Genomic DNA, 57,671 nt, shown 5'->3' with positions numbered 1-57,671 from the left:
TCAAGAAATCATTGGTGACCGACGTTATCCCCAAAATTCCAGATTGTCGTGCATGAAAGACGCAGCATTGGCTGAGAGTCTAAAAATGATACGTATGTGTCAGAGTAACTACCATTAAGGACATCCTAATGATTAGGTTCATGAATGGGGGCGTGGGCAGTGCGAATATCGACACTGAATCTGCTCAATAATCTCACAACTAAACTGAAAGGAATCAACCCAGTATTGATTGTGATGGGAGACGTGGTAAAACTAAGAGAAGAGTTATTAAACACCGTAGAGTCAGTCGCGGAATTAGAGGGAATATGAGCAGCATTCAGGAATGTATCAGAACGGTAGGTCGTGGAGAGCGAGGTAGAAAGCCTCTTAACTTTGAACAAGCCTATCGGGTTATGGACGAGTACTTAAATGATGAGTTTGATGACGACCAAATGGCAATGCTGCTGATGCTCATTCGTGTACAGAATGAAACACAGCAAGAAATTGCAGGCTTTGTTAAAGCATTCCAGTCGCGTATGCCCGCTATCGGTGCTGATATTGACTGGCCTTGTTATGCTGGAAAGCGTAAAGCAGCGGGGGAGCCATGGCATCTTCTTGCGGCAAAAATTCTGTCTGATAACGGGTATAAAGTGTTGTTGCATGGTTACCATGATCGTCAGTCTGGACGTTTGCATGCAGAGGACTATCTGGACAAATTTGGCATAGTAAAAGCGCAATCGACAGAAGAAGCGAAGCGTGTACTGGAAACTCAGAATATTGTTTATCTTCCTCTGAGTGTATTTGCACCTCAGGCTGAAAAGATGATTGGCTGGAAAAACCGTTATGGGCTAAGAACACCAATCAACACAGTTGTTCGTGCACTCAATCCCGGACAAGCGGAGATAGGCATTCGTGGCAGTTTTCATCCGGGGTTCCAGCAACTCCATGCTGAAGTAGAGCATGAGATTGGTCAGACTCGTCATGCCGTCGTATCTTTCAAAGGTCAGTCTGGTGAGTCTGAATACAATCCTAAAGTGAGCCAAACTGTATGGTTAAGTCAAACCAGTGGCGTCACTTCGCATTACTGGACAGAGCAAATGCTCTCAGAAGTACCGATGCCGGAAACGTGTCCTTTTGAGACTGCAGAAGATGACTTAACACAGATGGCCAATACGGTGCTCGCAACGATGACCGTTGTGCTTTTTGCCGAGTTGCTAGATCGAGAAAAAGCCTATGAACGTGCGTTTTCTTTCTGGGAGGAGTATGTAAGAGGGTGAGTGCTCATTTTAATTACTCGCGTTAGTAATCTTTTGTATTTAAATTGTTAAATTCGAATCCTTTATCTATTGTTTGTTTAGATTGATTAGTGGTTTGTTGGCTACTTATCAGCTTCATAATTCCCCTTATGGCGAACGTGTTTTAAATAATGCCTATTAAATAGCTATTAAGGGGGTTAACTCAGCTTTCAAAACGCAACAGAGGACAAGGATAATGGTTCTAAAGCACACTTCTTTCGGTGAAACGGTCTCGCATCCTATCCCCCAAGAGGCATTTGACTGGTATGACGAATACGCTCACGGCAAGATATCGCGCAGAGAGTTTATTAATCGAATTGGCGGTCTGGCCGTTTTAGGTTTTAGTGTGACAGCACTGCTTGAAGCATTGACTCCTAACTACGCTCTAGCGGAACAAGTTTCTTTCAACGATCCCGACATCAAAGCGACCTATCAAACCTTTCCTTCCCCTTCTGGACACGGTGAGGGGAGCGGCTATCTGGTAATGCCTAATAAAAAAACCATCAAGTCTCCAACGGTCTTAGTAATTCATGAAAATAGAGGGTTAAACCCTTATATCAAAGATGTAGCAAGACGTTTGGCAAAAGATGGTTTTATCGCTTTTGCTCCCGATGCGCTTTATCCTCTTGGAGGCTATCCCGGCAATGATGATGATGGCCGAGAGATGCAGAAAACGATGGACAGAGCCAAGATTGAGCAGGATTTTATTGCGGCGGCAAACTTCCTTAAGCAGTATGAACACAGTACCGGTAAACTTGGTGCGGTGGGGTTTTGCTTTGGTGGTTACATCGTCAATATGCTTGCTGCGGTTATGCCTGACAAACTCGATGCGGGCGTACCTTTTTATGGGACACCAGCAGAAGAGTCGATTCGTAAACACGTCAAAGGCCCTTTGATGCTTCATTTTGCCGGGCTTGATCAACGCGTCAATGACACTTGGCCTGCCTATGAGCAAGAGCTTAAAGTGAATGGCGTAAATTATACTGCGTTCATGTATGAGAACGTTAATCATGGATTCCATAATGACTCTACTGGTCGTTACGCCCCTGAAGAAGCCGCTTTAGCGTGGGATCGTACGATTACGTTTTTTCGTGAACACCTAGCTTAGCTATTTTTTTAGATTTGATATCGATGTAGAGCAGGTGACTATGATTGGTATAACGGAAGGAAAAAATTAAGGCCAGTGTAAACTGGCCTTTGTTTTTGGAACTCTATGATACAGTGACGAGCAAAGTATTTACACGTTCGTATTTATAGGCAAGCCTAATCATACAAATCGTAAGCCCCTTCAATTGCATGAATTAAATCGACTATCAGAGTATTGTAAGGTGTAGGAACACCGTACAATTTTGCTTGCTCTACGATCGCGCCATTAATAGCATCAATTTCCATTTTTACATGGTTTTTTCTGTCCTGATACATGGATGAATAACCATCTCCTGCGGTTTCGCAGACTGATTTCACCATGTTTAACGCTTCGCGGCGGTCGAAATAGGTTCCGTCAGCTTCCGCAACTTCTATCGCTTCATACACTAATCGTTTTGCAAAATCCCAAGCATACTGATTTTGAATCATGTAACCGATAGGTGTTTGAGTAATAGCGGTAAATGTATTTATTGACAAGTTAACCAGCAGCTTACTCCAAATGATGCGTTGAATATCATCAGCGACTTCAACTTCAAGATTCGCCTCTCTCAAAACATCAGCAACGATATCGACAACTGAGTTGGCATCGTGATTACTGCCTATAGTGGTGATACCTGCTGCGGGATGTTTAATTGTCCCGTTACCAAGGTTAACCGCATTGTGCTTACTCGTTCCGATAATGATATTTTTCTGGGATGCGTATTTTTCTATCTTTCTGTCGTTACCTGCACCATTTTGCAGGGTGACAACCACAGTAGAATCGTTGAACAGGTCTTTATTTTGTTCTAGTGCAATGTCGGTATAAGTAGATTTCACAAAAAGGATGATCATATCTACTTCATGGTGACACTCGCCAGAAACAAAAGCATTGATGTTAGGGAAAACAACCGTCTTTCCGTTCATTTGTTGAATCGTTATACCAGATTCCCGGATAGCCTGTACCTGAGTTTCCTGAGCGTCAATCATGTAAATATCATGATTTTTACTTAAATACGCTCCGTATAAGCAACCCATGGCACCTGACCCAATGATGGCTATTTTCATGGCTCGTCTCCGCTCAATTACTGATTTGATGGGCCATCAGCAATCTTAGTTAGCCAATTGTGAGTATCAGGTGCTTTACCCCACTGAATATCGTTCAGTGCTTGACGTAGTTTTTGGGCGATTGGACCCATTTCACCCGAACCCACCTTAAAGTCCTGACCGTTGTGAATTAACGTACCCACAGACGTCAATACCGCCGCAGTGCCAGAAAGCATCGCTTCTACACCCGGTTTAGCAGCACGTTCTAGTAACTCTTCAACGGATACTTCACGTTCTGATACTGTCATACCCAGATCTTTAGCAAGAGTCAGGATACTTGCGCGTGTAACACCGTGCAGGAAGCTCGAGTCTAGTGCTTTAGTAATGATTTCGTTACCGTCAACTAGCAGAAAGTTTGCCGCACCCGTTTCAGTAATGTAACCGTTTGGACAGAACAGCACTTGGTCCGCCTGATACTTTTGTTTTGCTTCCAATGTTGGAGCTAAAGCGCTGGCATAGTTACCGCCACTTTTGATCATACCCATGTGTGGGGCACAACGCTGACCTGTTTCATCTAGCAGTAAACGCAATGCATGAGCACCGCCAGCGAAATAATCGCCTACTGGTGAAAGCAAGATATAGAGCATTGATGAGAGAGATGGTGCTGCCGCTTTGCCTACAGCTGCTTCTGTACCAATGTGAGTCGGACGAATGTACATTGAGCCAGGAGGTGTAGGAACCTCTGATGCGAATTCAGAAACAACATCAACGATCATTTTTGATACTTGTTCTTTATCAATCTCAGGCAGAGAAAGTAGCTTACTACTTTGAGCAAAGCGCTCAACGTTTTGATCCATTCGAAAAACGTGTACGCTGCCATCTTCATGGCGAAATGCTTTTAAGCCTTCAAAGCAAGTACTGGAGTAATGCAATACGTGAGCGCCGGGATGTAGCGAAATACTATCGCTTGATACGATCTGAGTGTCAGTCCATTGATTATTTTCAAATGTTGCTAATGCCATCTTAGGCATGAACACTGTACCAAAAGCCGCCATTATGACTCCCTTCTTTATAAAATTATGAAGCAGATAGGTCTGCCATGTGTAATGTGCATATCTGCATTGTATGTTCTTTACCAGTGTCACGTTCACTAACAGGTAACGATTGAGTTCGATCAAGTGCGGTTAGATTGACCACCGATCGTCTTAAAATCAGTATAAAGATTTTTCAATCAGAGTGTTATCAGTGTCACGCAAAAGTGTTGGTCAGAGCGTTCCTTCTTTTTAAGCTATTTAGAACCTACTCTCAAGTCAAATTTATAGAGAGATCTATAGTTAAGTCGGTTCCCCTAAAAAGTAAGGAGGAGACTTATGGGATCTTTTCTCGTTTTTAACTTCGATGGTACAGGTAATGAGCCGGAAGGTGCGCAGCAAGAAGTTAAATATAAAGCAAAGCAAGAAGATGACAATATTAGCAATATTCTCAAACTTCACTTGATGATGGGAGGCAATCTTTTTCGTAGTGGTGAGCATTATGGACAATCATATCTAAAGCCCATAGATCATTGTTTTTACTACCAAGGCGTTGGCACTAATGGTAGTTGGGTAAAACGAGCAATCAATCAAGGTTTAGCATTGGAGAAAAGTGACGTCGCTTCAATCCTGAACAAGGCAAAGGCAGACTTTTATCAGAACTATAAAAAGGGAGATATTGTCCTCGCGACCGGTTTTTCTCGAGGGGCAGCATTAGCCCGCCGTTTTGTTGGTCTTATTGCGAAAGAGCATCCTGAAGTAACATCTGATACCGAGCCATTTGTTTTTCTGTGTGTATTCGACACGGTAGCCAGTATTGGTTTACCGAACTTAAGTAGCGCAAGCCGACCTGATTACGACGTAGTATTTGAATATGGCTGTACACTCTCACACATTGTTAATCAGGCCATCCATTTGGTCAGCCTCGACGATAAACGTCGCGCGTTTCAGCCAACTTTAATGAACCACGACCACGAAAGAATTCATGAAATTTGGTTTGCTGGTGCACATTCAGATGTTGGCGGGGGATATTACCGCGATGGGTTATCAGACGTGACTCTGAGCCATGCCATGAAATGGATAGAGCATATGTCTAAGAATCACTCCCTTCCGTTAATACATTTTAAGATGCCGAGCCAAGCAGAAATCGATAACGCTTGCCCTGAGCGGTTAAAAGGAATGATAGGCCTTGATGATTTACAACGTAACCCAAACTCGTTGGGCAAGAATCATCAGCAAGACCGATGGCCAGTAGTTGATTGGATAACCTTAGACGATAGACGTTGTTGTGTCATAGATCATGACAAAATCAATGATGAATTGTTTCCCGTTATTCACTATGCCGTTGCTGAGCGATTACACCGAGATGATGACTACCGCCCTAAGTCTTTAATGAATAAGCGCCACTATCTTTGGTACGATTTCATTAATCCTCCTGTCGACTGCCCAAGCTACACGCAGCACATTCATTATGCCGCCGTAAATTGGGAAGAGCTAAAAGTCGGTCAATCTGCAGAGCGGATTATAGATGCAGATCGGTACTATAACTTTACTGGAATAGTGGCTAAGAAAGGAGAGGAGTACCATATAAAGGTAAATGATGGCGATAGGTGGCATGACGGAAAAGAAATCAGCTGTGACGGTAATGGTTGGAACTGTGATCAGGTACAACTTGGGCTTGCAGAACTTCCAATCAGAGCGATGAAAGGGTTACGCAGAGTGCCAAGTGCTGACTGGTTTACGCTCTGTGCTGTTGTTGATAGCGACGATGATACCGCAAAAGCTGTGGGGCAAAATGGACACTATCAAGTAACCAAAACGGGAGAGTTGCAGTTCTTCGCTAACGACCTGAAATTTAAATATGGTAACAATAGTGGCAGCCTTAGGGTCAGAATAGAGAAGGTCAAATAAAACGCTCTAATTTCATATATATCAATAGAGTAGGGCTTTGTTGCGAACATCTTATTGTAATACCAAGCCCTTCTAGTTTATTTAACACTATATAAAATATTTTAGAGTTAGGATTTTACACATAGATAATGCACCGTACATTGTTAAAACGTTAAGTTTCATATATTTGCTTGTTGTTGTTTTATTTCTGACGTTTTAAATGCTTAAATTTTCTAATTTTTTATTTTAAAGGAAAATTAACTAGTTAATTAAATTGAGCCTCAAATATCCATATAAAATTAGTAAAGTATTCAACTAGTAGACTAAAATTATATGTATTATTTTTATTATCGTTAAATGTAATTGTATTTAACTGCAGTTGGTTGAATTGTATATAAATTTCTAATTAGGTATTAGAGGGTTATCACAATGAAAATCGCGGAGTTACTTTCTATACAAGGTCCATTACCTATCAGTGAACTCACTGAAAAACAAGTTGAAGAGTTACAGAAGGCTCTATGTATTCTCGGATATCCAGTAGGAAGCGTTGATGGCTTAATTGGCCCCAAAACACGAAACGCCTGGGCGGAATTTAAAACGGATGAACTGCCCGGTAACCCTGATTTGATCGGTAAAGAATCTGTTGAACGCTTGCAGGTAAAATTATCTGGTATCACAGCGGATGATTCATATGATTTTACGAGTAAAGATGGCGTCATAGAGGCTATTAAGCGTGAATGCATGTTGCAGGGTTTAGATTTAGATACACAGAAAGCCTATGTATTAGCGACCACACAGTGGGAGACCAACCAAACCTTTATGCCCGTTAAGGAAGCATATTGGCTCAGTGAGAAATGGCGACAAAAAAATCTTAGATATTTCCCATTTTATGGAAGGGGGTTTGTACAACTTACTTGGAAGAATAACTACGAGACATATTCTCAATTGCTTGATGTCGATATGGTGGAAGATCCCGATATAGCGATGCGGCCTAATATAGCGCTATTTGTTTTAATTCATGGTTTTAAAACAGGTACTTTTACAGGGCGAAAAATAGCAGATTACATTAATGAAACGAAAACAGACTTTATTGGAGCAAGACGGTGTATTAATGGTAGTGATAAAGCTCATGAAATTTCAGAAATTGCCAAGGGATTTCTAAGAAAGTTATAAGTTGTTCGGCTAGATAGTCATGAGTGATTTGGTGTTAAATTAATTCAAAATGTAATCAAGTATTTATTACCTTTATTGTTATTATTCTATCTTGAAATGAGTTTTGGATTTTTAAAAAACGCGATGACAGATATTTCATATTGACCAATTATGTTTTTATTATGCTAGACAAATAGTGGGATATATTATACGGGGTTAGCTTAATGGGATATTACCCTCTTATAGCAGTTTTCCTTCTACTTTCCTTTTCATTTCCCTTATTTGGGACTGTCGGAATCTATGCAGGCATGCTCTGTATTCCTGTTGCCATTTACACTGGCTTTCGCTATGGATGGTCTGGTGTGGTCGCAGTAGCTTTAGGTGGTATCTTGCTACCTGTCGGGTTCGGTTTGGCAATTGGTGCATTTCCGCCGGATTTGGATATTTATATACTCTCTGTCGTTACGGCTGGGATTGCTGCTTCAAAGTATTCACTTAAAGAACTGGCGATAGAGCCTAAACCATCACTCGGTTTTTTTGCAGGTTTCGCATTACTGCCACTTTTCGTTCTGATTGCTCACGAAGAGTTGAACAATGGATTACACATTACCGTTACGTTATCGCTGCTCCCAGTTCTGTATTTCCTGCTGTTTTTGTTTGGCTTGTCACGAAAGCGCTTTGTTTTGGTGGCAATAACATTATCCAGTGTGACTCTCCTGGGGATTGTGCTTGAACTCATCCAAGACTGGAGCCGGGTACATTACCTGCTCAATACGCTTGCTGATTTATTTACGGGTCTGGGTTGGTACTTCGCTGGCAGTTATGTTTCGGGAATATCGGATGAACGAAGTCGGAGCTCGCTCTTCCAAAAATGGCCTCGAATTACACTCGCAGCCTTAGTAACACTATGGGCTGCATACCCGGTTTGGTCACTGCTCCGACAATCTAATAGTGATTGGATGTATTTTGTCAGCCAACTTACACCGGTTGGTAGTGTTTATGCGATGCCTTTAGCCTCTTTATTCGCAGGACTGCGTTTTCGATTTCGTGGAGCCGCCATTGTCACCTTAATCGCGTTTGCTTCTGAATTGGCTGGCCCAGCTATGGAACTATACAACGCGGACATTGGTACACCTTTTACCGCCTTTGGCTTTGCTGTACTAGGTACTCATATCGCCGATCATCTAAGGGGAATCGATACAAAGTGGTATCCATGGCATTGGACCGCTTATGTCCTGTTTGGCTTAATTTGCGTGATATCAGTTTGGGGGGCAGACGGTCTCGAATCACCCGAGGGCCTAATATATGTGTTGATGTTCCTTGTAGCACTCATCGTTATCGCAATGGCAGGCCGAAAATTACTGAGTCGCGCTAATGTCCTGCTCAGCTCTCAATCATTGAAAGGAGTCGTCTCCTTAGTGGGGGTGTTACTACTGTTACCAGGTATCCTCTCTCACATACAACTTTTCTGGCGTTCAATTATAGAGGCTGTAAGTGGCGTTTACTTACTGGTTATCACTCATGATCAAAATTTCTGGGATTCTGGCAATGAGGCTATGCTCACCGCTATATTAATTTCGTACTTTACCGTTTTACTCGCTGCTACTTCAAGTATGCTCAAATCACTGCCTCCCTTAATCAAAGACTGGCGAAAGCTAATGGCTTGGTTCAGGGCTACGTTTGGAAAGGGAATACTAGTCGTAACGGTACCTAGTCGAGAGCAAGATGAGCCACAAGATGGAGATAGATCGCTTCCCTTATGGCTAGTACGAACCACAGATATTGTCCAATGGCTCCGCAATGGAATGGCATTGATCAGCGCTGTTCTTATCGTGCTGATCATAATCTACGCGGACTAAAAGCGTAGCTCATATATTGAGTTCAGCTTCGAACACTAAACCGCTATCATATTGATTTATTATCAGAATTGACGAGGTAGGGCGTCAATTGTCGAGTGATTGAATATGTTCACCATTTGCCCAGTGGCCTATCTGGGACAATACTTGTTGTTAGAATATTGTAGCTATTCATATGAGTTTTGTGTTGGCTGAAACTATATTGGTAGATAAGGAGGACATTGCCATGTTTAGTACTGACAAGTTAATAGAAAATTGTATAAAAGCAGTCGCAGAGGGGAAAGAAGCCGTTCGTGAAGTCGTCGCTGAAGCTGTGTCTGACAAAGGCAAGGTCATCTCTGTACTTGGAAACCAAGAACATGCCGGAATACATCTGTTGCACAGATCTCCTACACTCACGATTATTAACTTTGCTTGGGCTCCGTACATGAACTTAATGCCACATAACCACCAGATGTTTTCGGTTGTGGGTATTTATACAGGAAGAGAAGACAATATTTTCTGGAAAAAAACTTCGACAGGAATTGAAGCTTCCGGCGCAAAATCCCTTGGGGCAGGAGACATATGCGTACTTGATGAAACGGCCATCCATTCAGTTCTTAATCCAATAGGAAAAATGACTGGCGCTATTCATGTCTACGGTGGGGACTTTTTTGCCCCGACAGAGCCTAGAAGTGAATGGGACCATGAAACGTTGGTAGAGCGCCCATGGGATGTAGAGCACGTTAAAACTATTTTCCGAGAAGCGGAAGAGAGGTTTAATTCCACCAAACATTAAACATCATTCAGTTTCATTCACCACGAGTTCGGTATAGCCTGTTTTGTCATCCATCTCACGGCCAAAACTTAGGTTTGGATAGCTATGAATGATCAGCTCTGCGGTGGTATCAATAATGGTTCCTTCCATCAAATGGCCACCCCAAACCTGACCCTGTTTGTCCGCAACCGAAATGTGTATGTGCTGATGATCAGGGGTTAGGGTTCCCATTACAGAGACAATCTCAAACGGCTCATTTTTGGATAACGTACTTTCTGCGCCGGCAAGGCGAAGCTTGAGTGTTGATACACATCCTACGCAAGAAGCGATGCTGCCCGCTTTGATGTTATGGTCTTGAACGATCTTAGCAAGACAGTGTTTGAGATCCATGCCTCTGGTGAGCCGAATTGCAATTACGTTTAATGACATGTTACTTCCTGATTAATACCAGAAGACACGACAACGCTGTGTCTAAATCGGTATATCGCTTGGCTTTGCCGAGAACCCTCATGCCTTGCATGTTATTGAGAATAAAACACGCCAGTTGTGCTGGTTTCAGCGTTTTAGGAATCAACGTTTCCTTTTGTGCGTTTACTATTGCTTCAGTCAGAATGTCGATGAGATGGTCAAACAAGAAATGCCCCATACGCAGAACATCCTCATCTTCACCAGCGTGTTCGACTAAGGCATTTTGAATAAAACAGCCACAACTGTTTTTGCGTTGAAGCGCGGCAAAGGATGTCAAAAAAGCTTCGATTTCCCGTAGTGAAGCACCGTCTTTTTGCAAATTTGTCAGTGAGGGTAACGATACCTTTTTAAGGTATGCATCAAGCGCTTCATAATAGAGCTGCTGCTTGTCACCATAGGTGTTGTATAGACTGAATCGGTTGATGTTCAATTCATCTGTTAGATCGGAGATGGTCGTATTCGCAAAGCCCTTGCGCCAAAACACATCCATCGCGACTAAGAGTTTCTCATCTCTGTCGAAGTTAGCTTTTCTTGCCATATAGTTACCTACCCAGAAATATTTGCCTTAAAACATCTTCCAATCTTATGAACTGACTAATAATTATATTCTTGACTGAACGTTTATAAATTGACTAGAGTATAACCTAACCGAACAGTTAGATAAAGGAATGGGGTGTAACATGAAGTTGTATGAAACCGCAATGACGCCAAGTTGTAAGCGAGTTAACATTTTTCTTAAAGAAATTGGTGGTGACGTAGAGCGAGTCGCATTAAACGTACGTGAAGGTGAAAACCTCATCGACTCTTTCAAACAAAAAAGCGTTAACGGTAAAGTGCCAGTTTTAGAATTGGATGACGGTACAACGATTTGTGAGAGTGTTGCGATTTGTCGTTATTTCGATGAGGAGTTTAGTAACAATCTTAACTTATTTGGTGGAAATCAACGTGAGCGCGCTCAAGTTGAAATGTGGCATCGTGTTGTTGAGTTTCAAGGGTTGTATGCAGCATTTCAGGCATTTAGAAACATCACGGCGATTTATCAAGATCGTGAGAACTGCGTCAAAGAGTGGGGTGAGGAATCTAAGTCACGCGTACTGGAGTTTTTACCGATTCTTGATAAACGTTTAGGGGAAAGCGAATTCATCGCAGCCGATCGTTACACCATCGTTGATATTACTGGCTTTATATTCGTTGGTTTTGCAATCAATGCACTTCAGATAGATGTGCTTTCTACCGCTCCAAATATTGCCCGCTGGTATGAACAAGTTTCAGCTCGTGAAGCATTCCAAAGCTAATTAACGGTAATATTCATTTCGGATATTGTGAGCAGCAAGCGTTTGTCTCGTTTGCTGCTTTTCTTTTTGGAATCTAACACACGCAATTTGTTGGATTTTCTCTTCTTTTTCTATCATTAATCTATACTTATATCTGTAACAGTTGGCTTTTTGTTTGCCGTAAAGCCTCTTGTTTTTGGTCTGAAGACGTTGTTCTCAATATGAGAAGCGCGATAAGAGACAGGGAGAGGGTTATGAATATTCAAGTGAAAACCATCAATAACGTCCTAATTGCAATGTTGATGATGTCTGTTTTTGCATTAATCGCTATGTATAACAGTAATAACCAGCAAAATCAGGAAATTGAGCAGTTACGTGAGCAGTTGATAGAGAAAGAAAATCAAATAGTAGTATCTAATGAAGCCCTATCGTATACACGTTACCAACACCAATTACTGGCAGAAGATTACAATCGCTTCAGAGATGAGCAGTCGACGAATAACGTGTTACGTCAATAATCAGAAAGAACGCTAAGTCAGGTTTAGCAAAAATGGCTTTGTTTTGGTTTTAGGCGGGGGAGTCGCTAACGAAACTTGTTGTTCTTTCGGGGATATCAAGTTTTCTTACTTTGACTACAAAAAAGAATCTAAAAACCAAGCAAAGCGTTATCGCTTTACCTGGTTCCTAGCACTGACGGTTTTTATTATTTTGGTTCGGTAGTTTGTGTTGGCGATAGTAATGCCTCCAACTCTTCTTGAGTCAGAAGTTCTTCAGTTCTGAACATGCCATACTCGTCATCTAACGACATTTTCGTCCGGCTAATCAGGTACCTTTTCTGAGTTGGCGTTAAATCCTTGAGTGAGTCGATCAGCTCTCTAAAGTTGCTATTGTTCATTGCCATATATCCCCCCCGTTTTAAGCCTATACAGATTTGCTATTCATGTAGTCTAAGTAAGCAAAAATCTGCTGATTGATCGTTAACAGTTCCCTATTAACTATAGTGATATCTGACGCATCCGGTGCAATATTGTTGCGCGTATCTTGTTCAATTTCTTGCAACGCCGTGACCGCTGTATCTTCTCCGAAACTTTCTAATGCTCCTTTTAAACTATGTGCTAGCAAATGTAGTTCTGGCCAGTTTTCATTGGCATACAACTCATTAATGCGCTCTAAACCATTAACGTGCTCCTCTAAATATGTAGACAGCACTGTGATAATCATCTCTACATCGTTATCCATATATTTGTTTAACAAGGTGAAATTGATCATCTCTTAATCCCTATATAGCAAATGATAGTTAAAAGGTGCAGGCAGTCGGGTTAGGTAAAAACCAGAAAGATAGTCTTTCAACCAGAGAGACCAATTTGAAGGTGACGAACTTTGTAAGAGGTATGTGATTACAAGGCGAAGAGTAGTGGATAAACAAGAGCCATAAGACCGTGTAGCCTTAGTCTGCGACCAATGCGCATATATCAGGCAAACGATCTTAGTCGTCTTTGAGTCTAATGAAATCGCTTGGTGATTTCTCGTCATTACAGACGTCGGAGAGTCACCAACGACTAAAGTGTTTGTATCACCAGCATCCAATCTATCTTCATTCAATGTTCTTCTTCCTTGCAGAGCATTACTTTTAAGCTAGTAACCTGACTGCATAATAGCAAGGCGTTAGCAAGGAAAAGGGGACTTTAGCCACATTTTATAAGCAGTCGTATGGTTAAGTTTGGTAGCGTATTTAGGATCGATTGGGCGTGAATACTCAACTGAGTAGTGAAGTCAGTCGTATCTAGTAAATGCATTATATTTTCCGCACTACAACATACTTTTGTCGGATAGGCGACACCTGTTACCAGATGCCGCCCTCCTGAGAACCGTACGTGCAACTTTCACTGCATACGGCTCAAGCCTCCACTAAGGCGTTATTGTAACCCAGCAACTCACAAAGCAGTGGCGACAGGGTCAAACCATGAATTGCGACCGGTGTTTTTCACCTTACGTTCATTGAGAAAACCTTCCCAAAAAGGATCGAACGGGTTCGCTTGACTCATGATTTTTACATGTCGCTTAATTGGCACCTGACCGATTTGAAACAGTCGGATCACGCCATACAGTCCATCCTTTTTAAACCAGCCATGGAAAATCCATTGCCCTTGATAGTTTAGAAAGTACTTATGTGCGATCCATTTGCGCCCCTTGTTTGGGTGACGCCTGACTGACCATCGCCATAACGCTAGAAACATCTGGTGGCCAACATAGCCGAAGGTTTGTTTAGCAACACAATGGCGATAGTAATTCGCCCATCCTCGTAGTTTCGGATTCATCATCTTGATGAGATCGGCTACTGGGATTGTTGCGTGTTTTCTAATGAGGTCACGCATGTTTCGTAAGAATGATAATACGTTGGACTTGCTCGGTTTAATGAGCAATTTCCCTTTGTACTTTCTGGCGTTAAAACCAAGAAAGTCAAAGCCATCATTGATATGAGTCACATGCGTTTTCTCTTCAGAAAGCGTTAAGCCTCTTTCTTGTAAGAAAGCCATCAGTTGCGGCTTAATGTCATTCACAAGGACTTCCTTTGAAGACCCTGTGATAACAAAGTCGTCAGCATAACCTATAAAGTTTACTCTGCTGCCTGTTTTGCGAGCTATAGACTTAGTTAACTTTTCTAGTCCGACAAGAGTAAGCAACATCAGGGTGGGTGAAATTATCCCACCTTGTGGTGTTCCCTCTGCCGTTTTGTAGAACAGCCCCTTGTCTATATAGCCACATCCCAGCCATTGCTTGAGCATCCTTTTGTCTGTCGGGATATTATCAAGTAGCCACTGGTGACCTATCTTGTCAAAACAAGCTTTGATATCCCCCTCAAGAACCCATTGTGCTGCTCCCTTTTTGCACAGGCATTTGAAGCACTGCTGTATTGCATCGGCTGCGCTTCGATTGGGTCTAAAACCATAGCTGTTAGGGTCGGCAATTGTTTCAGATATAGGTTCTAGTGCTAGAAGATGTAACGCTTGTTGCGCTCGGTCTATCATACACGGGATACCTAATGGTCTAAGCTTGCCGTTTTTCTTTGGGATATAGATTCTTCTGAGCGGTTTGGCCCGATAGCCTTTTCTGCTCAGTAAACTGACTGCCGCCATTCGACGTGCATCGGTGTTCCAGATGTCGCCGTCAATTCCTGGCGTTTTACTGCCTTTGTTTTGTGATACTCGACGAACAGCGAGAAGCTTTGCTGTTTTCGAGTGAGTCAGTATCCACTGTAGTGCTTTCGCCTTACCGTGTTTACCTTCTCGGATTGCTTTTGCAATGCGCATCTGGAGCCTTAACACATGGCGCTCAACCGCTTTCCAGTCGATGGATTGCCATTGGGCGCTGCCAGAAGGGGCACTCACTTCATGAGAAGAGATCATCTGCGTTCCTTCTTAAATAAAGTTTTCCAAATCATCTTGCAATGGGAGACCAGTTGGAAGTGGGCACACTTTCGTGTCAGACATCCGTCTGTATCTGCATCATTACAATGCAGCATTCGCTTTTTCCAACCTCCTTTACCAGCACCGCTATCGGCTCTCTTCACAGACAGCTTTCCCAAAGGAACGATACTGGCTTACCGTGTTCCACATGTCGCGCAATATCAGGTTAGATGCCCACTATAGTGCGGGGAGCCTATCGATCACGAAAGAGTACTGTCCAACCTCTTTCCTACTCCCATCGCCATTTTGGCCACAGCGTATTAACCACTTCCGCTGCTTCATCGCATAACGCACCTTACATGGATTCACTTTCATTCATCATACTGATTCCCTAGCACTCACCCAATTCGTGGTTATCAGGAGGAGCATCACCTCACGGTTTCGCTCCCGTCTAGCACTATGCCAAACTTCGTTACATTGTCAGGCTCGCTGCTTTATTCAGAGCCTTAGGGTCGTCTGGTGATACAAACGGTTCACTCTTATCGCGGTGAACAGCGCTTCATGCGACTTCACGTCGCACGGACATAAACGAGCTACAGCCTTTACTAAATTAGCATTTAACGGATAACCTGTGGTATTGCAAAACCTCTTACCGACAGGCCAAATCAACTCACTCACTACAATCACACACTTCACGATGATTGAATAGCCACTAAATCAGTAGACTGCAGAAGAGGAAGTCAATGAGCGGCAAAATCTGGGCAGTTGGACACATGGATTGGTAGGTTATATGTACTAGTTGTATTTAAGGTGGCTGCAGCGGCTTCAGCATTGCTTTGGTTCACCCCATAACGTGACGTTATGTGCTAAATGGTTTGGAATTTAAAACCTGCTTATCTTACAGGGAGTTTTATGTTTAGAGTTGTGTATGAGTGGTGTGTACCAATCGAGAAAATGGACGAGTTTCAAGATGCCTGGCGTTCGGCGACCGAATCCATCCACACTTCGGTAGAAGGTGCGCTCGGTAGCTTTATGCTCCGTTCCTATGATAAGCCTGAAAAGGTTCTCACTATTGCCAAATGGCGAACGCGCGAAAATTGGGAACAGTTTTGGGAAAATCGTAATCCAGAAAAAATGCAGAAGATGCGTGCAATTGCTGAACGTATCTCGGTTGAAGCATTCGACGAAATAGAAGATAGAACTAAATAGTGTCAGCGACAAATCGCGCAGGGGCGTCTTTGGAGTCAATAGATAGATAAATCGTATGTATTAAGCGTGCTAAAGAAACTCTAGCTAATCATGGTAAGGCGTTTCAATAAGTTGTCTCAAGCACAGTAGAGGCACAAAGGGGGTAACCTTTGAGCCTCTTGCGTAATTAACCAATGCCCTATAACTCGATCATCGCTGTGTGTCACAATGATTAAATCCAGTGCCTATCTCTATTATTGCCCCCGACCATCAAACATCACCACAATGGTTTTGGTAATGATGCTCATATCCATACTGAGCCAAGACTTCATCGAGCATAGAGAAAGCGCGTAACTGTGGTCATAGCCGACTTTTCTTCGCACGTCATCAATGCAGGTATCATAACCCTGATTGACTTGCGCTAATCCGGTAATACCCGGCATCACGCCATAGGTTCTATCAGCGAAATAAGGGATAGCACTCTCCAGTTTGCTATAGAAGCTAGGGCGTTCAGGTCGTGGACCTATCAGTGACATGTCACCTTTAACTACGTTAAAAAGTTGTGGGATTTCATCCAAACGAGTCTTACGTAAAAATCGTCCAACTGGCGTGATTCTTGGGTCATTTTCCGTCGCCCAAACTGCCCCTGTGTGTTGTTCTGCATCTTGGTACATGGTGCGAAACTTAATGATTTCAAAAAACATCATTTTCTCTGGTGTAGATTTGCCGACTCGAAGCTGTTTATAAAATACAGGGCCTGAAGAGGAGAGTTTGATTGCTATCGCGATAAAAGGCATTACTGGTGATAGAAGCAGTAAACCAAATAGCGCGCCGAACAAATCAAAGAGTCGTTTTGCAAACCAAATTGAAATATGTGCGGATACGTTGCTCATAGTACATCTCCTTTTTGGCCCACACGAGACCACTTTCCTGATTCAAGACCAAATAGGTAGCGCATACCACCGATGAAATTTGCGCAATGACCAGCAACGATGTAAAGCAGTAGCTTGCAGGCTTTGTGATAAAATATATGTGGTAGGTGATAAATCACAATCGCCAGTGAATAGATCGCGATTTGAGTGGCCAGTGCAGCCATGAAAAATGGGTTGTCCATCATGGCGATAGAACTAACAAAACAAAATAGAAGTAGGTAAGGGGTCATGAGCCGTAGCCCTTTGCCGGAAAAGAATGCAAATGCGACACCCCTGTACTTCGGTAAGAACATCTCACAAAGCAGGATTGCCTGCTGCATGTTGCCAGCAGAGATACGCAATCTTCGGCTAAAATCATCTTTCTCGTTGGTGGCTTCCATCTCCAGAGCAACCATCTCAGGCTCATATTCAGCAATATACCCCTGACGTACGATCGACATAGGAATTATAAAGTCATCATTGATTGTATTGGCACTTATAGATTCAAACAGGTGCGTGCGGAATAGATAAAATGCGCCATGTGCCCCAAGCGTTGAGCCAAGTGAGGCTTCACGCATCTTAAGCTGACTTTGGTATTTCCAGTAACTGGCTTCCCCTGCATTACCCGGCTTAAACAATTGATAGTGACCATTGACGACGCCGACTTTACTGTCCTGAAAATGTGTATTTGCAATCCATAGCGCATCAATGGAAATAAGGGCGGAAACGTCGCTCAATGCCGTAATATCACTGGTGATAGTTTTCATCTGTTCATTTATCAGGGCAACTTTGCCACGATTGGTTTTAAATGCCCGGATTTCAAAATGTGTATCGGAACAAATTGCTTCTTGGATGGTTTGTTCTGCAATACTCACTGTGTTATCGGTACAGCCATCACATGCGATGATGACTTTGTACTTATTTTTTGGATAATCAAGCGAAGATAGGTTGCGAATTTTGTCCGCTATCCACTGCTCTTCGTTGTAGGCCGGCACCAATATAGTGATGGTTGAACATCCTTGATCGCTTTTGATATTTTTGTATCCACGCGTTCTATGGCTGCGGGCTTTGTAAGGGTGATTTTTAGAATACCAAGACAGTAAAACAGGGTAGCCAACGTGGTGATAGATAACCAACACGCAACTGACAATAAACAGTGTGGTAAGTAGTAAATCAATCATGCGCTTTTCTCCTCAGCTAATGTTTCGTATGCACGCATCATGTCCCTGATGTCGTTATGCTTTAAGACAAACTGTCTTGGGGATGCTTTTACTGGTTTGTTTAAGGCGGTTTTTATACTGGCGGCCAACTGCTGTGAGTTTTCACTTTCAAACAACACTCCGGTGCTTGGGCAAAGGGTTTCTTTTGTTGCACCAACGTTGCTTGCTAAAGTGACAATGTCACATGCTTGAGCCTCTAAAGTAGAGAGCGGGAAACCTTCACGACGTGAGGGCAAACAGAATAAGTCCAGCGTTTGATAAAATCGCGTCATGTCATCAACAAGACCAAGAAAGGTTACTCGACTGTTTAACCCAAGATGCTGCACTTGCTGTTCTAATTTGATACGTTGGCTACCATCCCCAGCGATAACTAGCTGTATATGGCTCGGGAGTAACGCCATTGCGTTGATCAAAATGTCGTGACCTTTGACTTGTTCCAATCGACCTGCCGTACCAATAATTGTGCTTTGCACAGGCAGTCCAAAAAGTTGACGAGCAAGGTGCTTGGAGCCAGTGGTGAATTTCTCGCAGTCGATACCGTTTTTGATCACCCTGACATCCTGATAATCAAAATGTTGATGAATTCGTTGTTTTACCAGGAGTGCATCGGCAACAACGCAGGGTTTAGCGATTTTTAGTGCCAGGTTTTGTAAAGCGCGGTGCTTTTGGTCTGATAGATGCCATGCATCGTGTTCGGTATGAATTCGAGCTTTTACCCCGGCCAAGCGAGCAGCAACGGAGCCGTATAGAATCGGACCAATATGATGGGAATGAACAACGCTTGGCTTTAACGTGAGAAACAGTTTAACAAGCCGTATCAGCGTCTTAACGCTATAGCCTGACGGCTTGTTAAGAAAGATTAATTGGTTTTCAACCGGCTTCAGTTTTGACCATTTCAATACTGATTCTTGTTTTGTACCTTCCAAACTAACAATGAGTACTTTCTGGTGTGGGGACGAAAACGCCAGCATGTTGAGTGCGAGCGCCTCTAATCCACCAGGGGAAAGGTGCTGAACCACGTGAATAATCGTTTTGGACTTTATGCTCATACTCGCTCCTAACGGATGTTTAGCTCTGAACTAGTATTAGCATTATGTGTGCCAGATTTATTGTCTAATTAATACAATGAGTTATGAGTTTTTTGTTGTATTTCTCAAGCTGAAAGTCAATTTGAAAATCGTTATGATTAATACGGCTTTATTCTTGGGATGTGCGTGAGTACAGGCGCCTGGGTAATGGCTTCGATCTCTTCTTTGCGTCTGATCGATGAATCAAACAGCTCGATCAATAACGCAACACCAGCACCTAAACCAATTCCCGCCACCAATCCCGCAATGACAAATACAATCGCCGGAAGGTTCGCCGGACGACTAGGGGTATAGGGAAGGTCAATAATTTTGACGCGTTTGTTTTGCTCGAAAACCCCTAAAGAACCTGTGAGCTGAGCCATTTCGTAACGTTGAATTAATTCATCATAGAGTTGACGCTTAATTTCAGCATTGCGAACTAAACGATGCATGGTTTTCGCGTTGTCACCGAATCGATTGGCTTCTTGCTCCAGACTGGAAATCATTTCTTTTAAACTTTTTGTCTCTTCTGTGAGCGATTCATAACGGCCTCGCACGAGTTGCAAGCTTTGTAGCTGGGTGACGAGTAAAGGTTGAATCTCTCCAAGATCTTTTAATTTATTACTGCTGGCAATATCCCAAAGCTGATCGCTACTGATATTAGGTTGCTCCATTTTCAATAATAAGGCGCGTTCATTCTCTAAACGGCGTAACTCGCGTTCTTTGCCTTGAACAGCACTATGACTCTCAGTGTATTTCGCTTTGAGAAGAGTCAGTTCGCTACGAATCTCGATGATCTGATCTTCGATTTTTCCGACCACGGGATTGGTTTTTGACAGTTGTTGATCGAGGGAACCCAGGCTCTTTTCAACCCCTGCGAGTTCGGCTTTTTTCTCTGCGTAGCTTTGTTTCAGAGAAGCCAAGCGGCCTAGCGACTGACTTTGCATCTCCGGCGTTACCGATGCAAAGCGATTTTTAAAATCAGCCAATTCATTTTCCGCAATGTCGAGTTCCTGTCTGCGTTTCTCAATATGGATAGCGAGAAATTCTGACGAGTCCTGAATCGATGAACGCTCTGGTGCGAGAAGCTGCTCGATAAAATGTTCACTGATAGACTCTAATAACTCTTTCATACCGTCCGGGCGGGGAGCGGTCAGTGAGATTTTAAGAAAGTCTTTGCCCGGTTGAGTGATCGTTAAACTGTTTGAAAGCTGATTGATGATGTAATCACGCTTGGCTGGTGGCATAGAGTCGTTAATAAGCTGATGCTCATTCGCCACCGCAGTGAGTACATGGCGACTTTTCAATAGCGTACTCAAGGCATTTAGACGTTCTTTTAGCATGGTTGATACCGCGATATCTTCCAGAAACGGATTCATCTTCGCGGTTTCCTGAATCAGCATTGACGTATGCGACACGTAGTTAGTCGGTGCAATTTTACCAATAAAGTATCCAACGAATGGAAGGATAAGAATGGGTACGACAATCACATACCGTTGTCGCCATGCTGAATTGAGTATGACGATAAATCTCCGTTTTAACTCGTTCATAGTGACTCCAACATACGGTTCAATTTAAGCGTACGTGCATCCCAACTTTCGTTGATGACTGACTTTTGTCGCTCAGAGGTTGATTCACGATCTAGCTGATTTAATGCCTCTGTGAATTGCTCGCAATCAGTGACGGTTGAAACCAAGGCTTTGTAAGGCGATAAGGCGGGAAATGGAGTAGTGATGACGGGACAACCTGCCGCAAAGTATTCCAGTAATTTTAAAGGGCTGCATGAAGCAATTTGTCCATTGGATTTAAACGGAAGTAGACTCACATCCCAATGTTGACTGTAACTGGGTAAGTCGCGATGTGGCTTAGGACCAAGGTAGTGCACATTCGCCAGTTTTGGCAGCGGATAGCTTGGAAGTTCAATTGGGCCGATAAACACGAATTGCCAGTTAGGGTTCGCGAGGCAAACTTGCTCGATGAGTTCGTAATCTAGCCAGTTAGACAGGCTGCCATAAAACCCGGCAATCTTGTGATTTGGAGAGGGTAAATCCGTGGCACGCTGGCTTGGCTGACTAAAGAGTGAGGTATCTACGCCATGAGGCAAGTAATGAGTTTTGGTCTGCGGAAATTTCGCTAGCAAGGGTGCACTGGCTGCGAGTATCAGGTCCGCGTGGTCCACGAGTTTGTCTTCGTGCTGTTTGACCACCTCATGATCGACACCGGCAAGCGATGAGAAATCGTCTCCGCAATAGTAAACCACCGATGACTCACCCAGAGTTCCACATAAATCGGCTGCAGTCGGCAGTGAAGTCCATAAAATCGGTTTGTGCAGCTGAAGCTTCTCGATAACGGGTTTCAGTTGAAGACGCATCAAGGTTTTGGCGACACAACGTGCGAATGCTGACTTAGGAGCGGGAAGCGTTTTAAGGTTTATCACCGTAATATTTACGTGATGCTCTCGTTGGTCGGTGTAGCCACCTTTACTTTTACCCACAAGCTTACAGCAAGCACGTTTAACATCGTGCATATTTAACTTGGGTTGACGGAGTCCGATCGAGTTAACCCAAAGTACCTTGCGTTGTTTTGCTAACCGGGTAACCAGATGTTGTGTACTCGATGGTAAGCCACCAAAATCTTCACCAAAAACAATAAGATCTCGCATAGTGAACTCCTTAGTGATTAAGTGAACGTATCACTCTGGCAGGATTACCAGCAGCAACAACAAAAGCAGGCAGGTCTTTAGTGACCACACTACCAGCCCCCACGATGGTCCCTTCGCCAATCGTGACATTGGGGCAAACCGTGACATTTGTTCCTAGCCATACGTCCTTTGCAAGTACGATATCTCCAACATCGCAATCGAGATCGCCAAAGCCTTTCGCTCTTAAATCTGCGTCAAGTGAGTGACCAGAATACCCAAACAGAAAGGCGCGACCGGCAATTCGAACATTGTCACCAATTTCAATTCGTCTCCCAATCGCAAAAGTACTCTGCCAACCGATATCGACGTTACTGCCAACAATCAGTTTTGGATCACTGGATTGGGGTCTGGCGCTAAACGTTGTTTGACCAGAGATGCGGCAATCGTCTCCAAGAGTGATGGAAAGTGGTCCCGAAACAAAAGGCACACCACCAAAGAGATAAAGCCCTCGACCATATTGAGAAAGTCGACCTTTAAAGGCGGGGGTTTGGATAAATACCCGAACCAAGTTGCTCCAAATGGAGGTACTCGCTGAATAAACGGTGCGAACCGTCTTGTTCATCCACATCGGTGTAGGAAGATCACATGCACGAATCGATTTCAAAATGAGAAACAATTTGCGATATGAAGGGCTTTCGTGGTGTTGTAACCACACTTTCAAGTTATTTAACTGCTGAGCCAACATGATACTGTCCCTTATATTGAGGTGATAAAGAGACTATTTCACGTTGCGTGCCAAAAAATTAATTGTTTAAAAACAGTAATATAAAAATCATTTGTTGAGTGTTTCTTTGGTATTCTCAATTTGAGAACGGATTTGAGTAATTCGGGAGATAGCGATACAAAGCGCTGCGAGGATATAAATCGGCCACGTGAAGCCTTGGGTTAGGAAAGTACCGGAAACCACAGTGCCAATTACACCCGCATACACCGCAAGTGCTGTTGCTGTGAGATAAGGGGACACCAAGCCTTGCCGCTGATTGAAGATAGAAAGCGTTTGTCGGCTTGTTTTAATAAGCGAAATGATCATACCAATAAACACAGCCAGGCCAAGAAATCCGGTCTCAGCCAGCACGCCGAACCAAGTGCTGTGAACCGCGTGGTTGAGCCCGTCCCAATGTGGGCTGTAATAGTAGTAATTCGAATAGAAATTATTTAAACCCACGCCACTAAACGGGTTCGCCACCGCCATCTTAAACGCGGCTTCCCATGCATATAAGCGTCCCATGGCTGATGCGTCGATGCCGTCTTCTGCGGCGCCGCCCGACTGACGGTCGGAAATTCCGGCTACGGCAAACAGTCCCAGCAACCCAATTACAGCGATGAAGATCAATAGTGATTTTGAGCGAATCAGGCGCAGACCGAAAATACCAAATACAGCAACTGATCCCAAAAGCCCACCACGGCTTTGTGTCGCGATAACGGCGGCCATTGCCAGTACTAGCCCGGTAATACCAAGAATACGTGAGAAGCCTATGCCTTTTGTGGTGGCAAAGCTGATCGCAAACGCCAGAGGGAACATTAATACCAGCGACAAATCATTCGGATCACCAAGCACAGAGCCCAACTGACGACCGATGGTGACTCTCGTGCCTTCAACTAAACCAATCCCAGAAGCCGAGTTATACAAAGCAACTACGGCAATTAATCCACCCGCTAAGATAATCAAGGTTGCGATTTTTCGCACTGCATCTTCCGTATTCACCAACCAAGCGATGGCTAGAGTCATGATGATGATTTTCCAATAGATATTTTTAAAATAGGTTATGGCAACACCCGGGTTAGAGGACAAGACAATGCCTATGACAACAAGCCCCCAAAATAGGACGAGCCACGTCATACTCGGGTGCCAGAAAGTTTGTAGCTGGCGACTGATCAAGGTGTGCCAAATCAAAGCGCCAAGCGCTCCTAAAGAGAGGAGTAAAGGGATTTTTAATGAATAAAGCGCGGGTAAGGCTTCGTGAATTCGAAAGAAGGAAAATAGTACAAATAGACTCACCAACCAGAATGTCTGATTGAGCACAAACAATGCCGCAAGCGGTAAAAAGCAGAGCACAACGACAATGGCTGGATGAGGTATAACATACCAAACCATGGCTAGCATAAACGTAACCAGCGTCATGATCATTATTGGCCTGGCGTGTTTGACACTATTCATAGTGAGCGACCCACGTAATGAGTTAACGTGTTTGAAAGACGTTTGAGTGAAGCACCTGAAATCAACTGGAACCGAATCGCAAAAGCGATAACGCCTAACGGCTGAAGCAGCAGCATTAACGCGGATACCTCGATACTTTGATGATACCGACTGGTTAATAGAAACAGCACCGTTAACGCTATCAGCGCACAAATAGGACCGGTTTGATAATCCAGATAATACGCACGTTGGCTAAACCAGATTGTGAATATGAATCGGCTTAATTGCCCCGCGATCAACCCGTAAAGCATTGCTTCAATGCCGAGGTCAGCAGAAAGGATACAAATCACTATCGCCAATGCGGTGGAGGCGAGGTTAATGTACAAAAGCTGAGAGGTGTGCTTTTGGTAGAGAATGCCAAAGTTAGTCAACTCGACCAGCTCTTTGAATAGCATCATTGTTATGGTCATTCCAACCAAAGCGATAGCAGGCTGGTAAGAGTCCGGTAAAGAGAACGAAATAAAAAGTTGACTAAGCCATGCCACAGCGACAGAAATAACGCACAACAGCAGTATCCCTTGAGTCGTCACGCTAGCGACATGTTCTCCTCCATTTTTGTCCATGGTTTCGAAACGTTTTGGCATCCACCACATATGAAAAGGTTGGATAAGAATACCGACGCCAAGCGCGAATTTAGCCGCAATCGCATACATGCCTAAGGTTTCTAAATCGGTTGCTCCAGCGATCAGCCACCTTTCTGCACCACTTAAACCAAAAGCCACAACACCGGATAGCATAAGCGGCGCAGAGTAGCGGATATAACGAATAAAGCGTTGTTTGTTAGGTAGGGAAAATGGAAAGTTGATGAAAACGTGCAAAAACAAAAACTGTATGAAGGTACACACGATATTGAGGGTAAAAACGAGTGTCACGTCCGGTTTGTATGTCAGGACGACAACAAGTAAAGAAACCTGAGCTAATACGGTCACGACACATATCTTAAAGAACAAGCTTGCTTGATTATGCAATCTTAACCAGGCAAGGCTGATAGCAAGGGGCGCTTCGTAACACAAAACCAAAGCCATAAATAGGATTTGCTCACTGGTGAACGTCGAAAGCTTAAAAGGGACCAGGTAATAAATGAACAAGATAAACAAACTCAGACTGAAAGAAGCAACGAGCGATGCACTGTACAGTTGAGAAGCTTTTCTTTTTCGCACCGTGAAGCGACTGATTGTGCCTATAAATCGATAGAGATTTTCATGCATTGCAATGCCCACAATCAGACTAAAGAATACCGTTGTGATACCGAGCAACTCGAGATGGCCGATTTCTTGCGGTGACAAGTATTGGGCCATAAGAGGCAAAGTAAATAGCGACACACCTTTAATGAGGAACAGGCTGACTGCATATAAACTGATGTTTTTCAGATGGCTAACATTCATTGCAAAATTTCCTATTCAAACTGAATTAGTTGCATGCGTGAAGGGTGGATGTAACCACGTCACCATTAATGTGTTGTGCAAACTTTTGGTAGCAATATTCAGCTTTATAGCGGACAGCTATTTCTAACGCACGCTGGCTGCAACGATGAAATGCTTGTTGGTCGTTACTAGCGTAGAGCAGAGCATCACACAAAGAATCAGGGTTTCCCGGCTGATACTTAATACAGTTTTCATTGTGGGTCAGTGTCTTGTCCCAATATGCGCCATCTCGAGGAATGACAACGCACATACCCGCAGCCAGAGCCTCTAGAATTGATAAACCGAATGGCTCATTACAGCTGGTTGAAACAAAGATGTTGGATTGACTCCGGATATCATCCAAGTTTTCAGGGTCTTCATACCATATGGTGTGGGAGAGTAAAACCGGAGCGTTGGAGATTGGTAAACACGTATCGACGGGGCGAATGTAGCAAACATTGAGTACGACAGACTGACGAATAGCGGCACGTTTGGATGCTTTTATTAACGTTTCCAGACCTTTCCATTTCAGCAGCGATGCAGCCCAAAAGTAAACTGGCGTGTTTTTTTGACATTCCTGTGGCCAACGAGATGCCGGAATGCCATTCACAAATGACTGATATTGCGATGAGTTTAAGTAACTTTCAGCCATTGTCGAGGCGTCTTTTATTTTGGTCGCGGCTTTAAGGTAAGTTTCTAGTGCCGCTTTGAGGCTACAACGGGTAGAGGGTAAGTAAAACACGGCGTTCGCTCTGGTAAGACAGAAGCCAATAGAGCGTGACAGCCCGACGTTGCCGTGGATAAACTGAACGACTTCAATATTAAGAACCATCTGTAACAAATAGACTGGCATATCCATACCTGGCCCTGAAGCGCCGATGAACGTAGTAATGCCGCGATGCCCAATCAATGTCTTTAGCAATACCAATAGAAGATACAGTTGGTTTAGCCAGTAGAGAATCCCATTGTGCTGACTCATTAACCAAGGAACTGGGGAAATGGAAATCAAAGTAACATTGTGTTTGGCGTAGAACTCTGTTTGCTTCCAGAATGCCGTGTCTACTGTTGCGACAATGAAATCATTGGACTCAACACGGCATACATTGAGCGCATCACTGGTGGCAATCTTAGAGCCGCCTTTAAATGCGATAGGGTCAAAAATAAGCGTTTTCTTGCTTTGACTAGTCATGCCTGGCCTCCAAACGACAAACGGTTTACCACATAGGTTTTGAGGGGGGATAAAGTGCTTATTAGAGACCGATTGGCTACAAATGGCTGTTCCAATAAGTCTCTATAAAGAAGTTCTATTTTTCGGCAACTGACAGATAGATCATGATTTTGGGTAATGTGAACAAAACCGCTCATTCCATACTGTTCACATAGTTCAGGATTATTGATGAGTACGCGCATCGCTTTTGCTATTGGGCCAATGCCCTGATTCGGATACAGAACTCCAGTTTCACCATGGGTAATGAATTCAGGAATTCCACCTTCAAGCGGCGCGATAACCGGGATTTTAGCAAGGGCAGCTTCTGCTACAGCCAGCCCAAAGGCTTCACTGCGAGCACCACTGATAAAGGCATCACACCCCTTGAGCCATCCAACGACATTGGATTGTTCGCCAACAAAGTGAATACGATTGCTTAGGTGCAGGCGACTGGCTTGCTGAACAAGCTTGTCCATTAAATCGCCATCGCCAATGACAACGAGACTGACGTTAGGATACTCAAAAGTCACGTGACGCATTGCGGTTATTATCCGGTCTACACCTTTACGGTGAATCAGAGAGCCGACCGTCGCAAAAACAAAATCCTGCTCCGGAATAGATAACGCTTGCCTAACATCGACTTTTTGCTGCGCGGAGAGGGATACGGTATCAATACCATTGTGAATAACCGATATTTTTTCGTTAGGGTAACCATCTTTAGTCATGAATTCAGCGACGTACTGACTGACTGAAATAATGTGAGGAGAAAGGTGCAGGCCAAGCGTGAGGCGGTCGCTTGCTGGGTAAGGGCAGTGGAGCTGGGTAACGACGGGTACTTTCTTCATTCGTGCAGCGGCCAACATCCATTGGCAGGGGGCACCACTATTAATATGTACAAGGTCTATTTTTTCGCGTTCGATGATCTCGCAACCATACTTAATCAGACCAAGCCAATCTGATACGTTGTATTTAGGTGGTTTCCAGCCAAGCAGCAGTGGAAAATGATTAAGCTGAGTTGGAACATTCATCAGTTCTAACTGTTTTGAGAGTACACAACTATTGGTCCAAACGTAACAAGCGTAGTGATGGTGTTCCATGTACTTAATGAGATCGAGCAAACATTTCTCGCTACCTCGGATCCAGTCATCGCCATAATGTACAAATAGAATCTTTCTCTTCATGCCAACCCCTCACATTGTCTTTGGATAAAATCGTTAATTGCACTTTTTGATAGGACTAACGCAAATGTGATGCCAAGAAGGTAGTGGTTCTATGTGATTGTTTTTAATATGATTTATAAGAGACTTGAGGTGGGGCGTTATTGTTTCTCAATTTGACAATCAGATTGAGAGCTATTGGGGAAGTAGAGTTTTATTATTTTTGGGATGACGGCAGATTGAGAATAGTGCTGTTCAACGCTATCAATCGCCTGTTTTTTTATCTCTAATTGCTGGTGGGGGGCGAGGGACAGATAGGTGTTTAAAGCCTCATTCAATTGATTGACGTTGTCGACTAAGTACCCGTTGGTTTCGTGTTTAATAAGCTTCGACATATTGCCAACATTAAGTGAGACAACAGGGATACCTCTCGCCATCGCTTCGAGCGCTGTCATGGGTAAGCCTTCATAACGAGAGCAAATGATTAAAATGCCAATATGTTGCCAAATGGCGTCCATGTTGTTTTGGTGACCATGAAACCTGACGTTCGCCGGAGCGCCTTGTGTTAGCTCCGATTGCATGGCCCCCGAGCCATAAAGATCAAACCGTTGTGTCTGATTTAGGCGCGCCAAGTCAATAAATCGATCGGGGCCTTTCTCATGGCTTAGCCTGCCAACAAACGCGATTTGGTTTCCTGTTGAGGTAGACAGCGTCTTGGTATCAATAAAATTATTGAAACTTTCTGATTTGGTTATCAGCTTTTGGGTGATTCTTTCACTCACGGCGATTGAGTGATTTGACACAAACGTGGTGAACCGGTCGACACAGTCATATAACCACACCTTACCCGTTGGAGTTTCTCCTGCGTGATACGTAGATATTTGGCGAACTCCGGTCATTATCCTTGCTAGCTTGCAGACCAAGCTTGCTTTATAGCCATGAGCGTGGAGAAGAGCGGGTTTTTGCTTTCGTACTTGGCTAATTAAGTCGCTAAAGTAATTCGTGCCTGCAGAGCCCAAAAACTGGACAGCAATGCCGCTTGATTCCAGCTTGTCTTTGAGCAATTGGGGTTTGGAATAAGTGCTCAGAAACATGACTTTGACAGGAATTTCAAAATGCTTGAGCCCATTTGCGAGCTCAAGCACATGTGTTTCAATGCCACCGAAAGTCAGGCTGTCGATGACTAGCCAGACTTCGTTACACGAGTTGTTGCTCATCTTCAGCTTCCCAGGCTTGCTTCTTACGGTATACCGTAGAAGGGCTAAGCTCTAAAAGTACCGCCGCGTTCAGCACGTTTCCGTCACAGTAATCAATGGCTTGCTGTATTGCCTCACGTTCAATTTGCCACATTGGCCTTATTGCTACAGGTCTTTCAATTTGCGGCTCAGTAACCGCGTCGTGACTATTTTCAGGAGCCTCATTGATAACGACGGGTTGCGGAGTGATGACTGGCTCAGGTTTAGCTATGGTGTTTTGCTTTGGCACACGGCTTGATGTGACCTGAGATGGCAAATGCTCAAGGCGCAAATGGTTATCGTCATTAAGGACCACAATATTGCGAATAATGTTTTGAAGCTGACGGACGTTACCCGGCCACGCGTAGCGTTTTAGCGTTGGCTCTGCATCTCGGTGGATTGCGTTAAACTTTTTGCCATCTTCTTTAGCGTACAGCTTAAGAAAGTGAGTCGCTAACGTCGTAATATCATTGCCGCGCTCGCGTAATGGTGGCATATCAATAGGCACTACATGCACGCGGTAGTAGAGGTCTTCTCTGAAACGGCCTTCTTCTACTTCAACAAGAGGATCTCGGTTCGTCGCGCAGATGATACGAATATCGACTTTCATTTCTTTATTTGCGCCTAGTGGGGTAAAGGTACCTGTCTGCAAAAATCTGAGTAATTTCTTTTGCATCTCAAGTTCCATCTCACACAGCTCATCAAGAAAAAGCGTACCACCGTTGGCCATTGAGGCCGCACCTTTGCGATCGGCTGTCGCGCCTGTAAATGCGCCCCTGACGTGACCAAAGATTTCACTCTCCATGAGATCTTTTGGAATCGCACCACAGTTAATAGCGATAAACGGTTTATCTTTACGCTTACTCTCGCGGTGGATGGCTTCGGCGCACACTTCCTTACCCGTACCACTTTCACCGACAATAAAAACACTTGCTGTCGTTGGTGCCACTGAATCGATGATCTTGTACACACCTTGCATTGGAAGGCTAGACCCGATGAAACCGTGGAATCGGTTTCGATCGAATTTGTTTTCTATGTCTTCGACAAGGTTCTCCAGTTTAACTTGTTGCAAGTGCAGAGCGATGGAGGTTTTTAGGCGATCAGCATTAATTGGTTTTTCGAGAAAGTCTTTCGCTCCTTTTTGCACAAGGCTAACCGCCAGATCTACTGAGCCATGCGCCGTGGCAATGACGACAGATGTCGGGACTTGGTTCTCGTTAATCCAATCCAGAATTTGCTCGCCATCCATGTCGGGCAGTCTAAAGTCCAGAATAACTAATTGGGGAACATTTCTTTCAATAAAGGCGATGGCTTCTTTACCTGTTTCTACATGAAACAGGTCATAGGGCTCGTGCTGTACATACTGTTTGTACAAGATAGCAAGAGAAGTTGAGTCTTCGATTAGTAGTACTTTTGGTTTCATTGGAGCTGTCCTCTCTTAAGCCTTTATAGTTGTGTTGGTTCAATAAACCCTTGCTGTTTCCTTTCCTCTAATGCTTTTAGTGACTCTGTGGCAACAACTTCAAGTTTTTGTTTGTAGCTGAAAGCCTGCTCTTGTTGGCCGTCTAAGCAAAGATGCTCGATTTTTCGTGCGAAATTGGACAAAGATCTATTGCCGAGTGCCAGAGCTGAACTACCTAGGGTATGCGCTTCAAACTCTAATGTTTCTTTGTCTTGAGACTCCATAGCCAGATATATTTTTGCTAAACGCTGCTGAGATTCTTCAAGATAATGCTCTATGAGCAATGGAATGACATCGGCACTGGTGTCTGCGATCATTTGCTGCAAAATCTGTTCGTCTACTAAATCCAAATTTACTGCTTCCTCACGTTGGTTCGATTGACCTACGTTGGTATTTGTATATGAATTTTGATGCTTAATCAAATGACAGGGGCCTGATTTTAGATCTTGGTTTTCCTCTTGGTCATCATTTAAGAATAGGTTAATTTTTTCAATTAGTTGTGACAGCCTTAGGGGTTTTGACAAGTAGTCGTTCATGCCCGATGCAAGAAACTTTTCTTTATCTCCAGCCAGTGAGTGTGCAGTTAGGGCGATAATTGGGATATCACACGCCTTACTGTCATCAAGGCTCCGAATCGCTTTGCAGGCTTGCATGCCATCCATTTCAGGCATGGAGATATCCATAAAAATCAGGTCATATTGATATTCCTGGACCATGGAAACCGCTTGTTTGCCATTTTCGGCAATATCGATAGATAGACCAACCCGTTTGAACATTTCTCGAATGACGAGCTGATTTGCTTTGTTATCTTCTGCGACCAGAATACGAGCGTTCGAACGAATTAACTCCTGGCGGAGTGAATCAATATTTGGAGAGGTCAGCAACTCATCGGCTACGGAGAGCGTGATGTCAAATGTGAATGTACTGCCTACGCCGGGTGTGCTCTCGACCGTGACGTCACCATCCATAAGGGTACAGAGTCGGCAACAGATAGCGAGGCCAAGCCCCGAACCTTCTTTGCTGCGTGAATAGGTTTGGTCCGCCATCGTAAACTCATCAAACAAGTAATCAATCGAGCTATTTTTGATGCCAATTCCTGTATCTTGGATTTGGCAGGTGATTTTCACTCGCCCTTGTTCCAACGCCTCCGACCCAACTTTAACCGTGACGCTGCCTTCATGAGTAAACTTGATGGCATTGCCTATCAGGTTGAGCAGTATCTGTTTGACGCGGTTTTTGTCTCCGCTGACTTTGCTTGGAACAGTTCCCTCAATGTAGCAATGTAAAATAAGGTTTTGACTCTTGGCTGCGGGCAAAAATGAATTCACCACGCTTTCGACACACTGTCTGAAATCGAAAGGTTTATCTTCCAGAATGAGTGTATTGGACTCCATACGAGTGAAATCAAGAATGTCATTAATGACGGAAAGGAGGAAGTTGCCCGATTCAGTAGCGGTTGCGACCAGCTTTCTTTGCTCGTTAGTGAGTTTGGTTTCTTCAAGAATATTTAATATGCCCAATACGCCATTCATCGGAGTACGTATCTCATGAGACATGGAGGCGAGAAAGCGGCTTTTAGAGTCGCTTGCCAGTTCGGCACCTTCCCGTGCCGCAGTGAGGTTTTGGTAGTCTTGTTCTAACTTAGCCGACATCTCATCGAATGCTTTGGTTACTTCACCAAGCTCATCTTTGGAATAGTGTTTAAGTTGAAACCCTGGGCCTTTTTCCCGAAGTGTTTGGGCTGCAGAGGTCAAGCGGGTGAGATTTTTAGTCAGATAGGTTCCAAGGATAAAGGAGAAAAACGCCACCAATATAACTTCGATGGTTGCAATACTGATGATTGCTTGCTGCGCGTTAATGAGCATATTGCTGATAGAATGTGTCTCGAACCCCATATCCACATACCCATATATATTACCGTTACTTGCAATTGGGGTGTGCAAATCGAAGATACCGTCATTAACGTCTTTTAAAGTTTCGTCACTGACCATTGAGCGAGCGAGTAGCGCTGGGTCTCCTGCAGTGGCCATTTGGTTGCCACCGCGTAACACACGAACGTAAGCGACATCTTCTAACTTGATGAACTCTTGAGCTAAGTCGTCCAACGTCGCTAAATCAGTAGAAAGTAGTGCGTCTTTCGCAGCATGAGTAAACATAACCGCACTTGAATGAGCTCTTTGGAGTAACTGCTTCTCGTTGGAATCTGAGAGAAAAGTCATCGCATTAGCCACGAGAATGATGAGTGCCGTAATTTCGATGAGAGCTATGCCAAGAATTGTTTTAGAACGCAACGTCATTAAAGCCTCCGGTTAGTCCAGTACTTTGATATTGAGTGCTCTCACATCGTCCCAATCGGTGTCGATAGCTGATTCAAATCCGTTGATATTTAATAACTTTAGGGACGTTCTCCCTTCGAGCGTTTGATCTATAGACTTGAGCGCTTGTTGGATCGATTTGACTTGTTCGTGAGTCATTCTCGGGTGATGGGCTATGGCATGTGGTGTGTACGGTTTTGTTGTCCAAATCGGTTCTAGCTGAGATTTAACCTCGTCAGGTAATGAGTTAAAGGTTCTCATCACACCACCTCCTGCTGAGTAAAAACCTCTCGCCACAGACAAATACACCGAGTCATGTGATGTTACGTAGTCAGACTCAAACTCGACGTTAGCCTCTCTCAAGTCACTTTGCGTTAATACCGTTGCAGCAAAGGCTGCAGGAGAAGGGAAGGCGAGCCTTTGTCCTTGTAGCGCTTGTAAAGACTCAATATTGTTGGCTTTCCTTGCTACCAGAATTCCGCTTATTTTTTTATCCTTGGCTTTGGCGAAGGCCCGATAGCCCGGCTGTTTGCTGTAGACGGTGTAATGATATGGGTTCATGTAAGCGATATCGTATTCGCCCGCCGACAAACGCTTTTCAAACTCCGTAATGTTAGGAGCCGTGCTAAAGGCAATGTCGTAACCGGTTTCTCTGCTTATTTCAGCAACGAGAGGCTCCCACTGCTCGGCAAGTCGACTGGCAGATTGCTGAGGGACAACGCCAAATGTAAGAGTTTCAGCAACGGTTACTGCCGAAAGTAACAGAGTCGAAAGGGCGATAAAGGTTTTTCTCATGGCAACTCCTAAGCAGACTGAGCAAGGAACTCGTTGGTAAGAATATTCTGCGACCACTTTTCTCGCCAACTTTTGGGGATAAAGCGGAGCCGATTCAGCTCGCGCACCATCTCCTGAGCCAGTGATGCCTGGTCTTTTAAATTCAATATCGAGCCTAACAAGGTGATTGAAGGCGAATCAATCAATTGCATGGCTTTTTCAAGTTGACTGGAAGACGTTTTTCCACCCATCACCACGAGTGCTGTCTGGTCACAAGCGCTCGCAACGACTTGTGCAGGAATATTTCCTCTATTGACTTGCAGCAGCGGTGACGTGTCGCATATAACTCGGTCGTATTGGCAAAGCCATTGTTTGACCGCGGCTCTCAGATGTGTGGGATCTTTGTAAGCCAGAACTGCTGATTGGTTGTTCGGCACGATTAACCCGGTAAACATTTGTCGCGTTGAAGCGTGCGCGACCAAAGAACCAATCTGATTGTCGATGTCTGGTGTGATATCAATGCATTCGAAAGCTGGGTGGAAGGTATTAAGATCCACCACCAAGGTTCGGTGACCCGCGAGCAGATAACGCTCCGCCAGTGCAGCGACGACGGAAGTCACGCCATCGCCAGATTGACATGCGGTAATGCATAATGAGCGACTGTCACGCATTTCTGCTGCAAGATAGATTTGCTCTATTTCTGTATGAGTTGCAGGAATAATCATTATAGAGCTCCTATTAACACGATGGTTGTCGTTAGGCGCAGAATGTCTTCAAGACCCACGCGTGCTTTTTCGATGATACTTTCGTTTCGATCGGGCACATAGATGGTATCGCCAGCTCGCAGTACCGGAAGTTTGTAAATGTTGGCAGTTTTACTAAAGTCTACCAGGTCAAAGGTTCTTGCTTGTCCTTGGCAACAAGACATATTGACGATCGAGATCTTCTCTAAGTAGGCTCGATCAGACGGGCCGCCCGCTTCGGCAAGTAAGTCCAGCAAGGTCATGTTGTCGTCAAATACATATCGACCTGGATTATTGACTGCTCCTAGTACGCGTACCGTTGACTCCTTAGAACGATCCAACCAAATCTTATCTTTTTCAGGGATGTAAATGGTGTCGCCCATGGTGACATTTGGAAGTAAGCTTTCATCCCCAGTCTCAAAGTATAACGATAGGTTAAGCTTGCTTACTTTGGAATAGCTTTTGTCGCGATGTGTGATACGAATGTTGTGGATATCCGCGTCTTTTGTTGGGCCATCTGCCGCAGACAAAATATCGAGGAAATGCATATCCTTAGTGAAGCGGTAGCGGCCAGGGGCATTGACTTGTCCAAATACATAAATGGATGCATCTGAGCTTTGGCGAACCCATTGCGATTTGTTGTCGGAAGGATCTTGCGGTAGATCGTGTACACGTACAATCGCACCAGCACTGATGTTAGGTAATTCGCTGTTCGGCGCGCCTTTTAGAATGAAATCATCGAGATCGAATATGTGTAGCTGATTATCAGCGGCGACTACTTCAATTTTCGAGGTGTCCGCGCGAAGGGTTGGGCCGCCAACATGAGATAGCAAGTCCATAAGATCCATTTCATCTGACCACTCAACACGTCCGGGGCGAACCACTTCTCCAATCACACTGACGGCGCGATTGGGCGCAATTTTCAGCCAAGACTTTTCGTTCATGTCTGTTTTCTCAGGAACGAAGATCGCATCTCCCGGGCCAATTTTAGGCGGGCTTTTACGAGTCAGACCTTCAGTGAACGCGGTTAAATCAAATTTGATCACCTGACCGTTGGACTTAATGACCCGAATCTGGCGTGATTCTGCGTAACGAGTAGGACCGCCTGCATTAGCCAGAATATCCATAAACGACGCGTTCTTCTTACCTTCATAGGCACCTGGGCTCGCCACTTCACCCATAATGTAAACCACGTTCGCGCCTGCTTTGATCTCTTCTTCTTGTTTAGGAACGAAGATGGTGGTTCCCGGTGTTAGTGGCGGCAGCAATGAGATATCACCGCTATCGAGATAGGTTTTAAGGTTAAACAGCTTAGGGGTATTGTCTGAAATGACACGTATTTGTTCGACAGAGGCATAGCGAGTAACGCCGCCAGCTCGCATTATAATGTCAACCAGATCGCTATTGGCTTTAAAGCTGAATGAACCCGGCGCGTTTACTTCACCAAACACTTTAATTGCTGTTCGGCCGTCGGCGCTGTCACCAGCGTTAGCGAGTTTGTTCGCATCGAACTCTTGCTCGATATTACCGACCAGTGGAGACGCAGGAACAAATATCGTATCAAGTGAGATCAGCTCAGGTAGCAGTGATTCATCACCTGTATCGAGAAACGTTTTGTAGTTAAAGGTGATCTTATCTTTGCCACGTTTGATAAACAGACTGTTGAGCTGCGCGCCGGAGCGTAATCCGCTCGCTGCGTGAATGGCCATTTGGACATCAGAAGACTTAGATAAAGTGTATTCGCCCGGAGAGGTCACATACCCTTGTACCGAGACTAAAATTTGTTGCTCAGCGATATAGACAGATGCAGAGGATAGGTCTCGATACACTTTCTCCAGAGATTCTTTAACGGCTTGTTCAAGCTGAGCTTCACTGTAACCCGCGACGTATAGCGCGCCAACTTCAGGCAGAGTGATGCGGCCACGCTTGTCGACTTGAAAGCCTTTATTTAACGATGACTCACCGGGTAAGTTGACCTGAATGAGATCGCCAATTTGTACTCGTTCTTCATTCGCGTGCGCCACAGAGAAAACTGAAGTAAGAAGAAGTAGGGCAATTAGGTTAATCCATTTCATTGTAAGCCTCCCTGCAAACGCTGCTTGGTTTGTTCTTGAGTATCCACCACTTCGATGCTTACGCGGCGGTTGGTAAGACGGACACCTTCCGATTCACCCTCATAGAGAGGAAGCGTGTCGCCGACCGATTGTGTTTCTATACGTTTCGGATTGAGACCAAAAATGGTTAGGTAGCGCTTGACTTGATTCGCACGTCCCATGGCAAGTTCCTGGTTGTACTGACCATCACCTACAGAATCAGCGTGACCAGTAACTTTGAGGTTTAAGCTTTGGTGCTCGTTTAAGATGTTCGCGGATTGGGCTAGGTGGCCCATATACTTTGGATTTACTTCTGTGGAATTAAATGCAAACTGATTATCGACGTTAAGCAAGCTATAAAGTTGATCAATCATAGCTAAGCGCTTCTGAAATGCATTTTCATCCATAGGAGGTACACACTTGGTCTGTGAGGTCGCATAGTCCAGTTGAAGTTCCAGTTCATTAAGACGCTTGCGCTGAATAACAATGTCGTTGGCAGCATCAAGCAGTAAACCACCTTCAAGCTCTCTAGCGATTCGGTTTTGTTTCTCCAACGCTTGTACAACCGCAGCCGGGAAACACCAACGCGCGCCTTCGCTGATCAAAGAGTCTAATTGCAGCTTGGTCAGTTGCCAGTCAAACCGAAGTCCGTGCTCAGGACCGAGGGGCTCATCTGGCATTACGGGTGTAAAATTTGATTGGATGTAGTTTTCCCCAAGACCACCACGGCCTTCCTCTGGGTAACTACTGCATCCAACCACGGCAGTCATAGATACAGCTAGGGCTATGTGTTTGAAAGAAAAGTTCATGCCAACGTCCTTTGTCAGTGATCGTTATTTAGTAAGTTCGAGAGTTAACCGGTATCGCTTGGTTAATGCGCAATAGATTCATTATTTCGAGAGGTTGGCCTGAAGCGTTTTCAATACGCATGCTTCTCTGATTCTCGACAAGCCGTTTATATAGGTACACGATCGCACCTACGCCTGATGAATCAAGAAACTGGACCCTGCTGAAGTCAACTTCTATTTCTCGAGATGAGGGCTCAGCCAAAATTTCATCAATGTGTGGCTGCGCCTGGCGGCTACCGTCTGCGTCAAGGTTCCCGTTGATTACCCATGTCATGATAGTGTCGTTTGTTTCAATTTTACGAAGTTCCATAATCGTATCTCCTGCTAGTGTTTACAGCAGGATTGCAGGTAGTGTGCCAAAGTTTATATATCTAAATATCAATTAGTTAGATTGTTTCTTGGAGGGGTTCTCAAAATGAGAAAATGGAAGTTTCAAAATGACAATCAGAAAACGACGCTTATTTATGGCTTTGTTGCGGAATTCAATTTGAGAGCGAATACTAGCAAAATCGTTTACATTTCAAACGACATACTGAGTTTCGGGCATATCTATCCCTGTTAGCTTGTTGAGTGCTTTGATCATTGCGTATGTCTCCCCAACTTGTGCATTGTAATTTCGAAGCGTGAGTGAAGCGCCTAGTAGTTGTTTTACGCTATATATAGCGGTCACCGACAATGAACGCCTGTGGTAACCATATTTCGTTTCCACTTTTTGTTCGAACCATAGAGCTATTGGCAACCAACCGCCAGATTACGTGGATGACCTTTTTCCCAGAAGGCGGCTCCTTCACGTGGAGGGATTAGAGGTATCGCTTTCTTAACCCTAATCGCCCTGTGGCACTCCCTTGTATCGTATGCGCCATCTCCCGAAATTTCTTTGATGGATCGGCGTGTTTGTTTGAGTAAATTTGGGAGTACTTCCGCATCTGTCACGCCTGAAAGTGTCAGTTCAGCTGCAATAATTTCATGAGTGTCAGTATCAACAGCAAGATGGAGTTTACGCCAGACTCGACGCTTACCATCGGTTCCGTGCTTTTTCACTTTCCATTCGCCCTCACCGTATACTTTGAGCCCAGTTGCATCAATAGCCAGGTGTTGGATAGCCCCTCGTGATGAGGCTTTGAAATTAACCTCTACATCCTTAGCTCGGCGACTGATGCAAGTATAGTGGGGACAAACCAATGGGACGTTCGCCAATCTAAAAACAGAGTCGATAAAGCCTTGTAGCGCCCTTAAAGGTAAGGAAAAAATACCCTTTACCATGAGAGCAGACGTGATAGCGAGATCACTAAACAATCTTGGTCTATCACGTTTATCCTGTTTAGATTGTTTCCATTCAGATATGGCCTCTTCGTCAATCCAAAACGTGAGTGAACCTCTGTTGATCAAGGCGTTATTGTACTTGCACCAGTTAGTGCTTTTGCAGCGAGGCTTCGGCATGTAATCAAAGTCAGTGAACGAATGTCCCTGATCTGATCGTAAGATTCTGATTTAGTTCATTCGATTTCCGCAACAAAGCCTTCTACCGCAAGTTATGGGATAAGTTCGAGATGTCAGCGAACCCATGATTATGAAGCTTTCTATCACAGATTCTCTTTTGCTTACCATGAGAAGAAGTAATGCGATTCCAGCGGTACGGTCTGCCTCTAGGTAATCACGCTAATGCAGAAAGGGGCAAAAGGCTTTCATCAGCTCCTTGATAGAGCGACGACGCTCTCCTCAAAACCCTAAGCCTTTATCATCAACAAAAACAATGCCCCAACTCTGCTTTTCAAGCGTTACAACTTGATATCGAACCTAACGGGAATGTGGCAGGAGTCTTATTTGGCTGGAGTGCTGAATAGCCAGTTGTCGCTTAAATAGCACAAACTAAATGAAAAGCTTACAAAGTCACGATATCCTAGCAACATAATAAAGCAACCTGAGCTCAGGTTGAGACAGCCCCCATAGTTACAGTAGAAAGTTATGGCAGAAAGTGAATTCGAATGAAGTTTATCCATACCTCAGATTGGCACCTAGGCCGACAGTTCCACAACGTTTCATTATTAGAAGATCAACAAGCGGTTCTCGAACAGTTGATCAAATACATCGAAGATAATCCTGTCGATGCGGTCGTGGTAGCAGGGGATGTATATGACCGCTCTGTACCGCCTACGGTCGCAATTGAATTATTGGATCGGGTGGTGAATCGAATTTGTACTGAGCTTAAAACGCCGATGATTTTGATTTCTGGTAATCACGATGGTGCAGAACGTTTGGGCTTTGGGTCTGAACAGATGAAGAATGCAGGCTTACACATCATCAGCAATTTCGATGACATGCTTTCTCCTGTGTTGATTACGACCAAATCAGCGGGTGAAGTAGCACTTTACGGCATGCCGTATAACGATCCTGAGCAAGTGAGATTTGCTTATCAAGAACCAGTATCAACTCATGATGAAGCGCATAAACTCTTGGTTGAGAAGATTACCGAACAGTTTCAGCCAGAGCAAAAGAACGTACTCGTTAGCCACTGTTTTGTTGATGGGGCGATTGAGTCTGAATCTGAGCGCCCACTTTCTATCGGTGGTTCTGATCGCGTCAGTCATGAGCATTTCCTAGGTTTCGACTACGTTGCTCTTGGACATTTGCATCAGCCTCAGAAAAAGGGAGAAGAGTACATTCGCTACTCTGGTTCTCTAATGAAATACAGCTTTGGCGAACAGAACCAAAAGAAAGGGTTCACGCTGGTGGAGATTAATGAGAAAGGCTTTGCTTCTGCTGAACATGTTGAGCTTATTGCGCCTCATGAGATGCGTATTATTGAAGGTGAGTTAGAACAGGTCATCGAGAAAGGGAAAACGGATCCCAAGAATGAAGATTATCTGCTTGTTCGTCTTATGGATAAACACGCCATTTTGAACCCGATGGAAAAGCTTCGCGCGGTTTACCCAAATGTTTTGCACCTTGAGAAGCCAGGCATGCTGATCGGAGTAGAACAAGAAATGGGGCAAGCTAAACTTGCTCGCAGCGAAATTGATATGTTCCGTGATTTCTTTATTGAAGCGCAGGACAGCGAGTTATCAAAAGAACAAGAGCAAGCTGTCAACGACATCATCAAGCAACTTTCACAGCAGTAAGGACCAAAGATGAAGCCTATTAAACTCACAATGCAAGCTTTTGGTCCATTCGCAAAAACGGAAACCATCGATTTCGAGAAGCTTGGTAGCAACCCGCTGTTTTTAATAAATGGTCCAACTGGGTCGGGAAAAACGTCGATCCTAGATGCGATTTGTTTCGCTCTTTATGGTGAAACCACAGGTAATGAGCGTCAGGGCACTCAGATGCGATGTGATTTGTCGGCGTCGGATCTGCCTACAGAGGTGACACTGGAATTTTCATTACATGGCAAGGTTTACCGAGTTATTCGCTCTCCGGAACAAGAAGCCCCGAAAGCACGTGGCGACGGCATGACGGTGCGAAAGCACATGGCATCACTCTATGAGCTCGGCGATAGCGAGAAACTGATTACCAGTAAAACCACGCAGGTTAAAACCGAGATTACTAACATTATTGGCTTAACCGAAACGCAGTTTCGCCAAGTAATGGTGCTGCCGCAAGGTAAGTTTCGTGAGCTATTGCTGGCGAGTTCGAAAGACCGTGAAGAGATTTTCGGTCAGCTATTCCAGACAGATATCTACAAAAAAATTGAGTACGCGCTTAAGGATAAAGCGAGTGCGATCAGTAAAGCAAAGAATGAGTTTGATAACCAGATTCGAGGCGCATTGCAAGTCGCAGGAGTGAGTTCAGAAGAAGAACTGGTTCAGCAACGAGACGTCATTTCTGAGCAGCTTAAAGCAGAGACAAAGAGTGAACAAGCCGCTCTGGAAACGCTCAACAGAATTAAGTCGGAACTGCAAAAAGCTCAAGCGCTTTCTGGGGAGTTTACTCGTCGGGAGCAAGCGGAAGCGTCACTAGAATTGCATTTAGAGAATACGGAAGCGATAAACGCGCGCCATGAGCAACTAGATAGAGCCAAGAGCGCGAGTAAAATTGAGTTGCAGTATGTCTCACTTCAGAACGCCAAGACTCAATCACAAGAGTTAACTCACAAGATTACAGCGCTAAGTCAGAATTTAACTGACGCCGCGAATGTTGTAACGGGCAAAGAAACTGAGCTGAAAAATGCTAAGCAGAATGCTGAACAAGTTCCTCAATTAACACAGTCACAATTTAATCTCGAAGGAATGAAAGAGAAGCTGATTGAAAAAGCGGACTTAGAAGCAAAAATAGCCAATGGGTTACAAGAAAAGCAGCAGTTTGACGCGAAACTACAGCAATATATCACTTTGAAAGACAAGCTGGCCCTAGAAGCGCAGCAGGGACAAAAGGCACTGGATCAAGCTCGTATAGATGTGGCTTTAGTCGGTGGTATTGATGCTGAAATCAAGCAAAAGCAACGCCTTTTACAAGATGTGCAAAAACTATCTGGCTTGAAGCAAGAGTTGGCGAAACATGATGCTTTAACTGCTGGCAGACAACAAGAGGTCGCGCAAGCGAACCAATGGTATGTGCAGGCGCAACAAGCAGCTGATCGATTAGAACTGAAATGGCACAACGCGCAAGCTGCGGTTTTAGCTCAAAGGCTGCAAGCAGGAGAAGCATGTCCGGTTTGTGGCAGTATCGAGCATCCTCATCTCGCGCAGTTTAGCGAGGATGAGGTAACGAAAGAGCAAGTACAGGCTGCTCGCGCACAGGAGCGTGATGCTCTGGCGGCTTACAATAAGCTCAATAACCAGTTGGAGCAGCATTACATTGTCGTTCGACAATACCAAATGCAAGTGGATGAGATTGCTAGGGAGCTTGGCGAACATGCCACAATTGAAGTAGCTCAGATACAAGATGAACTTCAATCACTTAATGAAAAGCTACAAAGGCTGACTGCTATTGATATTCCGAAGTTGGAACAAAATGTTGAGCAGCTTAATCAACGTTGCACCGTTGGCGAAACCAAGATCAACGAGCTGCAGAATCAAATGGCAGCAAATGAATCGACGATCAAGGCGAATCAAGAGCAGTTAAATAAATTGTTGGCAAACCTTGACCCGAAATACAGTTCGGTAGAGGTACTTGAGCTCGAAATCACTCAAATCAAGGAGCAGATTAAGCGTTTGAATGCCAGTTTGGAAACCGCGCAAAATCAGTTACAACAAGCAATCTTGTCTAAATCGAACATCGAAAGTCAGTTAGCTACCAACAAGCAATGGTTAACCGAATCAGATCAAAAACTTAATGAAGCACAATTGAATTGGCAAAAGGCGCTGAATGAAAGTCGCTTTGACGATGAAGCGAGCTACGTTCAGAGCAAAGCAACAGATCAAGAAGTGCAGGCTTGGCAGAAAGAAATCGATGAATTTAAGCAAACTCAAATAAAACTTGAGCAAACGCTTAGCGACTTAAATCAAGCACTCAATGATCTCGAAAACCCCGATCTTGAAGCGATTAATGCCAGCTTAAACACTCAACAAGCGCTGTATGTTGAAGCGAGAAACAAACTGGATTCTGTGCGTTCTATTTTTGAACGTATTGAAAAGGTACGCAGTGATATAGCTAGCTTACATGAGAAGAACAGCAAGCTAGAAGAAGAGTACAAAGTCTTTGGTACGCTTTATGACGTGGCGAGTGGCAAAACAGGTAGCCGTATCAGTCTGCATCGTTTTGTGCTCGGTGTTCTTCTGGATGATGTTTTGATTCAATCTTCGCAGCGATTAAGTTTGATGAGTAAAGGCCGATACATTCTTGCACGTAAAACGGAAGGGTTTAAAGGAGCTGCAGGGCGTGGCCTTGATCTCGTGGTTGAAGATGGCTACACCGGTAAAACGCGGGATGTTGCGACTCTATCAGGTGGTGAGTCATTTATGGCCGCATTGGCATTAGCACTCGGCTTGTCTGATGTCGTGCAGTCATACAGTGGCGGTATTCGCTTAGATACGTTGTTCATTGATGAAGGTTTCGGCAGTTTAGATCCAGAGTCGTTGGATCTTGCGATTCAAACCTTAGTTGATTTGCAGCAAACGGGTCGTATGATCGGCGTTATTTCACATGTATCAGAGCTCAAGGAGCAGATGGCACAGCGAATTGATGTAGAACCGTCGCGAGTTGGCTCAACGGTTTCGGTGAGATCTCAAATGGCCTTCGCTGACTAACAAATATTCCAATCCTATCTACGAATGCTTTGTCGCAATCACCAACATGTGCGGCAAAGCGTATTCTCTCCAGGTTTTTCAATTTTACAGTTTTGACCCCCGCAATTCTTCGACGCAATGGTTAACTAAAGTCGCTAGGAACTTTAAGTAATTTTAAACACTTAGCATTATGCTTGATAAAAACATCAATAATATGTATGCAAATGGTTGTATTGCGCATAACCTGAAGCTATATATTATACGTGTTTCATAACACATATCTCCCGATAAAGAAGTCACATTCGGGTTCATATTTCGCCTGAAAAGGAGCGTAATTATGGCCATCGGCGACGAGCTATCCAGCATAGATTTTGAATCTATGATAGGCGGCCCACTCAATGCAGTGGTTCGCGCCCAAGCCCAATCAGCACAAACATCTGTTGACTTCATTAAGTCTGTCGGTTTTGACGCCGAAAGCAATGAACCAACGATGATCACTTTCAGTTACATGAAGGCAGTTGAGATAAGGAATGATCAAGGGGAAGTAACAGGGACTGAACCGAAAAAGTTTGACCTGACAGTTCCTATATTGACGATGTTGCCCATTCCGTTTATTCGCGTTGAAGAAACGACGATTGCATTCAATGCAAAAATAAACTCGGTACAACAGTCGACAACCTCCTCCTCACACGATCTAAACACGAAACTTTCAGTCAAAGCGGGTTGGGGTCCTGTATCTGCCAAACTGAGCGCGAGTTACTCGTATAAAAAATCTACGTCAAGTTCATCGAAAATTGAACGTACCTACAGTCTGTCCGTTAATGTTCGAGCCGTTCAAGATGAATTGCCAGCAGGTACGGAGAAGTTACTCGGCATTCTTGAAAACTCGATAACAGAAGTTGAATCAGCCGCTTAAATCACATGGCTAACATGTTTTGAAAAATGAATAGGGAGGTTGTATGTCTGAGTTAAGTGAAGTCTTAGGTGCGTTGATGATCAGTTTGGTTCATGCGCGCAGGCTTGCCGATGAAGAGACGGCAGCGGTTGCTGAGTATTATAAAGATCATCCTTTGCTCGAAGGTATGAGTCTCCCGCGAGTGCGGGTACCGGAGCTAACCATTGATATGCCGTTGACGATTGACAAACAAGTCCCTGCAAAATCTGCAGAGCTCGATAGTCCGCGTGTTTTACACCAAGCCTTAATGACCCAGCTAACTAAGTCTTTAGATGATGAGGACATACTCAGCCGAACTAAAACGTTTCAAAATAACTTTGATAAAGAGGTAAAACTTGCACTGGAAAATGTAACCGAACGTCAGCGTAGTGGTGACGTTCGGATTACTAAAGAAAGTCTGGTTCGCGCGGTAGATGGTGCGTTTCAAAAAGCACTAAAGAAAAGTGGTTCTGTACAGGAAATCCCTTATGAGCGACTAGAGTCTGTGAGTAAGCAATTGCGACACCGTATTTCCGCAATCGCGCTTAAGTCTCAATCTATTCCGCCAGCACTACAAACCAGTGTGGTTAGCTCTCAGGTAAAAGAAAGCGCTACCCCGTACAATGCTATTCGCTTAAACATCACGATTCGTGAAGAGGGCCTAGAATGGGCGACCAGCATTGAGAATGGAAAAACGAAAAGCAAACTTTTACCGGAGTAATTATGCAATCGGTGCTAAAAGAAACCATTATCGCAAGGCTATTACTTTTGCCACAACTCAGCGATAAATACCTTGCGCAAGACCCGAGCTATGTATTTGACGTTGCGCTTTGGCTAAAACAAACCGAGCAAAAGTTAGAGCCGATGCGCAGCCCGATGGTGTCGACTCTCGCGTCATTGCGTGGGCTGCTGGAGGCCTGCGATGATGGGTATCAAGATGATAAGGTACTAAATTCAAGTCGAAGTAAACGCAAAGGTAAGCGTGCATTGGCTGCGTCTTTATTGACGAGAGCCGATACGATTCTCAATGCTGAATTGAAACGTATCGACAATCATTTTTCAGAAGTTAACGATAAGCTAGCACAATTGCTCGCATTGGTATTCGCCCATCAACCTTTACCAATTGTGCAAAATATTACGACTGGATATCTGGATTCAATTTGGAAAACTCTGGGCGAGCACGAAGAAACTAAATCCATGTATTTATACCTGCAAGCGCGTATTAGTGCGACTGACAGGCGCTATCTTTTGAGGCATTTGCTGTTAAATATGATTCCTGAAACCGCTTAGTGACTCATATGCATTCAGCTTGTGTTTACTCAATTACTTGATTTGGCCTCATCATAACGTTGTTGCGCGTTCAAGATATCTCCCAGGTTTGACTCAATCCAGTCAACTAACTGTTCTACTTTATGAGCGACTTCTGTGCCTTTGTCTGTCAGGCAATACTCAACATGCGGTGGAACCACAGGGTGTGCAATACGTAAGACAAATCCATCTGCCTCTAATGCTTGTAAGGTTTGCGAAAGCATTTTTTCGCTGACACCTGTGATTTTTTTTCGAAGTTCACTGAATCGATGTGTTCCGCCAAGTAGCGCGAACAACACCAGTACGCCCCAACGACTGGTTACATCTTGCAATATGCTGCGAGAAGGGCACTCCTTCGCGAGTACATTTCCGCGGATGAATTTTTCTGATAACAAGCCACCCACACTTTCGTTCGTGTTTTCTCTCATGATTTCAATCGCCTTTTCTGAAAATGACACATTATTTCATACTTACCAAAAAGTACGTACTTACTAAAAGTAAGTTAGTGTGGCAAATTATACACAAACGGGCTCATCATTAACAGACGAGGAAAAGTACAATGATCGCAGTTACAGGCGCTACCGGCCAATTAGGCCAATTAGTCATTAAACATTTATTGAACAAAATCGAACCTCAGCAAATAGTGGCTTTAGTTCGCAATATAGATAAAGCGAATTCACTGACATCATTAGGTGTTCAGGTTCGTCAAGCCGATTACTCAAAACCTGACACATTAGCCGATGCTTTGAATGGCGTAACTAAACTACTACTGATCTCATCTAGCGAAGTAGGTCAGCGTGCAGTTCAACACAAAAATGTTATTGATGCAGCAAAGCAGGCAAACGTTGAATTACTTGCTTACACCAGCCTTTTACACGCTGATACATCACCGCTGGCCCTAGCAGAAGAGCATGTCGAAACAGAAGCGTATTTACTGCAGGCAAACGTACCTTATGTGCTTCTACGTAATGGTTGGTACACGGAGAACTATTTAGCGAGTGTCGCGCCTGCCTTGGCGAATGGTGGTTTTATTGGTTGTGCAAAAGATGGAAAAATAAGCTCTGCAGCTCGTGAAGATTATGCTGAAGCGGCAGCTGCAGTACTGACGAGCGAAGAGCCTCAAAGTGGCAAAGTTTATGAGCTATCGGGTGATGCAGCGTACACACTGACTGAGCTAAGTACGTTAATCAGTGAAAAGTCAGGAAAAGCAATTCCTTACATTAATATGGAAGAAGCGGATTTTGCCAAAGCACTAGAAGGCGCTGGATTACCAGGACCATTTGCCGCTGTTCTCGCGAACTCAGATACGGGAGCATCTAATGGAGCCCTATACGATGATAGTAAAACGCTCAGCGCGTTGATCGGTCGCCCAACCAAGTCATTAGAGCAATTAATCGCTGATTACATTTAATCAATTCAAACAATATCAATGAGGTCGCGTAAAGTAAGACATACGCGACCTTTAACTCAAAGCGCTTTTGGGCTTAATGGTAACTCCTCTTCTCTAGCTCTCTTTATCCTTGTTTTTATCCTAGATAATTACATTGAAACGAACTTATCGACACCCAGTCGTATATTTTCTGCAAACACTTTTGCGAGTTGAGACATTGGCTTATGAGATGGCGTAAGGATAGCGTGATCAAATATTACCGATGGTGCAAACCTACGAAACACAATATCCCCATGCCCAGATTTGTATAGCTTGTAACTTGCGGCACTTATTGGGTCACAAATACAGGCACACAGCTTCTGCTCAACAAATTCGAGTCCTGAAATGTAGTTTTGCAGTTCAAACCTTGGACGGTATGTAGCACCATTCTCCTCGAACAGCATTCGAATATGTTCGCTCACCGAGTGACGACCATAGAGGGCAGCGAGAGGGAAGTCATCCAGATCGGTCGGGATAATTGTATCTTTTTGAGCGAGAGGATGATCTTTATGGATGGCGCAGACGCCTTCCAGTCGAATTGGCTCCACATTAAAAGAGTCGCGATCTTTCGGTAGCTCCGAATAGCCAATATCGTACTGCTGGGATGCTACCCAGTCTTGTACCATTGTCGAACTTCTCATCATCATCGATACCTCCACCTCTGGTCTGCCTTTTACAAACTCTGCAATTAAATGAGGCATAAAAAAGAGTGCGGCTGCGGGCATGCAAGCGATACGCAGTTTACCCCTGGTGAGGTTTTTTACTTCCGCCATCAACTGCGTAGAGCGCGATAGTCGCTCAAGGATCGCATCTGTCTCTTCCAGTAAAAAATACGCTTCCGGGTTTGGTATCAATCTCCCTTTATGTCGCTCAAACAGAGCAAACCCAAGTTCACTCTCAAGACTCACCAGCATGGCACTGATCGCCGGTTGTGTTCGGCAAAGCGTTTTAGCCGCCACAGTAACCGATCCTGAACGCATTACGGTACGGAATGTTTCTAGTTGTTTGATCGAAATATTGCTCATGTCACCCTATAAGAAAAAATTATGACTTTAGAGAAATTTTAAATTTGTTTTTATTGATTGTCACCAGTAAATTAACGATACATTTACAAATACAACAAAAGGGAAATGTGCTGTGGAGCAAAAATTCAGATATCTGCTGACTTGCCTGATTGCGTCTGTTGCGTTGATGCAGTTTGTTCAGGTGGTTACGCGATATATCTTTGAGGTTCCTATCATGGGCCTGGAAGAGTCAATGGTAATCCCTACTGTTTGGCTCTATATGCTTGGCGCGGTGAATGCTTCTAGGGAAGACACGCAAATCCGTGCAAATGTATTGGAGATATTCATAAAGACAGAACGTGGACACACCATCCTAGCGTTGATTAGTGAAACGATCAGTCTTGTTATTTCAGCTTGGTTAACATACTGGGCGTGGGATTACGCCAAATACGCATGGAGAGTCTGGAAAGAGAGTCCGACGCTGTATATTCCAACGTTTTATCACGAGGTTTCCGTATTTATTGGATTGGCCTTGATCACTCTCTTTATCGCAATACATATCGTTAAGTTGTTTCGTCAACTTAAACAGTCTCCATCCTACACAGTGAGTAAGGTTTAAATTATGGTTGAAGTAGCTCTGTTAGCAGTGTCCGTTTTAGTCGTATTGCTAACGTTTGGCGTGCCATTACCGTTCTGTTTTGGCGGAGCATTAATGGTGATGAGCTTTGTCGGCGATATGTCGATGAAAGGGAATATGATGTGGGGCGCAGGACAATTAATGAATCCGGTTCTGCTAGCCATTCCACTGTTTGTGTTAGCCGGCACCATCATGAGCAGAAGCGGAATTGCCGCCAGTTTGCTCGGATTCGTTAACGTATTTGTTGGCCATATTCGAGGCGGTTTGGGCATCGTAGCTTCTGTAAGTTGTGCGATCATTGGTGCAATCTCGGGCAGTGGTTTGACCGGTGTGGCTGCTATCGGACCTTTGCTGATTCCTGAAATGGAAAAGCGTGGCTACCCAAGAGCATACGCAACGGCACTGATTGCAAACTCATCTATTTTGGGGCTGTTGATCCCACCAAGCGTGACGATGATTGTTTACGGCTGGGTGACAGACACATCTATCCTGGCGTGTTTCCTGGCAACATTAGGCCCAGGCTTAATGGTTACCTTTAACTTTGCTGTGATTAACCTTTTTATGGCGCGTAAGTTTCCGTTGATTCTGGACGATAAACCAACCGTGTCAGAGATTATTAAGCAAGCTTCAAACAAAACGTTTAACGCGATTCCAGCGTTGTTGATGCCAGTTATTATTTTAGGTGGTATTTACGGTGGCATTATGACTCCGACTGAGGCGGCAGCCGTAGCGGTTATCTATGCCGTACCCGTTGGTTTCATGATTTACAAAGGGTTGAGCTGGAAAACGCTTCTTGAATCAGGAAAAGAGTCGGCAACGGCAGTGGGTTCAATCATGTTTATGATTCTATTCAGCCTGATCCTTAGCCAGATGTTTGTCGTTGAAGATATTCCTCAACAACTCGTTGAAGCTATCTTTGGCATCACCGACAACAAAGCGCTACTCCTTATTTTCATCAATATATTGCTCTTTTTAGTCGGTATGGTGGTTAACGATCTGACGGCGATTATCCTCATCGCGCCACTGCTACTGCCGCTAATGACTGCTATTGGCATCAGCCCGATTCAATTTGCGGCCATTATGGGTGTGAATACCGCGATGGGTGGTGTAACACCTCCGTACGCATCGATTCTTTACCTAGGCGCTCGTATCGGTAACGTTAAGTTTTCCGAGGTTGTTGGCCCTGCAATGTTATTGATTTTACTAGGTTATATGCCAGTTGTGATCCTAACTTCATTCTGGTCAGATTTATCTCTGTACCTACCTACTGTGTTTGGTTATTAAAAGGAAATTACCATGACAAAAACAAGTAAGTTTGCACCATCAAAAGCACTGAAAAAATGCACTGTGATTGCGTCGTTAGTTGCTGCCTCATTAGCAGCCATTCCATCTCAGGCAACAACGCTAAAAATCAGCCACGTTCGCCCACAAGGTACTGTTGTCGATAACGATATCAAGCAGTTAAGCAGCGATTTGGAAGCGGCAACAGATGGTGACGTAAAACTGAGAATATACGCTGCAAACGCACTGGGCGATTACACATTAGTTCAGGAACGTATTTCCGTAGGTGCGGTCGACATGGCGTTGCAGCCAGCAGCAACGTCAACAGACAGAAGAATGCAACTTGGTGTGTTGCCGTTTCTAGCCAACAACTGGGAAGAAGCTAAGAACATCTATGGTACTGGCTCTCCAGTTCGTGTCGCCATGGAAGAGCTGTTTGAACAACAAGATATTACGTTACTTGCCGCTTACCCAGTTTATTTTGGGGGCATCTCGTTAAACCGTGACGCGATAGACGCAGGGGATCCGGATTCAGCGAAAGGTATTAAGCTGCGTGTACCTCCAGTTAAGAGCTTCCAGCTATTGGCAGATAATGTAGGTTACATAGGTTCACCGCTTCCATTTTCTGAGGCATTCACTGCAGTACAAACAGGGGTAGTAGACGGTGTTATCGGATCTGGTGCTGAAGGTTATTACGCGTCATTTCGTGATGTGACGAAAACGTACATACCTTTGAATACGCATTTTGAACTCTGGTACTTACTAATTAATTCTGAGCGCCTTGCAGATCTTGATGATGACGAACAACAAGCGCTTAAAACTGCGTCAGCGAAATTTGAATCTCGTCGTTGGGATGCGGCTCAAATCGATCAGAAAGAGAATGAGCAAAGACTTGTCGAAGCGGGTGCAACCATTGTTGAAATGACTCCTGAGCAGTTGAGTAAGACTGCGGAGAAAGTCCGTGCGACAGTTTGGCCTCAAATCATCAGCGATATGGGTTCTGACTGGAGTCAACCAATCCTGGACAAAGCGCTGAACTAAGCGAAACCCAAATTCACGGGGGCGAGCCTGCCCCCAAACTATCAGTCTGAAGAGAATGTTATGAAACCGGAATACATTGTTGTCGGTGGCGGTGTCGTGGGCTGCGCAGTGGCTTACGGGCTACTAAAAGCTGGCCATAAAGTTACCGTATTGGACGGTGGAGACAGCGCACATAGGGCATCTCGTGGAAACTTTGGCTTGGTGTGGCTCTCCAGCAAAGGGTTAGATGCACCGCACTACGCAGCTTGGACTCGCCGCTCTGTTAACTTGTGGAGAGGGTTGGCAGATGAGCTGGAAAAAGCGACAGGTGAAGATCTCAACCTAAAACAACAGGGCGGATACGACTTTCATTTCTGTGAGAAAGAGATGATGGCCAAAGCGAACCAATATGAGGCTCTAAGAAAAGCGTTAGGCACTGACCACCCTTATGAAGTCTGGAACAGAGACCAACTACTTAAAGAAGATCCATATATCGGCCCAGATGTGATTGGGGCGATCTTTGGCCCTGAAGATGGCCACGTTAATCCTTTAAAGCTACTCAAGGCATACACAAAAGCGATACAGGATCTCGGTGCGGATTTGATCACTGGTGTGAACGTAACTGATGTGAACAAAGACAGCAGCGGTAAATTTCAGGTCACGCTTGAAGATGGTTCCCAGTATCAAGGCGATAAAGTCATCCTTTCTGCGGGATTGGGCGCAGCGACACTTGGTCCGAAACTCGGATTTGTTGCGCCTATATCACCACAGAAAGGTCAGGTGCTGATTACCGAAAAGCTTGCTCCAACCTTGAAGCGACCTTCCGGCATTATTCGTCAGGTCGACGAGGGAGGCATTCAAATCGGCGACTCTAAAGAGAACGCGGGCTTTGATGACAGTGACACTCTTGATATGACGGCTGCCATTGCAGAACGTGCAATTGCTGTGTACCCATTCTTGGCGCAAACCAAATTGGTTCGTAGCTGGGGCGCTATCCGGATTATCTCGCCTGACGGTTTGCCCATTTACCAGCAATCTAAAACCAACTCAGGGGCCTACCTGATTAGTTGCCACAGTGGCATTACGTTGGCCGCGGTCCATTCGTATTTACTACCTCATTGGCTAGAGCAAACGGCTGATGCACCAAATTTGGAGTTGTTCAGTGAAGACAGATTCTAAGTTTCAACGGATATCAAGCTCGGGTAATCGACCTAATTCAGTTCGATTTTATTGGGAAGGTAAAGAATATTCTGCATTTGAAGGTGACACGATAGCTGTGGCACTTTTAGCTGCGGATGTGAACCACACACGCGAGACACCGCAATCAGGGTCACCTCGCGCACCGTTCTGCATGATGGGTAGTTGTTTTGAGTGTCGCGTAGAAGTTAATGGTGAACAGAATGTTCAAGCCTGCATGAATTTGATTGAAGACGGCATGACGATTAGCCGCCAAAGAACTTAACAGGAGAAATCATGCAAGTCGAAATGCAAAATGTGGTAGATGTGTGCGTGATTGGTGCTGGCCCGGCTGGTATGAAAGCCGCTGTGCGCTGTGCTCAGGCAGGTGCCAGCGTCACCGTTATTGATGAACAGCAACGTCCAGGCGGTCAAATCTATCGAGCGGTACAAGAAAATGGGCATCCTAACGGCGATATATTTGGTCCTGATTACCTTCGTGGAGCTGCGCTCGTCAAAGCTTTTAACCAAGCACCCATCAAACATATAGCTCAGGCAACGTTGTGGCGTATTGATGACGACAATACAGTGTATTGGAGTCAGCACGGAAAAGCACAAAAGGTTGTGGCTAAGCAGATCATTATTGCTACTGGTGCAATTGAACGCTCTTTTCCGTTTTCTGGCTGGACATTGCCAGGAGTGATGACGGCGGGTGCTTGTCAGATCATGATGAAAACATCAGGTTTGGTACCTAAACAGGCTGTTATGGTGGGAACCGGACCGCTACTTTATCTGTTAGCTGCGCAAATGATTGATGCTGGTGCACCACCAAAGGCGATTGTAGATACACAACAATCGGACAGCTATGTGAAAGCCATCAGTTATGCTGCAAATGCCTGGAAAGGGCGCAAGTACCTGATCAAAGGACTTGGCCTGTTAGCCAAGTTAAGTAAAGCAGGCATAAAGCGTTACACGGGCGTAACTGACATTGAGGCTGAGGGTTCTGAAAGTGTGAAACGCCTCAATTTTATATGTGGTGGAAAATCAATCTCATTAGAGACGGAAACGGTACTGGCGCATATTGGCGTGATTCCTAACGTGCAGTTAACCAGAGCAATGGGATTAGATCATTACTGGGACAAGCTGCAAGTCTGCTGGAAGCCTGCGCTGGATGATAACAACATGAGCTCTCGCCAAGGCGTTTACATTGCTGGAGACAGCGGTGGTATTGGCGGTGCGCTGGTGGCAGAACTACAAGGAGAGCTGGTTGCAGTGAGTGTGCTCAACTCGCTATCTATTGGGGATAGCCAGCATCATAACAGTGAGTCGGCAACACTTAAAAAGTCAATCCAGCATGAACTGGCTGTGCGCCCGTTTTTAGACACACTATATACACCGCCTAAACAAGCACTGGTGCCATCTGATAAAACCATTGTTTGCCGCTGTGAAGAAGTCACGGCTGGACAAATTAGACAGCATGCTGCCGATGGCGCAAATGGAATCAATCAAATTAAAACCTTTACCCGTTGTGGAATGGGACCATGCCAAGGCAGATATTGCGGCTCCACAGTGGCGCATATCATTAGTGACAAAGTCGGGTTATCGATGGAGCAGGTGGGCTACTACCGTCTTCGCAACCCAATAAAGCCATTAAAACTGGGTGAGCTAGCAAGCTTAACGCCAGCAAACAAATCATTTATGAAAAAGTATAAGAGTGAAGGAGTGAACAATGAGCGACATCCAAAGACAGTACACTAACCAGCGAATGAGCAAAGTAGTAATTCACAATGATACTGTTTACCTATGCGGCCAAGTTGGCGTCCGTGGAACCAGTGTTGCGGAACAAACCGAAGAAGCGCTGAAAAGAGTAGAAAGCCTGCTTATTGAAGCGGGTAGTGACCGAAAGCACGTACTGCAGACCATTGTATGGTTAGCCGATATGAAAGACTTTGATGAAATGAATGGTGTATGGGATCAGTGGTTTGAAGAAGGTTATGCGCCTGCCCGAGCATGTGGTGAAGCAAAACTTGCCAGTCCAGAACTCAAAGTGGAGCTTATTGTTACCGCTGCACTTAAAAAGTAAATTGCTGTTGCATTAAAGCCTATAAAAGCCCCTGAATGGGGCTTTTATAGGCTTTAATCACTGCTCGCAGAATGTACCTTTTTTGGGTTGCTGCGTGATGGCGTAGTTTCCATCTAGATTACGATATACAATCGTATTCCATACTGAGCTATCATCCATTTCAAACTCAATCGCATAGTTCACCCCGCTGACGATTTGCGCACGAACTTTAAGAATTTGTTTGAATGAAGAAAGCATATCCATTTCTTTCAGAACAAAGGCCATTGCCTTTTGAACGTCGGGTGTAGCTTCAAACTTTTTCCACCCACCTGGTATGTTTCTCTGAGTATTGCAAATATCTGCTGAGGCCGTTATTTCTGTCACGTCTTCTGGGCTGTTTGGTTGGCAACCAACCAGCAAAACCAAAAGTGCACAAGCTGACAATGTCTTTAACTTCATAACATAACCTCAATTTATATCGAGCAGTATTATAAAAATGTGAAAAGACGAGAAATGTCTATATTGTGCAAAGTTTCGATATGCATAAAGTTAATTTCCGGAATAAATTTCTGATTTTGTAGGAATCTTTGTAGGAACGATAGTTTTTATATCAAAAATTCATATGTACAAAGAATGATTGTCCTTAATGAATAAACGAATCTGGATTTATGATCTATTTTAGATCTTATACAGTAAAATCAGTAAGTAAGATAAACCGGGAACTCGTAATGAAATCATTAAAGTCACTGCTCCTATTGTCTGTTGTTGTTTTATTTGGTTGTACTTCAAAACCTGAAGGTGTAGAGCCTGTACAGAATTTTGAACTGAATCCTTATTTGGGTAAGTGGTATGAAATTGCCAGACTGGATCACTCTTTTGAGCGGGGACTATCCAATGTAACGGCGGAATATGAATTGCGTGAAGACGGTGGTGTGAAGGTGATAAACCGTGGCTATTCAAAAGAAAAACAAAGTTGGAAGCAAGCAGAAGGCAAAGCGTATTTCGTTGATGATATGTCGACAGGCCATTTAAAAGTCTCTTTCTTTGGTCCGTTTTACTCTTCCTATATCGTGTTTGACCTCGGTGAAAACTACGATTACGCGTTTATATCTGGCTTTAACCATGACTATCTTTGGTTATTATCGCGTAAGCCCGAGGTGGAATTAGCAACGCTTGAACGATTTAAGCAGATTGCCGAAGAAAAAGGCTTCAATATTGACGAGTTAATACTTGTTGAACAAAACCAATAAACTAACTGGTAAAAATAAAATATCCCCTTTAAAAAGGGGATATCAGATTGATGACGAACCCCACTTTTAAGGTGGGGTTCTGTTTTTTTTGCGGCCGCAGGCCGCGATCGCGATATTTTTTGTTAGATAAACTCTAGAGCGTTAGTGTTCTTAAATTGGCGTATATAAGTGAGGATTTGCGCTATTTCACCTCGATTTAGGCCGAGTTTACGCAGAGTGCTCACCACCAACGCTATCTTCTTGATGTTTTGAGCAGCCGCCGCCAACCAGCACTGCATCTGCACCTTGGCTAACCCTCGAAAGCGAGCGTATCGATGACCGTGATGTTGTTTTGCATCGGCGAAGCTTCTTTCTACCGTTTCACTTCTCCGCCTGTAGGTTTTCTTTCCATAAGCAGAGAGCCGCATCTGGTTGGCTCTATCCATGGCCTCCGTATAGATATGCCTCGTGATGACCTTCTTCATGTTTTTACTTTGAGTACAGTCATCACGCATTGGGCAGAACGCACATTCTTTAGGGTCTGAGTGATACTCTCGGTAAGCGCCGCGTGACGTCGTCTTGTAGATAAGGTCCTGTCCGTTGGGGCAACGATAGCTGTCTTTTTCTTTGTTATAGATAAAGTGTTTCTTCTTGAAGGCATTCTTTGTGCGTGATGGTCGGCGATAGCCGAACACGCCAAGTATCCCTCGGCGCTCAAGGGATTCAGCAACAGGGGCCGTGAAGTAACCGGCATCAAGACCAACGGCGATAGGATTGAGGTTAAACTGTTCAAGCGTGTGGTCGAGACGGCAGATATAAGGCTGGGAGTCATTGACATTCCCCGCGGTCGCATGGGTATCAACGATGATGCCATGCTGACCATCAACCGTGCGATGGTCGAGATAGAAGAACCCTTGCGGCTTATTGTCTCGGGTCATGAAGCCACTTTCTGGGTCAGTCGTACTGCTCTTCGTGTTATTAGCTTTCTGCTCAGAAGTTCGTTCTTTAAGTGGCTTCTTTCCCTCTTTTGCTCGGTCTAGTGCAACGTCTTCATCCAGCATATCTAAATATGCACTCGCTCGGACTGCCGTTTGTTTATTGGTGTGCTTGTTTTTGTTCGCGTTCGCTTTGAGGTGAGTGCTGTCAGTAAAGAGCTCTTGTCCAGCGACTAAGCCTTTAGCCATCGCTTGTTGAACGATGTTAATAAAGATACGTTCGAAGACATCCGTACCATTGAAGCGACGGATACGGTTTTGACTGAGTGTCGAGGCATGGATGACCTTTTCAGTGAGGGACATGCGGAGGAACCAACGATATGCGACATTCACTTCGATTTCTTTGACAAGCTGACGCTCGCTTTTTACGCCGAAGATGTACCCCAGTAGGATAATTTTGAATAGGCGGACAGGGTCTACAGGTGGTCGGCCATTGTCTTTGCAATAGAGGTGGGCGACTTCATCACGAATGAATTCAAAATCGATAGCAGAGTCAATTTTACGCACAAGGTGGTCTTTGGGAACAAGTTGTTCCATCGTCACCATTTCAAGTTCGTATTGTTGTGGAGAAGGTTCTTGAAGCATGTCGAGGTATCCAGATTTCGATACTCCTATTAGATCAAAGGACTAGCC

Annotated in this window: 53 protein-coding genes and 1 pseudogene (1 of these 54 running past the window's edge); 24 read left to right on the top strand and 30 right to left on the bottom strand. The window is 44.4% G+C overall.

Translation table 11 applies throughout. From position 1 onward, the window contains the following. The 3 genes from WJM94_RS17155 to WJM94_RS17145 all read left to right on the top strand — a co-directional run. On the top strand, positions 1–118 hold the 3' portion of the coding sequence (locus WJM94_RS17155; RefSeq protein ID WP_444495414.1) for a hypothetical protein. It extends 8 nt beyond the left edge of the window; the window shows 118 of its 126 coding nt (coding positions 9–126); its start codon lies beyond the left edge, outside the window; it ends in the stop codon at positions 116–118. A gap of 187 nt (positions 119–305) precedes the next feature. Next, positions 306–1,256 (top strand): glycosyl transferase family protein, encoded by a 951-nt coding sequence (locus WJM94_RS17150; protein WP_444495413.1) that lies wholly within the window; start codon positions 306–308, stop codon positions 1,254–1,256. A 214-nt stretch (positions 1,257–1,470) separates the two neighbouring features. Then, complete coding sequence (locus tag WJM94_RS17145; protein WP_444495412.1) at positions 1,471–2,382, top strand: dienelactone hydrolase family protein; 912 nt, start codon at positions 1,471–1,473, stop codon at positions 2,380–2,382. Between the two features lie 155 nt (positions 2,383–2,537). Here the strand turns inward: WJM94_RS17145 and WJM94_RS17140 are convergent, their stop codons facing one another. Both WJM94_RS17140 and WJM94_RS17135 read right to left on the bottom strand, forming a co-directional pair. Then, positions 2,538–3,464 (bottom strand): ketopantoate reductase family protein, encoded by a 927-nt coding sequence (locus WJM94_RS17140; protein ID WP_444495411.1) that lies wholly within the window; start codon positions 3,462–3,464, stop codon positions 2,538–2,540. Positions 3,465–3,481: 17 nt separating this feature from the next. Further along, positions 3,482–4,498: a branched-chain amino acid aminotransferase gene (locus tag WJM94_RS17135; RefSeq protein WP_444495410.1), complete on the bottom strand. Its 1,017-nt coding sequence runs from the start codon at positions 4,496–4,498 to the stop codon at positions 3,482–3,484. 315 nt (positions 4,499–4,813) lie between these two features. On the opposite strand from WJM94_RS17135, the gene WJM94_RS17130 reads away from it, so the two are divergent. The 4 genes from WJM94_RS17130 to WJM94_RS17115 all read left to right on the top strand — a co-directional run bounded on the left by WJM94_RS17130 (position 4,814) and on the right by WJM94_RS17115 (position 10,150). Then, positions 4,814–6,385: a phospholipase effector Tle1 domain-containing protein gene (locus WJM94_RS17130; protein WP_444495409.1), complete on the top strand. Its 1,572-nt coding sequence runs from the start codon at positions 4,814–4,816 to the stop codon at positions 6,383–6,385. 408 nt (positions 6,386–6,793) lie between these two features. Next, positions 6,794–7,537: a peptidoglycan-binding protein gene (locus tag WJM94_RS17125; RefSeq protein ID WP_444495408.1), complete on the top strand. Its 744-nt coding sequence runs from the start codon at positions 6,794–6,796 to the stop codon at positions 7,535–7,537. 287 nt (positions 7,538–7,824) lie between these two features. Beyond that, positions 7,825–9,375 (top strand): hypothetical protein, encoded by a 1,551-nt coding sequence (locus WJM94_RS17120; protein ID WP_444495407.1) that lies wholly within the window; start codon positions 7,825–7,827, stop codon positions 9,373–9,375. 223 nt (positions 9,376–9,598) lie between these two features. Further along, a complete protein-coding gene (locus tag WJM94_RS17115; protein WP_444495406.1) occupies positions 9,599–10,150 on the top strand; it encodes a hypothetical protein in 552 nt (183 codons plus the stop codon). Between the two features lie 3 nt (positions 10,151–10,153). Here WJM94_RS17115 and WJM94_RS17110 read toward each other — a convergent pair whose 3' ends face one another. Together WJM94_RS17110 and WJM94_RS17105 are read right to left on the bottom strand one after the other, a co-directional pair. Then, positions 10,154–10,558, bottom strand: coding sequence for a PPC domain-containing DNA-binding protein (locus WJM94_RS17110; protein ID WP_444495405.1), 405 nt, complete (start codon positions 10,556–10,558; stop codon positions 10,154–10,156). Between the two features lies 1 nt (position 10,559). Then, complete coding sequence (locus WJM94_RS17105; RefSeq protein ID WP_444495404.1) at positions 10,560–11,135, bottom strand: TetR/AcrR family transcriptional regulator; 576 nt, start codon at positions 11,133–11,135, stop codon at positions 10,560–10,562. Between the two features lie 142 nt (positions 11,136–11,277). On the opposite strand from WJM94_RS17105, the gene WJM94_RS17100 reads away from it, so the two are divergent. Continuing rightward, positions 11,278–11,892 carry a glutathione S-transferase gene (locus WJM94_RS17100; protein ID WP_444495403.1) on the top strand — a complete coding sequence of 205 codons (615 nt, stop codon included), beginning with the start codon at positions 11,278–11,280 and terminating at the stop codon, positions 11,890–11,892. A gap of 233 nt (positions 11,893–12,125) precedes the next feature. Next, on the top strand, positions 12,126–12,389 hold the full coding sequence (locus tag WJM94_RS17095) for a hypothetical protein (RefSeq protein WP_444495402.1): 264 nt from the start codon (positions 12,126–12,128) through the stop codon (positions 12,387–12,389). 185 nt (positions 12,390–12,574) lie between these two features. On the opposite strand, the gene WJM94_RS17090 is transcribed toward WJM94_RS17095, so the two are convergent. From WJM94_RS17090 to ltrA, 3 genes are all read right to left on the bottom strand, one after another. Next, positions 12,575–12,766, bottom strand: a complete 192-nt coding sequence (locus WJM94_RS17090; RefSeq protein WP_444495401.1) for a hypothetical protein — start codon at positions 12,764–12,766, stop codon at positions 12,575–12,577. Between the two features lie 26 nt (positions 12,767–12,792). After that, positions 12,793–13,140 carry an Hpt domain-containing protein gene (locus WJM94_RS17085; protein WP_444495400.1) on the bottom strand — a complete coding sequence of 116 codons (348 nt, stop codon included), beginning with the start codon at positions 13,138–13,140 and terminating at the stop codon, positions 12,793–12,795. Positions 13,141–13,805: 665 nt separating this feature from the next. Continuing rightward, positions 13,806–15,278 (bottom strand): group II intron reverse transcriptase/maturase, encoded by a 1,473-nt coding sequence (gene ltrA, locus WJM94_RS17080; protein WP_444495399.1) that lies wholly within the window; start codon positions 15,276–15,278, stop codon positions 13,806–13,808. 912 nt (positions 15,279–16,190) lie between these two features. Here ltrA and WJM94_RS17075 point away from each other — a divergent pair. Continuing rightward, a complete protein-coding gene (locus WJM94_RS17075; RefSeq protein WP_444495398.1) occupies positions 16,191–16,487 on the top strand; it encodes an antibiotic biosynthesis monooxygenase family protein in 297 nt (98 codons plus the stop codon). Positions 16,488–16,720: 233 nt separating this feature from the next. Here WJM94_RS17075 and WJM94_RS17070 read toward each other — a convergent pair whose 3' ends face one another. The 19 genes and pseudogenes from WJM94_RS17070 to WJM94_RS16980 form a co-directional block, all read right to left on the bottom strand. Next, on the bottom strand, positions 16,721–17,359 hold the full coding sequence (locus tag WJM94_RS17070; protein ID WP_014232122.1) for a sugar transferase: 639 nt from the start codon (positions 17,357–17,359) through the stop codon (positions 16,721–16,723). After that, complete coding sequence (locus WJM94_RS17065; protein WP_444495397.1) at positions 17,356–18,558, bottom strand: glycosyltransferase family 2 protein; 1,203 nt, start codon at positions 18,556–18,558, stop codon at positions 17,356–17,358. The genes WJM94_RS17070 and WJM94_RS17065 overlap by 4 nt, the downstream gene beginning before the upstream one ends. Next, positions 18,555–19,646 carry a glycosyltransferase gene (locus WJM94_RS17060; RefSeq protein WP_444495396.1) on the bottom strand — a complete coding sequence of 364 codons (1,092 nt, stop codon included), beginning with the start codon at positions 19,644–19,646 and terminating at the stop codon, positions 18,555–18,557. The genes WJM94_RS17065 and WJM94_RS17060 overlap by 4 nt, the downstream gene beginning before the upstream one ends. 137 nt (positions 19,647–19,783) lie before the next feature. Continuing rightward, on the bottom strand, positions 19,784–21,214 hold the full coding sequence (locus WJM94_RS17055) for a GumC family protein (protein WP_444495395.1): 1,431 nt from the start codon (positions 21,212–21,214) through the stop codon (positions 19,784–19,786). Continuing rightward, the gene (locus WJM94_RS17050; RefSeq protein WP_444495394.1) at positions 21,211–22,326 is read right to left on the bottom strand and encodes a glycosyltransferase; all 1,116 of its coding nucleotides are present in this window, start codon (positions 22,324–22,326) and stop codon (positions 21,211–21,213) included. The genes WJM94_RS17055 and WJM94_RS17050 overlap by 4 nt, the downstream gene beginning before the upstream one ends. A 10-nt stretch (positions 22,327–22,336) precedes the next feature. Beyond that, positions 22,337–23,050, bottom strand: a complete 714-nt coding sequence (locus WJM94_RS17045; RefSeq protein ID WP_444495393.1) for an acyltransferase — start codon at positions 23,048–23,050, stop codon at positions 22,337–22,339. Between the two features lie 87 nt (positions 23,051–23,137). After that, the gene (locus WJM94_RS17040) at positions 23,138–24,523 is read right to left on the bottom strand and encodes an O-antigen ligase family protein (RefSeq protein WP_444495392.1); all 1,386 of its coding nucleotides are present in this window, start codon (positions 24,521–24,523) and stop codon (positions 23,138–23,140) included. Further along, positions 24,520–25,947, bottom strand: coding sequence for a lipopolysaccharide biosynthesis protein (locus WJM94_RS17035; RefSeq protein WP_444495391.1), 1,428 nt, complete (start codon positions 25,945–25,947; stop codon positions 24,520–24,522). Before WJM94_RS17035 ends, WJM94_RS17040 begins: the two co-directional genes overlap by 4 nt. 25 nt (positions 25,948–25,972) lie before the next feature. After that, a complete protein-coding gene (locus WJM94_RS17030; protein ID WP_444495390.1) occupies positions 25,973–27,154 on the bottom strand; it encodes a glycosyltransferase family 4 protein in 1,182 nt (393 codons plus the stop codon). Further along, positions 27,151–28,353: a glycosyltransferase gene (locus WJM94_RS17025; RefSeq protein ID WP_444495389.1), complete on the bottom strand. Its 1,203-nt coding sequence runs from the start codon at positions 28,351–28,353 to the stop codon at positions 27,151–27,153. The genes WJM94_RS17030 and WJM94_RS17025 overlap by 4 nt, the downstream gene beginning before the upstream one ends. A 137-nt stretch (positions 28,354–28,490) precedes the next feature. Then, on the bottom strand, positions 28,491–29,546 hold the full coding sequence (locus WJM94_RS17020; RefSeq protein WP_444495388.1) for a glycosyltransferase family 4 protein: 1,056 nt from the start codon (positions 29,544–29,546) through the stop codon (positions 28,491–28,493). Next, positions 29,527–30,987: a sigma-54-dependent transcriptional regulator gene (locus WJM94_RS17015; protein WP_444495387.1), complete on the bottom strand. Its 1,461-nt coding sequence runs from the start codon at positions 30,985–30,987 to the stop codon at positions 29,527–29,529. The genes WJM94_RS17020 and WJM94_RS17015 overlap by 20 nt, the downstream gene beginning before the upstream one ends. A 23-nt stretch (positions 30,988–31,010) precedes the next feature. Then, positions 31,011–33,323: a response regulator gene (locus tag WJM94_RS17010; RefSeq protein WP_444495386.1), complete on the bottom strand. Its 2,313-nt coding sequence runs from the start codon at positions 33,321–33,323 to the stop codon at positions 31,011–31,013. A gap of 12 nt (positions 33,324–33,335) precedes the next feature. Continuing rightward, positions 33,336–34,136: a phosphate/phosphite/phosphonate ABC transporter substrate-binding protein gene (locus WJM94_RS17005; protein ID WP_444495385.1), complete on the bottom strand. Its 801-nt coding sequence runs from the start codon at positions 34,134–34,136 to the stop codon at positions 33,336–33,338. Between the two features lie 8 nt (positions 34,137–34,144). Further along, positions 34,145–34,840 (bottom strand): chromosome partitioning protein ParA, encoded by a 696-nt coding sequence (locus WJM94_RS17000; protein WP_444495384.1) that lies wholly within the window; start codon positions 34,838–34,840, stop codon positions 34,145–34,147. Next, positions 34,840–36,933, bottom strand: coding sequence for an SLBB domain-containing protein (locus tag WJM94_RS16995; RefSeq protein ID WP_444495383.1), 2,094 nt, complete (start codon positions 36,931–36,933; stop codon positions 34,840–34,842). The genes WJM94_RS17000 and WJM94_RS16995 overlap by 1 nt, the downstream gene beginning before the upstream one ends. After that, positions 36,930–37,760, bottom strand: a complete 831-nt coding sequence (locus WJM94_RS16990; protein ID WP_065299837.1) for an OmpA family protein — start codon at positions 37,758–37,760, stop codon at positions 36,930–36,932. Before WJM94_RS16990 ends, WJM94_RS16995 begins: the two co-directional genes overlap by 4 nt. Positions 37,761–37,788: 28 nt before the next feature. After that, entirely contained in the window at positions 37,789–38,109 is a 321-nt protein-coding gene (locus tag WJM94_RS16985) for an STAS domain-containing protein (protein ID WP_444495382.1), read from the bottom strand. A 210-nt stretch (positions 38,110–38,319) separates the two neighbouring features. Further along, positions 38,320–39,239: pseudogene (locus tag WJM94_RS16980) on the bottom strand (IS5 family transposase). Positions 39,240–39,784: 545 nt separating this feature from the next. On the opposite strand from WJM94_RS16980, the gene WJM94_RS16975 reads away from it, so the two are divergent. The 5 genes from WJM94_RS16975 (at position 39,785) to WJM94_RS16955 (ending at position 46,187) form a co-directional block, all read left to right on the top strand. Then, positions 39,785–40,918: an exonuclease SbcCD subunit D gene (locus WJM94_RS16975; RefSeq protein WP_444495381.1), complete on the top strand. Its 1,134-nt coding sequence runs from the start codon at positions 39,785–39,787 to the stop codon at positions 40,916–40,918. Positions 40,919–40,927: 9 nt separating this feature from the next. Next, complete coding sequence (locus WJM94_RS16970; protein ID WP_444495380.1) at positions 40,928–43,984, top strand: AAA family ATPase; 3,057 nt, start codon at positions 40,928–40,930, stop codon at positions 43,982–43,984. A 316-nt stretch (positions 43,985–44,300) separates the two neighbouring features. Continuing rightward, on the top strand, positions 44,301–44,879 hold the full coding sequence (locus tag WJM94_RS16965; RefSeq protein WP_444495379.1) for a DUF2589 domain-containing protein: 579 nt from the start codon (positions 44,301–44,303) through the stop codon (positions 44,877–44,879). A gap of 43 nt (positions 44,880–44,922) precedes the next feature. Continuing rightward, a complete protein-coding gene (locus tag WJM94_RS16960; protein WP_444495378.1) occupies positions 44,923–45,618 on the top strand; it encodes an amidase in 696 nt (231 codons plus the stop codon). Positions 45,619–45,620: 2 nt separating this feature from the next. Beyond that, complete coding sequence (locus WJM94_RS16955) at positions 45,621–46,187, top strand: hypothetical protein (RefSeq protein WP_444495377.1); 567 nt, start codon at positions 45,621–45,623, stop codon at positions 46,185–46,187. 29 nt (positions 46,188–46,216) lie between these two features. Here the strand turns inward: WJM94_RS16955 and WJM94_RS16950 are convergent, their stop codons facing one another. Then, positions 46,217–46,633 carry a winged helix-turn-helix transcriptional regulator gene (locus WJM94_RS16950; protein WP_444495376.1) on the bottom strand — a complete coding sequence of 139 codons (417 nt, stop codon included), beginning with the start codon at positions 46,631–46,633 and terminating at the stop codon, positions 46,217–46,219. Between the two features lie 131 nt (positions 46,634–46,764). Here WJM94_RS16950 and WJM94_RS16945 point away from each other — a divergent pair, with 131 nt between their 5' ends. Then, positions 46,765–47,616: an SDR family oxidoreductase gene (locus WJM94_RS16945; RefSeq protein WP_444495375.1), complete on the top strand. Its 852-nt coding sequence runs from the start codon at positions 46,765–46,767 to the stop codon at positions 47,614–47,616. A gap of 128 nt (positions 47,617–47,744) precedes the next feature. On the opposite strand, the gene WJM94_RS16940 is transcribed toward WJM94_RS16945, so the two are convergent. After that, positions 47,745–48,659, bottom strand: coding sequence for a LysR substrate-binding domain-containing protein (locus WJM94_RS16940; RefSeq protein ID WP_444495374.1), 915 nt, complete (start codon positions 48,657–48,659; stop codon positions 47,745–47,747). A 112-nt stretch (positions 48,660–48,771) separates the two neighbouring features. Here WJM94_RS16940 and WJM94_RS16935 point away from each other — a divergent pair, with 112 nt between their 5' ends. From WJM94_RS16935 to WJM94_RS16905, 7 genes are read left to right on the top strand one after another with little or no spacing between them, the layout of a single operon-like run. Next, the gene (locus WJM94_RS16935) at positions 48,772–49,257 is read left to right on the top strand and encodes a TRAP transporter small permease (protein WP_444495373.1); all 486 of its coding nucleotides are present in this window, start codon (positions 48,772–48,774) and stop codon (positions 49,255–49,257) included. A 3-nt stretch (positions 49,258–49,260) separates the two neighbouring features. Further along, positions 49,261–50,559, top strand: coding sequence for a TRAP transporter large permease (locus WJM94_RS16930; protein ID WP_444495372.1), 1,299 nt, complete (start codon positions 49,261–49,263; stop codon positions 50,557–50,559). A gap of 12 nt (positions 50,560–50,571) precedes the next feature. Continuing rightward, positions 50,572–51,597, top strand: a complete 1,026-nt coding sequence (gene dctP / locus WJM94_RS16925) for a TRAP transporter substrate-binding protein DctP (RefSeq protein WP_444495371.1) — start codon at positions 50,572–50,574, stop codon at positions 51,595–51,597. A gap of 60 nt (positions 51,598–51,657) precedes the next feature. Continuing rightward, a complete protein-coding gene (locus WJM94_RS16920) occupies positions 51,658–52,755 on the top strand; it encodes an NAD(P)/FAD-dependent oxidoreductase (RefSeq protein WP_444495370.1) in 1,098 nt (365 codons plus the stop codon). Further along, positions 52,739–53,038: a (2Fe-2S)-binding protein gene (locus WJM94_RS16915; RefSeq protein ID WP_444495369.1), complete on the top strand. Its 300-nt coding sequence runs from the start codon at positions 52,739–52,741 to the stop codon at positions 53,036–53,038. Before WJM94_RS16920 ends, WJM94_RS16915 begins: the two co-directional genes overlap by 17 nt. 11 nt (positions 53,039–53,049) lie before the next feature. Continuing rightward, the gene (locus tag WJM94_RS16910) at positions 53,050–54,510 is read left to right on the top strand and encodes an FAD-dependent oxidoreductase (protein ID WP_444495368.1); all 1,461 of its coding nucleotides are present in this window, start codon (positions 53,050–53,052) and stop codon (positions 54,508–54,510) included. After that, on the top strand, positions 54,482–54,835 hold the full coding sequence (locus WJM94_RS16905) for a RidA family protein (protein ID WP_444495367.1): 354 nt from the start codon (positions 54,482–54,484) through the stop codon (positions 54,833–54,835). The genes WJM94_RS16910 and WJM94_RS16905 overlap by 29 nt, the downstream gene beginning before the upstream one ends. Positions 54,836–54,892: 57 nt before the next feature. Here the strand turns inward: WJM94_RS16905 and WJM94_RS16900 are convergent, their stop codons facing one another. Further along, positions 54,893–55,273, bottom strand: a complete 381-nt coding sequence (locus WJM94_RS16900; RefSeq protein ID WP_444495366.1) for a cystatin domain-containing protein — start codon at positions 55,271–55,273, stop codon at positions 54,893–54,895. Positions 55,274–55,542: 269 nt separating this feature from the next. On the opposite strand from WJM94_RS16900, the gene WJM94_RS16895 reads away from it, so the two are divergent. Next, entirely contained in the window at positions 55,543–56,064 is a 522-nt protein-coding gene (locus WJM94_RS16895) for a lipocalin family protein (protein ID WP_444495365.1), read from the top strand. Between the two features lie 122 nt (positions 56,065–56,186). Here the strand turns inward: WJM94_RS16895 and WJM94_RS16890 are convergent, their stop codons facing one another. Further along, the gene (locus WJM94_RS16890) at positions 56,187–57,623 is read right to left on the bottom strand and encodes an IS1182 family transposase (RefSeq protein ID WP_444493534.1); all 1,437 of its coding nucleotides are present in this window, start codon (positions 57,621–57,623) and stop codon (positions 56,187–56,189) included. Between the last annotated feature and the right edge of the window lie 48 nt (positions 57,624–57,671).

Source organism: Vibrio sp. YIC-376 (assembly GCF_052353105.1).
Classification (GTDB): domain Bacteria; phylum Pseudomonadota; class Gammaproteobacteria; order Enterobacterales; family Vibrionaceae; genus Vibrio.
Note: the sequence above shows the minus strand (reverse complement) of the source record. Positions and strands in the feature narration are given on the sequence as shown.

Coding starts and splice junctions, on each gene's coding strand:
- WJM94_RS17005 (WP_444495385.1), bottom strand. CDS start 34,136: ATGAGAAAAACCTTTATCGCCCTTTCGACTCTGTTACTTTCGGCAGTA.
- WJM94_RS16930 (WP_444495372.1), top strand. CDS start 49,261: ATGGTTGAAGTAGCTCTGTTAGCAGTGTCCGTTTTAGTCGTATTGCTA.
- WJM94_RS16900 (WP_444495366.1), bottom strand. CDS start 55,273: ATGAAGTTAAAGACATTGTCAGCTTGTGCACTTTTGGTTTTGCTGGTT.
- WJM94_RS17015 (WP_444495387.1), bottom strand. CDS start 30,987: ATGAAACCAAAAGTACTACTAATCGAAGACTCAACTTCTCTTGCTATC.
- WJM94_RS16990 (WP_065299837.1), bottom strand. CDS start 37,760: ATGAACTTTTCTTTCAAACACATAGCCCTAGCTGTATCTATGACTGCC.
- ltrA (WP_444495399.1), bottom strand. CDS start 15,278: ATGATCTCTTCTCATGAAGTGAGTGCCCCTTCTGGCAGCGCCCAATGG.
- WJM94_RS17050 (WP_444495394.1), bottom strand. CDS start 22,326: ATGCGAGATCTTATTGTTTTTGGTGAAGATTTTGGTGGCTTACCATCG.
- WJM94_RS16940 (WP_444495374.1), bottom strand. CDS start 48,659: ATGAGCAATATTTCGATCAAACAACTAGAAACATTCCGTACCGTAATG.
- dctP (WP_444495371.1), top strand. CDS start 50,572: ATGACAAAAACAAGTAAGTTTGCACCATCAAAAGCACTGAAAAAATGC.
- WJM94_RS16890 (WP_444493534.1), bottom strand. CDS start 57,623: ATGCTTCAAGAACCTTCTCCACAACAATACGAACTTGAAATGGTGACG.
- WJM94_RS17130 (WP_444495409.1), top strand. CDS start 4,814: ATGGGATCTTTTCTCGTTTTTAACTTCGATGGTACAGGTAATGAGCCG.
- WJM94_RS17065 (WP_444495397.1), bottom strand. CDS start 18,558: ATGATTGATTTACTACTTACCACACTGTTTATTGTCAGTTGCGTGTTG.
- WJM94_RS16910 (WP_444495368.1), top strand. CDS start 53,050: ATGCAAGTCGAAATGCAAAATGTGGTAGATGTGTGCGTGATTGGTGCT.
- WJM94_RS16920 (WP_444495370.1), top strand. CDS start 51,658: ATGAAACCGGAATACATTGTTGTCGGTGGCGGTGTCGTGGGCTGCGCA.
- WJM94_RS17085 (WP_444495400.1), bottom strand. CDS start 13,140: ATGATCAATTTCACCTTGTTAAACAAATATATGGATAACGATGTAGAG.
- WJM94_RS17055 (WP_444495395.1), bottom strand. CDS start 21,214: ATGAACGAGTTAAAACGGAGATTTATCGTCATACTCAATTCAGCATGG.
- WJM94_RS17150 (WP_444495413.1), top strand. CDS start 306: ATGAGCAGCATTCAGGAATGTATCAGAACGGTAGGTCGTGGAGAGCGA.
- WJM94_RS17040 (WP_444495392.1), bottom strand. CDS start 24,523: ATGAATAGTGTCAAACACGCCAGGCCAATAATGATCATGACGCTGGTT.
- WJM94_RS16955 (WP_444495377.1), top strand. CDS start 45,621: ATGCAATCGGTGCTAAAAGAAACCATTATCGCAAGGCTATTACTTTTG.
- WJM94_RS17125 (WP_444495408.1), top strand. CDS start 6,794: ATGAAAATCGCGGAGTTACTTTCTATACAAGGTCCATTACCTATCAGT.
- WJM94_RS17000 (WP_444495384.1), bottom strand. CDS start 34,840: ATGATTATTCCTGCAACTCATACAGAAATAGAGCAAATCTATCTTGCA.
- WJM94_RS16975 (WP_444495381.1), top strand. CDS start 39,785: ATGAAGTTTATCCATACCTCAGATTGGCACCTAGGCCGACAGTTCCAC.
- WJM94_RS17070 (WP_014232122.1), bottom strand. CDS start 17,359: ATGAGCAACGTATCCGCACATATTTCAATTTGGTTTGCAAAACGACTC.
- WJM94_RS16965 (WP_444495379.1), top strand. CDS start 44,301: ATGGCCATCGGCGACGAGCTATCCAGCATAGATTTTGAATCTATGATA.
- WJM94_RS17145 (WP_444495412.1), top strand. CDS start 1,471: ATGGTTCTAAAGCACACTTCTTTCGGTGAAACGGTCTCGCATCCTATC.
- WJM94_RS17135 (WP_444495410.1), bottom strand. CDS start 4,498: ATGGCGGCTTTTGGTACAGTGTTCATGCCTAAGATGGCATTAGCAACA.
- WJM94_RS17010 (WP_444495386.1), bottom strand. CDS start 33,323: ATGACGTTGCGTTCTAAAACAATTCTTGGCATAGCTCTCATCGAAATT.
- WJM94_RS17020 (WP_444495388.1), bottom strand. CDS start 29,546: ATGAGCAACAACTCGTGTAACGAAGTCTGGCTAGTCATCGACAGCCTG.
- WJM94_RS16960 (WP_444495378.1), top strand. CDS start 44,923: ATGTCTGAGTTAAGTGAAGTCTTAGGTGCGTTGATGATCAGTTTGGTT.
- WJM94_RS17110 (WP_444495405.1), bottom strand. CDS start 10,558: ATGTCATTAAACGTAATTGCAATTCGGCTCACCAGAGGCATGGATCTC.
- WJM94_RS17095 (WP_444495402.1), top strand. CDS start 12,126: ATGAATATTCAAGTGAAAACCATCAATAACGTCCTAATTGCAATGTTG.
- WJM94_RS17030 (WP_444495390.1), bottom strand. CDS start 27,154: ATGACTAGTCAAAGCAAGAAAACGCTTATTTTTGACCCTATCGCATTT.
- WJM94_RS16905 (WP_444495367.1), top strand. CDS start 54,482: ATGAGCGACATCCAAAGACAGTACACTAACCAGCGAATGAGCAAAGTA.
- WJM94_RS17100 (WP_444495403.1), top strand. CDS start 11,278: ATGAAGTTGTATGAAACCGCAATGACGCCAAGTTGTAAGCGAGTTAAC.
- WJM94_RS17035 (WP_444495391.1), bottom strand. CDS start 25,947: ATGAATGTTAGCCATCTGAAAAACATCAGTTTATATGCAGTCAGCCTG.
- WJM94_RS16970 (WP_444495380.1), top strand. CDS start 40,928: ATGAAGCCTATTAAACTCACAATGCAAGCTTTTGGTCCATTCGCAAAA.
- WJM94_RS16995 (WP_444495383.1), bottom strand. CDS start 36,933: ATGAAATGGATTAACCTAATTGCCCTACTTCTTCTTACTTCAGTTTTC.
- WJM94_RS16985 (WP_444495382.1), bottom strand. CDS start 38,109: ATGGAACTTCGTAAAATTGAAACAAACGACACTATCATGACATGGGTA.
- WJM94_RS17075 (WP_444495398.1), top strand. CDS start 16,191: ATGTTTAGAGTTGTGTATGAGTGGTGTGTACCAATCGAGAAAATGGAC.
- WJM94_RS17090 (WP_444495401.1), bottom strand. CDS start 12,766: ATGAACAATAGCAACTTTAGAGAGCTGATCGACTCACTCAAGGATTTA.
- WJM94_RS17120 (WP_444495407.1), top strand. CDS start 7,825: ATGCTCTGTATTCCTGTTGCCATTTACACTGGCTTTCGCTATGGATGG.
- WJM94_RS17105 (WP_444495404.1), bottom strand. CDS start 11,135: ATGGCAAGAAAAGCTAACTTCGACAGAGATGAGAAACTCTTAGTCGCG.
- WJM94_RS17115 (WP_444495406.1), top strand. CDS start 9,599: ATGTTTAGTACTGACAAGTTAATAGAAAATTGTATAAAAGCAGTCGCA.
- WJM94_RS17060 (WP_444495396.1), bottom strand. CDS start 19,646: ATGAGCATAAAGTCCAAAACGATTATTCACGTGGTTCAGCACCTTTCC.
- WJM94_RS16895 (WP_444495365.1), top strand. CDS start 55,543: ATGAAATCATTAAAGTCACTGCTCCTATTGTCTGTTGTTGTTTTATTT.
- WJM94_RS17045 (WP_444495393.1), bottom strand. CDS start 23,050: ATGTTGGCTCAGCAGTTAAATAACTTGAAAGTGTGGTTACAACACCAC.
- WJM94_RS17140 (WP_444495411.1), bottom strand. CDS start 3,464: ATGAAAATAGCCATCATTGGGTCAGGTGCCATGGGTTGCTTATACGGA.
- WJM94_RS16945 (WP_444495375.1), top strand. CDS start 46,765: ATGATCGCAGTTACAGGCGCTACCGGCCAATTAGGCCAATTAGTCATT.
- WJM94_RS17025 (WP_444495389.1), bottom strand. CDS start 28,353: ATGAAGAGAAAGATTCTATTTGTACATTATGGCGATGACTGGATCCGA.
- WJM94_RS16950 (WP_444495376.1), bottom strand. CDS start 46,633: ATGAGAGAAAACACGAACGAAAGTGTGGGTGGCTTGTTATCAGAAAAA.